Annotated in this window: 57 protein-coding genes and 4 pseudogenes (2 of these 61 running past the window's edge); 33 read left to right on the top strand and 28 right to left on the bottom strand. The window is 67.9% G+C overall.

Features of this window, described 5'->3' with window-relative positions; all coding sequences use genetic code 11:
* The 6 genes from QZM72_RS03395 to QZM72_RS03370 all read left to right on the top strand — a co-directional run.
* Positions 1 to 369 carry the 3' end of an ABC transporter permease gene (locus QZM72_RS03395; protein ID WP_089471589.1) on the top strand. It extends 378 nt beyond the left edge of the window, so the window shows 369 of its 747 coding nt (coding positions 379–747); its start codon lies beyond the left edge, outside the window; its stop codon occupies positions 367 to 369.
* Positions 370 to 397: 28 nt separating this feature from the next.
* Positions 398 to 1,189, top strand: a complete 792-nt coding sequence (locus QZM72_RS03390) for an ABC transporter ATP-binding protein (RefSeq protein ID WP_089471588.1) — start codon at positions 398 to 400, stop codon at positions 1,187 to 1,189.
* Between the two features lie 7 nt (positions 1,190 to 1,196).
* Positions 1,197 to 2,690, top strand: a complete 1,494-nt coding sequence (gene hutH, locus QZM72_RS03385) for a histidine ammonia-lyase (RefSeq protein ID WP_301737162.1) — start codon at positions 1,197 to 1,199, stop codon at positions 2,688 to 2,690.
* Between the two features lie 50 nt (positions 2,691 to 2,740).
* Positions 2,741 to 3,496, top strand: a complete 756-nt coding sequence (gene hutC, locus QZM72_RS03380; RefSeq protein ID WP_301737161.1) for a histidine utilization repressor — start codon at positions 2,741 to 2,743, stop codon at positions 3,494 to 3,496.
* A 325-nt stretch (positions 3,497 to 3,821) separates the two neighbouring features.
* Positions 3,822 to 5,189, top strand: coding sequence for a reverse transcriptase family protein (locus QZM72_RS03375; protein ID WP_301737160.1), 1,368 nt, complete (start codon positions 3,822 to 3,824; stop codon positions 5,187 to 5,189).
* 324 nt (positions 5,190 to 5,513) lie between these two features.
* On the top strand, positions 5,514 to 5,843 hold the full coding sequence (locus QZM72_RS03370; RefSeq protein WP_069619754.1) for an H-NS family nucleoid-associated regulatory protein: 330 nt from the start codon (positions 5,514 to 5,516) through the stop codon (positions 5,841 to 5,843).
* A gap of 201 nt (positions 5,844 to 6,044) precedes the next feature.
* On the opposite strand, the gene QZM72_RS03365 is transcribed toward QZM72_RS03370, so the two are convergent.
* Entirely contained in the window at positions 6,045 to 7,025 is a 981-nt protein-coding gene (locus QZM72_RS03365) for a helix-turn-helix domain-containing GNAT family N-acetyltransferase (protein ID WP_301737159.1), read from the bottom strand.
* A 3-nt stretch (positions 7,026 to 7,028) separates the two neighbouring features.
* Between QZM72_RS03365 and QZM72_RS03360 the strand changes: the two genes are divergently transcribed.
* Positions 7,029 to 7,685, top strand: coding sequence for a hypothetical protein (locus QZM72_RS03360; RefSeq protein WP_301737158.1), 657 nt, complete (start codon positions 7,029 to 7,031; stop codon positions 7,683 to 7,685).
* Positions 7,686 to 7,756: 71 nt separating this feature from the next.
* Here the strand turns inward: QZM72_RS03360 and QZM72_RS03355 are convergent, their stop codons facing one another.
* Positions 7,757 to 10,192, bottom strand: a complete 2,436-nt coding sequence (locus QZM72_RS03355; RefSeq protein WP_301737157.1) for a PEP-utilizing enzyme — start codon at positions 10,190 to 10,192, stop codon at positions 7,757 to 7,759.
* Positions 10,193 to 10,807: 615 nt separating this feature from the next.
* Between QZM72_RS03355 and QZM72_RS03350 the strand changes: the two genes are divergently transcribed.
* On the top strand, positions 10,808 to 11,995 hold the full coding sequence (locus tag QZM72_RS03350; protein WP_301737156.1) for a YncE family protein: 1,188 nt from the start codon (positions 10,808 to 10,810) through the stop codon (positions 11,993 to 11,995).
* A gap of 255 nt (positions 11,996 to 12,250) precedes the next feature.
* Here the strand turns inward: QZM72_RS03350 and QZM72_RS03345 are convergent, their stop codons facing one another.
* Positions 12,251 to 12,385, bottom strand: coding sequence for a hypothetical protein (locus tag QZM72_RS03345; protein ID WP_006405345.1), 135 nt, complete (start codon positions 12,383 to 12,385; stop codon positions 12,251 to 12,253).
* A 405-nt stretch (positions 12,386 to 12,790) separates the two neighbouring features.
* Here QZM72_RS03345 and QZM72_RS03340 point away from each other — a divergent pair, with 405 nt between their 5' ends.
* Both QZM72_RS03340 and QZM72_RS03335 read left to right on the top strand, forming a co-directional pair.
* On the top strand, positions 12,791 to 13,285 hold the full coding sequence (locus tag QZM72_RS03340; RefSeq protein ID WP_301737242.1) for a hypothetical protein: 495 nt from the start codon (positions 12,791 to 12,793) through the stop codon (positions 13,283 to 13,285).
* 70 nt (positions 13,286 to 13,355) lie between these two features.
* Entirely contained in the window at positions 13,356 to 14,168 is an 813-nt protein-coding gene (locus QZM72_RS03335; RefSeq protein ID WP_301737155.1) for an alpha/beta fold hydrolase, read from the top strand.
* 54 nt (positions 14,169 to 14,222) lie between these two features.
* Here the strand turns inward: QZM72_RS03335 and QZM72_RS03330 are convergent, their stop codons facing one another.
* The 4 genes from QZM72_RS03330 to QZM72_RS03315 form a co-directional block, all read right to left on the bottom strand.
* Entirely contained in the window at positions 14,223 to 16,211 is a 1,989-nt protein-coding gene (locus tag QZM72_RS03330) for a DUF4034 domain-containing protein (protein WP_301737154.1), read from the bottom strand.
* 14 nt (positions 16,212 to 16,225) lie between these two features.
* Entirely contained in the window at positions 16,226 to 17,008 is a 783-nt protein-coding gene (locus QZM72_RS03325) for a DUF1266 domain-containing protein (protein WP_089471739.1), read from the bottom strand.
* Positions 17,002 to 18,300 carry a hypothetical protein gene (locus QZM72_RS03320; protein WP_301737153.1) on the bottom strand — a complete coding sequence of 433 codons (1,299 nt, stop codon included), beginning with the start codon at positions 18,298 to 18,300 and terminating at the stop codon, positions 17,002 to 17,004. Before QZM72_RS03320 ends, QZM72_RS03325 begins: the two co-directional genes overlap by 7 nt.
* Before the next feature lie 273 nt (positions 18,301 to 18,573).
* Entirely contained in the window at positions 18,574 to 18,876 is a 303-nt protein-coding gene (locus tag QZM72_RS03315; protein ID WP_301737152.1) for a hypothetical protein, read from the bottom strand.
* A 32-nt stretch (positions 18,877 to 18,908) separates the two neighbouring features.
* Here QZM72_RS03315 and ampC point away from each other — a divergent pair, with 32 nt between their 5' ends.
* The 3 genes and pseudogenes from ampC to QZM72_RS03300 all read left to right on the top strand — a co-directional run.
* A complete protein-coding gene (ampC, locus tag QZM72_RS03310; RefSeq protein WP_301737151.1) occupies positions 18,909 to 20,078 on the top strand; it encodes a class C beta-lactamase in 1,170 nt (389 codons plus the stop codon).
* Positions 20,079 to 20,169: 91 nt separating this feature from the next.
* Positions 20,170 to 20,832 (top strand): ankyrin repeat domain-containing protein, encoded by a 663-nt coding sequence (locus QZM72_RS03305; protein WP_301737150.1) that lies wholly within the window; start codon positions 20,170 to 20,172, stop codon positions 20,830 to 20,832.
* A 139-nt stretch (positions 20,833 to 20,971) separates the two neighbouring features.
* A pseudogene (locus QZM72_RS03300) lies at positions 20,972 to 21,082 on the top strand (NmrA family NAD(P)-binding protein); the annotation flags it as partial.
* Between the two features lie 9 nt (positions 21,083 to 21,091).
* Here the strand turns inward: QZM72_RS03300 and QZM72_RS03295 are convergent.
* Positions 21,092 to 21,328, bottom strand: a pseudogene (locus QZM72_RS03295) (DUF4148 domain-containing protein); the annotation flags it as partial.
* Between the two features lie 331 nt (positions 21,329 to 21,659).
* On the opposite strand from QZM72_RS03295, the gene QZM72_RS03290 reads away from it, so the two are divergent.
* On the top strand, positions 21,660 to 22,679 hold the full coding sequence (locus QZM72_RS03290) for an aldo/keto reductase (RefSeq protein ID WP_301737149.1): 1,020 nt from the start codon (positions 21,660 to 21,662) through the stop codon (positions 22,677 to 22,679).
* A 69-nt stretch (positions 22,680 to 22,748) separates the two neighbouring features.
* On the opposite strand, the gene QZM72_RS03285 is transcribed toward QZM72_RS03290, so the two are convergent.
* The 5 genes from QZM72_RS03285 to QZM72_RS03265 form a co-directional block, all read right to left on the bottom strand.
* Positions 22,749 to 23,660: a LysR family transcriptional regulator gene (locus QZM72_RS03285; protein WP_301737148.1), complete on the bottom strand. Its 912-nt coding sequence runs from the start codon at positions 23,658 to 23,660 to the stop codon at positions 22,749 to 22,751.
* A 160-nt stretch (positions 23,661 to 23,820) separates the two neighbouring features.
* A complete protein-coding gene (locus QZM72_RS03280; protein ID WP_089471573.1) occupies positions 23,821 to 24,603 on the bottom strand; it encodes an ABC transporter substrate-binding protein in 783 nt (260 codons plus the stop codon).
* 40 nt (positions 24,604 to 24,643) lie between these two features.
* The gene (locus tag QZM72_RS03275; RefSeq protein ID WP_301737147.1) at positions 24,644 to 26,080 is read right to left on the bottom strand and encodes an NAD(P)/FAD-dependent oxidoreductase; all 1,437 of its coding nucleotides are present in this window, start codon (positions 26,078 to 26,080) and stop codon (positions 24,644 to 24,646) included.
* Complete coding sequence (locus tag QZM72_RS03270; protein WP_301737146.1) at positions 26,077 to 26,376, bottom strand: (2Fe-2S)-binding protein; 300 nt, start codon at positions 26,374 to 26,376, stop codon at positions 26,077 to 26,079. Before QZM72_RS03270 ends, QZM72_RS03275 begins: the two co-directional genes overlap by 4 nt.
* A complete protein-coding gene (locus QZM72_RS03265) occupies positions 26,369 to 27,493 on the bottom strand; it encodes an FAD-binding oxidoreductase (protein ID WP_089471570.1) in 1,125 nt (374 codons plus the stop codon). The genes QZM72_RS03270 and QZM72_RS03265 overlap by 8 nt, the downstream gene beginning before the upstream one ends.
* A 149-nt stretch (positions 27,494 to 27,642) precedes the next feature.
* Here QZM72_RS03265 and QZM72_RS03260 point away from each other — a divergent pair, with 149 nt between their 5' ends.
* Together QZM72_RS03260 and QZM72_RS35565 are read left to right on the top strand one after the other, a co-directional pair.
* Complete coding sequence (locus QZM72_RS03260; protein ID WP_301737145.1) at positions 27,643 to 28,593, top strand: LysR substrate-binding domain-containing protein; 951 nt, start codon at positions 27,643 to 27,645, stop codon at positions 28,591 to 28,593.
* 20 nt (positions 28,594 to 28,613) lie between these two features.
* Positions 28,614 to 28,712, top strand: a pseudogene (locus QZM72_RS35565) (LysR family transcriptional regulator); the annotation flags it as partial.
* Between the two features lie 48 nt (positions 28,713 to 28,760).
* Here QZM72_RS35565 and QZM72_RS03255 read toward each other — a convergent pair.
* Genes QZM72_RS03255 through QZM72_RS03245 form a run of 3 tightly spaced genes read right to left on the bottom strand, consistent with a single transcriptional unit; the run spans position 28,761 to position 30,614 of the window.
* Positions 28,761 to 29,126 (bottom strand): hypothetical protein, encoded by a 366-nt coding sequence (locus QZM72_RS03255; protein ID WP_089471568.1) that lies wholly within the window; start codon positions 29,124 to 29,126, stop codon positions 28,761 to 28,763.
* A complete protein-coding gene (locus QZM72_RS03250; RefSeq protein WP_301737144.1) occupies positions 29,123 to 29,671 on the bottom strand; it encodes an alpha/beta hydrolase in 549 nt (182 codons plus the stop codon). The genes QZM72_RS03255 and QZM72_RS03250 overlap by 4 nt, the downstream gene beginning before the upstream one ends.
* Positions 29,672 to 29,720: 49 nt before the next feature.
* Positions 29,721 to 30,614 (bottom strand): LysR substrate-binding domain-containing protein, encoded by an 894-nt coding sequence (locus QZM72_RS03245; RefSeq protein WP_301737241.1) that lies wholly within the window; start codon positions 30,612 to 30,614, stop codon positions 29,721 to 29,723.
* A gap of 149 nt (positions 30,615 to 30,763) precedes the next feature.
* On the opposite strand from QZM72_RS03245, the gene QZM72_RS03240 reads away from it, so the two are divergent.
* From QZM72_RS03240 to QZM72_RS03220, 5 genes are all read left to right on the top strand, one after another.
* Positions 30,764 to 31,294, top strand: a complete 531-nt coding sequence (locus tag QZM72_RS03240) for a sugar ABC transporter (RefSeq protein ID WP_301737143.1) — start codon at positions 30,764 to 30,766, stop codon at positions 31,292 to 31,294.
* On the top strand, positions 31,287 to 31,613 hold the full coding sequence (locus QZM72_RS03235; RefSeq protein ID WP_301737142.1) for a hypothetical protein: 327 nt from the start codon (positions 31,287 to 31,289) through the stop codon (positions 31,611 to 31,613). The genes QZM72_RS03240 and QZM72_RS03235 overlap by 8 nt, the downstream gene beginning before the upstream one ends.
* 18 nt (positions 31,614 to 31,631) lie before the next feature.
* A complete protein-coding gene (locus QZM72_RS03230; RefSeq protein WP_301737141.1) occupies positions 31,632 to 32,477 on the top strand; it encodes an MBL fold metallo-hydrolase in 846 nt (281 codons plus the stop codon).
* A 4-nt stretch (positions 32,478 to 32,481) separates the two neighbouring features.
* Positions 32,482 to 32,760 (top strand): glyoxalase, encoded by a 279-nt coding sequence (locus tag QZM72_RS03225; protein ID WP_301737140.1) that lies wholly within the window; start codon positions 32,482 to 32,484, stop codon positions 32,758 to 32,760.
* A gap of 131 nt (positions 32,761 to 32,891) precedes the next feature.
* Positions 32,892 to 34,457 carry a methyl-accepting chemotaxis protein gene (locus QZM72_RS03220; RefSeq protein ID WP_301737139.1) on the top strand — a complete coding sequence of 522 codons (1,566 nt, stop codon included), beginning with the start codon at positions 32,892 to 32,894 and terminating at the stop codon, positions 34,455 to 34,457.
* 9 nt (positions 34,458 to 34,466) lie between these two features.
* Here QZM72_RS03220 and QZM72_RS03215 read toward each other — a convergent pair whose 3' ends face one another.
* On the bottom strand, positions 34,467 to 34,874 hold the full coding sequence (locus QZM72_RS03215) for a DUF3224 domain-containing protein (protein WP_301737138.1): 408 nt from the start codon (positions 34,872 to 34,874) through the stop codon (positions 34,467 to 34,469).
* Between the two features lie 262 nt (positions 34,875 to 35,136).
* Here QZM72_RS03215 and QZM72_RS03210 point away from each other — a divergent pair, with 262 nt between their 5' ends.
* Both QZM72_RS03210 and QZM72_RS03205 read left to right on the top strand, forming a co-directional pair.
* Positions 35,137 to 36,054 carry an acetoacetate decarboxylase family protein gene (locus tag QZM72_RS03210; RefSeq protein WP_301737137.1) on the top strand — a complete coding sequence of 306 codons (918 nt, stop codon included), beginning with the start codon at positions 35,137 to 35,139 and terminating at the stop codon, positions 36,052 to 36,054.
* A gap of 43 nt (positions 36,055 to 36,097) precedes the next feature.
* Positions 36,098 to 37,348 carry a trans-acting enoyl reductase family protein gene (locus tag QZM72_RS03205; RefSeq protein WP_301737136.1) on the top strand — a complete coding sequence of 417 codons (1,251 nt, stop codon included), beginning with the start codon at positions 36,098 to 36,100 and terminating at the stop codon, positions 37,346 to 37,348.
* Positions 37,349 to 37,423: 75 nt separating this feature from the next.
* Here QZM72_RS03205 and QZM72_RS03200 read toward each other — a convergent pair whose 3' ends face one another.
* Positions 37,424 to 38,302, bottom strand: coding sequence for a LysR substrate-binding domain-containing protein (locus tag QZM72_RS03200; protein ID WP_301737135.1), 879 nt, complete (start codon positions 38,300 to 38,302; stop codon positions 37,424 to 37,426).
* 132 nt (positions 38,303 to 38,434) lie between these two features.
* On the opposite strand from QZM72_RS03200, the gene QZM72_RS03195 reads away from it, so the two are divergent.
* Positions 38,435 to 39,067: an FMN-dependent NADH-azoreductase gene (locus QZM72_RS03195; RefSeq protein ID WP_301737134.1), complete on the top strand. Its 633-nt coding sequence runs from the start codon at positions 38,435 to 38,437 to the stop codon at positions 39,065 to 39,067.
* 52 nt (positions 39,068 to 39,119) lie between these two features.
* On the opposite strand, the gene QZM72_RS03190 is transcribed toward QZM72_RS03195, so the two are convergent.
* On the bottom strand, positions 39,120 to 39,737 hold the full coding sequence (locus QZM72_RS03190; RefSeq protein ID WP_089471557.1) for a LysE family translocator: 618 nt from the start codon (positions 39,735 to 39,737) through the stop codon (positions 39,120 to 39,122).
* A 67-nt stretch (positions 39,738 to 39,804) separates the two neighbouring features.
* Between QZM72_RS03190 and QZM72_RS03185 the strand changes: the two genes are divergently transcribed.
* The 3 genes from QZM72_RS03185 to QZM72_RS03175 all read left to right on the top strand — a co-directional run bounded on the left by QZM72_RS03185 (position 39,805) and on the right by QZM72_RS03175 (position 41,524).
* Positions 39,805 to 40,728 carry a LysR family transcriptional regulator gene (locus tag QZM72_RS03185; RefSeq protein ID WP_301737133.1) on the top strand — a complete coding sequence of 308 codons (924 nt, stop codon included), beginning with the start codon at positions 39,805 to 39,807 and terminating at the stop codon, positions 40,726 to 40,728.
* 107 nt (positions 40,729 to 40,835) lie between these two features.
* A complete protein-coding gene (locus tag QZM72_RS03180) occupies positions 40,836 to 41,150 on the top strand; it encodes a hypothetical protein (protein WP_301737132.1) in 315 nt (104 codons plus the stop codon).
* Positions 41,151 to 41,191: 41 nt separating this feature from the next.
* Entirely contained in the window at positions 41,192 to 41,524 is a 333-nt protein-coding gene (locus QZM72_RS03175; RefSeq protein WP_089471555.1) for a cupin domain-containing protein, read from the top strand.
* A gap of 182 nt (positions 41,525 to 41,706) precedes the next feature.
* On the opposite strand, the gene QZM72_RS03170 is transcribed toward QZM72_RS03175, so the two are convergent.
* Entirely contained in the window at positions 41,707 to 42,006 is a 300-nt protein-coding gene (locus QZM72_RS03170) for an H-NS family nucleoid-associated regulatory protein (RefSeq protein WP_050013598.1), read from the bottom strand.
* A gap of 226 nt (positions 42,007 to 42,232) precedes the next feature.
* Here QZM72_RS03170 and QZM72_RS03165 point away from each other — a divergent pair, with 226 nt between their 5' ends.
* Positions 42,233 to 42,721 carry a RidA family protein gene (locus tag QZM72_RS03165; protein WP_301737240.1) on the top strand — a complete coding sequence of 163 codons (489 nt, stop codon included), beginning with the start codon at positions 42,233 to 42,235 and terminating at the stop codon, positions 42,719 to 42,721.
* A 66-nt stretch (positions 42,722 to 42,787) separates the two neighbouring features.
* Here QZM72_RS03165 and QZM72_RS03160 read toward each other — a convergent pair.
* Positions 42,788 to 43,024: pseudogene (locus QZM72_RS03160) on the bottom strand (AraC family transcriptional regulator ligand-binding domain-containing protein); the annotation flags it as partial.
* Positions 43,025 to 43,056: 32 nt separating this feature from the next.
* Positions 43,057 to 44,148: an NAD-dependent epimerase/dehydratase family protein gene (locus QZM72_RS03155; protein ID WP_301737131.1), complete on the bottom strand. Its 1,092-nt coding sequence runs from the start codon at positions 44,146 to 44,148 to the stop codon at positions 43,057 to 43,059.
* Between the two features lie 569 nt (positions 44,149 to 44,717).
* Here QZM72_RS03155 and QZM72_RS03150 point away from each other — a divergent pair.
* Positions 44,718 to 44,969, top strand: coding sequence for a hypothetical protein (locus QZM72_RS03150; RefSeq protein WP_089471553.1), 252 nt, complete (start codon positions 44,718 to 44,720; stop codon positions 44,967 to 44,969).
* 290 nt (positions 44,970 to 45,259) lie between these two features.
* The gene (locus QZM72_RS03145) at positions 45,260 to 46,345 is read left to right on the top strand and encodes a helix-turn-helix transcriptional regulator (RefSeq protein WP_256979828.1); all 1,086 of its coding nucleotides are present in this window, start codon (positions 45,260 to 45,262) and stop codon (positions 46,343 to 46,345) included.
* 34 nt (positions 46,346 to 46,379) lie between these two features.
* Here the strand turns inward: QZM72_RS03145 and QZM72_RS03140 are convergent, their stop codons facing one another.
* Entirely contained in the window at positions 46,380 to 46,574 is a 195-nt protein-coding gene (locus tag QZM72_RS03140) for a hypothetical protein (RefSeq protein ID WP_089471551.1), read from the bottom strand.
* Between the two features lie 463 nt (positions 46,575 to 47,037).
* Between QZM72_RS03140 and QZM72_RS03135 the strand changes: the two genes are divergently transcribed.
* Genes QZM72_RS03135 through QZM72_RS03125 form a run of 3 tightly spaced genes read left to right on the top strand, consistent with a single transcriptional unit; the run spans position 47,038 to position 49,953 of the window.
* Entirely contained in the window at positions 47,038 to 48,024 is a 987-nt protein-coding gene (locus tag QZM72_RS03135) for a TRAP transporter substrate-binding protein (RefSeq protein WP_089471550.1), read from the top strand.
* Positions 48,021 to 48,596, top strand: a complete 576-nt coding sequence (locus tag QZM72_RS03130) for a TRAP transporter small permease (RefSeq protein ID WP_301737130.1) — start codon at positions 48,021 to 48,023, stop codon at positions 48,594 to 48,596. Before QZM72_RS03135 ends, QZM72_RS03130 begins: the two co-directional genes overlap by 4 nt.
* Before the next feature lie 4 nt (positions 48,597 to 48,600).
* Positions 48,601 to 49,953 (top strand): TRAP transporter large permease, encoded by a 1,353-nt coding sequence (locus QZM72_RS03125; protein ID WP_089471548.1) that lies wholly within the window; start codon positions 48,601 to 48,603, stop codon positions 49,951 to 49,953.
* Positions 49,954 to 50,047: 94 nt separating this feature from the next.
* Here QZM72_RS03125 and QZM72_RS03120 read toward each other — a convergent pair whose 3' ends face one another.
* The 5 genes in view from QZM72_RS03120 to QZM72_RS03100 are tightly spaced (at most 38 nt apart) and all read right to left on the bottom strand, a layout consistent with a single transcriptional unit that may run on beyond the window.
* Positions 50,048 to 50,290: a hypothetical protein gene (locus QZM72_RS03120; protein ID WP_301737129.1), complete on the bottom strand. Its 243-nt coding sequence runs from the start codon at positions 50,288 to 50,290 to the stop codon at positions 50,048 to 50,050.
* Between the two features lie 32 nt (positions 50,291 to 50,322).
* Positions 50,323 to 51,750, bottom strand: a complete 1,428-nt coding sequence (locus tag QZM72_RS03115) for an FAD-binding oxidoreductase (protein ID WP_301737128.1) — start codon at positions 51,748 to 51,750, stop codon at positions 50,323 to 50,325.
* 2 nt (positions 51,751 to 51,752) lie between these two features.
* Positions 51,753 to 52,295: a permease gene (locus tag QZM72_RS03110; RefSeq protein WP_089471545.1), complete on the bottom strand. Its 543-nt coding sequence runs from the start codon at positions 52,293 to 52,295 to the stop codon at positions 51,753 to 51,755.
* A gap of 38 nt (positions 52,296 to 52,333) precedes the next feature.
* Positions 52,334 to 53,413, bottom strand: coding sequence for an ABC transporter permease (locus QZM72_RS03105; protein WP_089471544.1), 1,080 nt, complete (start codon positions 53,411 to 53,413; stop codon positions 52,334 to 52,336).
* Positions 53,406 to 54,254, bottom strand: partial view of an ATP-binding cassette domain-containing protein gene (locus QZM72_RS03100; RefSeq protein WP_301737127.1) — the 3' portion only. It continues 165 nt past the right edge of the window; 849 of the gene's 1,014 nt are visible here — the last part of the coding sequence; the start codon falls outside the window, past its right edge; it ends in the stop codon at positions 53,406 to 53,408. Before QZM72_RS03100 ends, QZM72_RS03105 begins: the two co-directional genes overlap by 8 nt.

Genomic DNA, 54,254 nt, shown 5'->3' with positions numbered 1-54,254 from the left:
CAGATCGAGGCCGGCTATTCGATCGGCCTGTCGGGCTTCGCGCTGCTGCGGCGCGTGATCGGCCCGATCGCGCTGCGCCAGTGCCTGCCCGCGTATTCGACCGAGGCCGTGCTGCTCGTCAAGTCGACCGCGCTGGCGAGCCTCGTCACGGTGTGGGAAGTGACGGGCGTCGCGCAGCAGATCATTCAGCAAACCTACCGGACGACCGAGGTGTTCGTCTGTGCGGCTCTGATCTATCTGGGCCTGAACTTCATCGTCGTGCGCCTGCTCGGCGCGCTCGAATGGCGGCTCTCCGGGCACCTGCGTGCGCCGAAGCCGTCCGGTGCGCCCGCCGCGGCGGCGCGCAATCCTCAGCGCGCCGCCTCCTGAGCGTCCCCGTCCTTTCAAAGAGAATCCGATGAACACCACTGCTCCCGTTGCGCTGTCGGTCAGAAACATCCACAAGTCGTTCGGCGATCATCACGTGTTGAAGGGCATTTCGCTCGACGCGCACGAGGGGGACGTCATCTCGATCCTCGGCGCGAGCGGATCGGGCAAGAGCACGTTCCTGCGCTGCCTGAACCTGCTCGAGACGCCCGACGACGGCTCCGTCGCGCTCGCGGGCGAAGAACTGGCGATGAAGCGCGCGCGCGACGGCAAGCTGCATCCGAGCGACCGGCGCCAGGTCGACCGGATCCGCTCGCAGCTCGGGATGGTGTTTCAGAACTTCAACCTGTGGTCGCACATGACGGTGCTCGACAACCTCGTCGAGGGGCCGCTGCGCGTGCAGAAGCGCAGTCGCGCGGAAGCGGTGGAGGAGGCCGAGGCGCTGCTCGCACGCGTCGGTCTCGCGGACAAGCGCGGCTACTATCCCGCGCACCTGTCGGGCGGCCAGCAGCAACGCGTCGCGATTGCCCGCGCGCTGGCGATGCATCCGAAGGTGATGCTGTTCGACGAACCGACGTCGGCGCTCGACCCGGAGCTGGTCGGCGAGGTGCTGCGCGTGATGCGCTCGCTGGCGGAGGAGGGGCGCACGATGCTGGTCGTCACGCATGAAATGGGTTTTGCACGCCACGTGTCGAATCGCGTGATGTTCCTGCATCAGGGCGAGGTCGATACGGACGGTACGCCCGACGAAGTGTTCGGCGGGCAGACCTCCGAGCGCTTCCGGCAATTCGTGTCGAGCCACCACGACCGCACCGCGAACTGAGGCTGCCATGACCGTATTCCGTGCGGCGCAGCCGCTCGACTGGCGGCAGGTTGCGGCGGTGGCGGCCGGCGAGCCGCTGGCGTTGGCCGACGATGCGCGCGCGCGCGTCGTGGCCGCTCGCGAACTCGTCGACGAGATCGTTGCGCGCGGGATTCGCGCTTATGGCGTCAATACCGGCGTCGGCGCGCTGTGCGACGTGATCGTATCGCCGGCCCAGCAGAGCACGCTGTCGCACAACATCCTGATGAGTCATGCGGTGGGCGTCGGCCTGCCGCTCGGCGCGGCCGAAACGCGCGCGATCATCGCGGCCGCGATCAACAACTATGCGCACGGGCATTCGGGCGTCCGGGCCGACGTCGTCGAACAGCTCGTCGCGCTGCTCGAGCACGATTGCCTGCCCGAAGTGCCGGCCCACGGCTCGGTCGGGTACCTGACGCACATGGCGCACGTCGCGCTCGTCTGCGTCGGGCACGGCCATGCGCGCCTGCGCGGCGAACGCATGCGCGGCGACGAGGCGCTGCGGCGCATCGGCCGCGAACCGCTCGTTCTCGGCGCGAAGGAGGGGTTGAGCCTGGTCAACGGGACGCCGTGCGTCACGGGGCTGGCGGCATTCGCGCTGGCGCGCGCCGAGCGGTTGCTCGACTGGGCCGACTGGATCGCGGCGATGAGCTTCGAGAATCTCGGCGGGCAACTCGCCGCATTCGATCCGGCTTCGCTCGCGTTGCGGATTTCGCCCGGTATCGGTCAGGTCGGCGGCCGTTTGCGTGCACTGCTGGCGGACAGCGGCATGCTGGCCGCGGCGAGCGGCCGGCATACGCAGGATCCGCTCAGCCTGCGCACGATTCCGCACGTGCACGGTGCGGCGCGCGACGTGTTCGACGTCACGGCGGAGGTCGTCGATCGCGAACTCGCGTCCGTCACCGACAATCCGATCGTCGCCGGCACGCGGGAGGCGCCGGCCGTGCATTCGCAGGCGCATGCGGTTGGCGCCGGCATCGCGCTCGCGATGGACAGCCTCGCGGCGGCGATGGCCCAGGTCGCGGCGATCGCCGAACGGCGTCTCGACCGGCTCGTGAATCCGCTCGTCAGCGGGTTGCCGGCGTTTCTTGCCGCACCGGGAGGCAGTTGTTCGGGTTTCATGATCGCGCAGTACACGGCGGTCGCGCTGGTCGCGCAGAATCAGCGGCTTGCCGCGCCGGCGAGCCTCGACGGCGGCATCACGTCGGGGCTGCAGGAAGATCACCTGTGTCACGCGACGCCGGCCGCGCTGAAGGCGCTCGACATCATCGAGAATACGACGCGCGTGCTCGCGATCGAGCTGCTGGCGGCCGCGCAGGCGTACGACCTGCAGCCGGCCGAAACGGCGCGGGCCGCGTCGACCGACGCGCTGTGGCGGCATGTGCGCGAACGCGTGCCGGCGTATCACGACGACCGGCCGCTCGCGGACGATATCGCGATCGCGGCCGGCATCGTCGCCGGTGCGGCGCCGTCGTTGCAGTGACGACGGTCAAGGACGGGCCGATTGCCCCACATTCATCCGGTCGAGGGCGCATGAGCGAAACGGAACGCAAACTTTCCGCACGGCAGGCGTCGGCATCGGCCGACACCGTACCGGCGCGGGCGCTGCCTGCCTATCAGCAGATCAAGCGCTACGTCGTCGAGCGGATCGCGAAGGGCGACTGGAAGCCCGGCGCCGCGATCCCGACCGAGGCGGAACTGGTCAAGGAATTCGGCGTGGCCCGGATGACGGTGTCGCGCGCGCTGCGCGAACTGACGGCCGAGCGCGTGCTGACCCGCATCCAGGGTGCCGGCACGTTCGTCGAGCGCCGGCATTACGAGTCGACGGTGCTGGAAATCCGCAACATCGCGGACGAGATCGCCGAGCGCGGCCATCGGCACAGTGCGCGCGTGCTGATGATCGAGCGCAGCGTCGACCCGGACGCGATCGACGCGCTCGGACTGCGCGCCGGGCCCGTGTTTCATTCGCGGATCGTGCATTACGAGGAGGACGAACCGATCCAGTTCGAGGATCGCTACGTCAATCCGGCGTTGTTTCCCGCGTATCTGGAGCAGGACTTCACGCTCGAGACGCCGAATCATTACATGGTGCGACTGGCGCCGATCCAGCGTGCGGAGTTCCAGATCTACGCGGAGAAGCCCAATGCGCAGGTGCGCCGGCATCTCGTGATGGAAATCGGTGAGCCGTGTTTGCTGTTGCGACGCCGGACGTGGGTCGGCGAGCAGGTCGCCACGTCGGTCAGGCTGTGGCATCCGGCGTCGCGGTTTCATCTGGCGGGAAACATGTAGGGAAGCAGGCGCCTAGGCGGAGCGGGCGGTTTGCCGCATCGGCCGGGAGCGTCGGGGAACCGGGCGGGCGCAGCGCGCCGCCGCCGCGCATCGCGCATCGTCCGGCTCGATTTGACACCTGGCGTCGTCGCCGCTTAAAGTCGCGACGCGGGGCGGTGGGTCAAGCACACCCCCGGAACAGGCAGCCGATGTTCCAGGACCACGGGGCTACCCCGTGGATCAGATCGATACGCCGATGCGTCGCAAGCGCGCATGTTGCGCGTTGCGCAACGACGGCGCTTGCAGCACCAGCCACGTTGACTCATCGTCCCGCCCCGCTCCGTCCATGTACTCATCCCTGCGCGACACCATCCGAACGATTGCCGAGGCGATGCTCGCCGGTTCGCCCGAGCGTGCCGGCGTCGTCGCGCGGATGGCGGCCGTGCTCGGCGACGCGCCGCCGTGGACGCACGAATGCGCGGATCTTGCGCTCGTCCGCTTCGCCGCGAACTGGGCCGATACCGACACCGACGCGCTCGCGGCGGTCCTCGCCGACGCGCCCGCGTTCGTGCGTGCATGGTATGGCGACCGTCGGCCGGTGACGATCCGCGTCGTGCGCCGGCCGCTGGTCCAGCGACCGCCGCCCGCGCCGCTCGCCGGCTGCGACGTGCCGCAATGGCCGACGCCCGGCGATCTCGCCGGCTGGCTCGGCATCAGCACACCGGAACTCGACTGGCTGTCCGATCACTGGCGCGTCGATGCGCGCGGCAGCGCCACGCCGCTGCATCACTACACGTACGTCCCGGTCGACAAGCGCAGCGGCGGGTGCCGCCTCGTCGAAATCCCGAAGGGACGGCTGCGCGAAGCGCAGCGCCGCATCCTGCACGGCCTGCTCGATCGCATCGCGCCGCACGGCGCGGTACACGGTTTTCGGAAGGGACACGGGATCGTGTCGTTCGCGGCGCCGCATGCGGATCGCGACGTCGTCGTGCGCTTCGACCTCGCGGATTTCTTCGTGTCCGTGCGCGCCGCGCGCGTCCATGCGCTATTCGCGACGCTCGGGTATCCGGCCGAAGTCGCGCGCACGCTCACCGGGCTGTGCACCAATCGCGTGCCGTCGGCGCGGCTGCTCGCGCCGGACCTGCGCGACCGGCTCGACTGGCTCGACTGGCTCGACTGGCTCGGCCGCCAGCGCTATCGCGAACGGCATCTGCCGCAAGGTGCGCCGACGTCGCCGGCGCTCGCGAACCTGTGCGCGTTCCGGTTCGACATGCGGCTCGCCGCGCTCGCGCGTTCGCTCGATGCGACTTACACGCGCTATGCGGACGATCTCGCATTTTCCGGCGGCGGGGCGCTCGCGCGCGACATCGAGCGGCTGCAAATCCGGGTCGCCGCGATCGCGCTCGACGAAGGCTTCGCGCTGCAATGGCGCAAGACGCGGGTGATGCGGCGCGGCACGCGGCAGCAACTGGCCGGCGTGGTCGTCAACCGTCATCCGAACCTCGCGCGCGACACGTTCGATCGCCTGAAGGCGATCCTGACCAACTGCATCCGGCACGGTCCGGCGTCGCAGAATCGCGACGCGCATCCGGATTTCCGCGCGCACCTGGCCGGCCGCGTCGCGCACGCGACGGCGCTGAATGCGGCGCGTGGCGCGAAGCTGCGCGCGCTGTTCGACCGGATTGCATGGGAGGCCGGCAGCGAAGACCGCTGAACCGCCGGGCCCGCATCGACTCCGATCGGCGACTTCTGCAACACGGCGCCGCGCACTGCTATCATTCGCGCCATGCCGCGCCCTGTCAGGTGCGGCGAATCACTTGCCGCCGCCGTTCGTCCCGTGCAGGCGTACGCGGCGTGCCGCCCGTTGCCGGCCTGGTCCTGCCTGTCAGTGACGCACGACGTCGTTTGGTGCGCACCGCGCAAATCATGCCGGCTCAGGTGGACGATTCACCGATTTGACAGCCCCTATTGGCGGAACTTCGTGGTAGGTTCGGCCATCGGAGCTTTTTGCAAAAACATGCCCAAAGAGGATGAATACATGACCCAGGCCCTGCAGGAACTCGAAGCACAACTTCGGGACCTGAACATCAAGCTGTCAGAGGCGAAGCAGAAGGAGAAGCAAGCCGCGCTCGCGGCCTTCAAGGAACAGGTCGAGCTGTTGGGAATTTCGCAGCAGGAAGTGCTGAGCGCGCTCGGCTACATCGTCCAGCGCAAGCGCAAAGCGCCCGCCAAGTACTACGATCCGTCGACCGGCCGCTCGTGGTCGGGGCGCGGCCCGCGGCCGAAATGGCTCGAAGGCAAGGATCTCGACACGCTCGCCGTCGACCGCGAGGCCAAGACCTGGTGGCCCGGGGACGATCAGGGCTGACACCCGCCGTGCCGCAAGGCCGTCCGGCGCCGTCCGGTTCGCTTGGGCGGGCCGGACGGCGATTCCCCGCCGGCCCGCTGTCGTTCATTCGGTGTCAGGCCTGATCGCGACATTGCCGGCCGCGCCGCCGCACCGGATCGACGTTTTCCTTTCCCGCTTCCTTGCCGTTTTCCGCGCATTACCCACCGTTTTCCGCCGATCTCACCCGCCAGCCGGCCCCGTCCGGCTGAAGCGCTGCTCGACCACCTCGGTCCCCCACTGCGTGCCCGCGGACTCGCTCGTCAGCGCGAAGCCGAACGACTCGTACAGATGGCGTGCGGCATCGAGCCCCTTGAACGTCCACAGGTAGGTTTCGCGAAACCGGTGTTCGTCGACGAAACGCATCGCCAGCGTCATCAACTGACGCCCGACGCCCGAGCCGCGCAACGCGTCGTTGACGATGAACCAGCGCAGGTGCGCGACGCCCGTCGCCGGGTCGCCGTCGATCGCGAGCGACGCGAGTGTCCGGCCGTCTTCCTCGCACAGCCACAGCGCCTTGCCGTCGGCCGGCAGCGCGCCCGCGAAAGCGGCCAGCTCGGTCGCCACCCGCTGTTCGAAGAACGCGCCGAAACCCCAGTGCTCCGCATAGAAGCGTGCATGCAGGCTCGCGATGTCGCCGATGCAGCCCGGCTGATAGCCGTCGCGAATCGACGGCGCATCGGCGGCCGCGACGGGCGGCCTGGCCGCGTTGTCCTGCGCGAGCGCATCGGCATACAGCGCTAGCGAACGCAGTAGCGCCTGCTGGTCGGCCGGAATCATGCGGCGCAGCGCATTCGACACCTGGTCGGTCGCGAACGTGTCGATTCTATTCCGGAGCTTTTTGCCTTCGGGGCTCAGGTACAGCTCGATCGCGCGCGCATCCTCGCTCGACACGCGCCGTTCGACGATACCCGCCGCCTCGAGCCGTGCGAGTTGCCGGCTCGTGTTCGATTTGTCGAGCCGCAGGATGGCGCCGAGATCCTTCGCGTTGATGCCGGGCGCCATCCCGATCTCGAGGATCGCATGCACCGCCGACGGCGCCCAGTCGCTGTCGGCCAGCGTCGCACGCATGAAGCCGAGCTCGCGCACCAGTTTGCGCGAGAAGTCGCGCAGCTCGAGGATCGTCGCGTCGCGCGGCTTGGCGGGTGCGTCGATGAGGTCCATGGCTTGCTCCCGAACGGTTGCGTATCGCAATCAATAATAGTTGCGAGTCGCAACTCGAGCAAGGCGGATTTTCACGAGGAGCGGTTGCGGGAGGGGGCTTTCGTGCTGCCGGTGGCCGAATGGGCGAAGCGCGGGGAGCCGGCTCGGACAGCGGTGTCGCGACGGGTATTGAAGCGGATGGCCGCGCGCGGCGAAGTGGTCGCATACTGGGCGGTGTTGCCCGACCTGCCAGCAGGGCGCCGATCGACCGTCGATCGACGGCTACGAGCCCCGGAGATCATGATGAACAAGCTGCTGCCGATGACGATCGCATTGTTTGCCGGGAGCGGCATCGGGGCGGCGCCGCTCCATGCGGCCGGCACCCTGGATGCGCCGCCGTGCAGCGCCGCGCATGCGGCGGACCCCGGCGGCGGGAACGCCGCCACGCCGGGCACGTCGGTCCGCAGCTTCTCGAGCGCCGGTTGTTCGGGCGCCGTGCTGCAGGGCGACCGGGCCACCGCGACGGTCAACGGCGACCGGGTCGAATTGCGCGACGGCGTCGTCTATGTGAACGGCCGGTCCTATGGCGCGGTCACGCCCGCGCAGACGGTCGAATACGAGGCCGCGCGCGACCGGCGCACGTTGAGGGTCGACGGAAAAATCCGCACGCCGCTGCGCTGATGCGTGCCGATTCGGCAGGCGGCAACCGCTGTGCGCGACGCGGTTGCCGGATCGCCGAGCCGGCGCGCGTCCTATTCGACGAGCGTCAGCCGGCCGTCGCTGAGCCGCACTTCGTGCCCGACCCACGCCGCATCGACGCGCGGGAGCACGGCCGACGGCTTGCGCAGTTCGCGCAGCAGCGTCGCGCCGTGCGACAGCCGGCCGCCCATGCGCGCGATCACCGCGCGGGCGGCCTGGTACTGCGCGTGCCGGCCCGGGTCGAGCGTGTCTTCGAGCAGGATGTCGCGACCGAGCACGCCCTGCATGTCACCCGGATAGATCATGAAGCCGGCGGCCTCGTCGGTGCCTTCGCTGCCGTCCTGCCAGAAGCTGTCGTTGCGATCGCGGCGCTCGGGGTGAGGCGCGAACCACGTGTCGCGGTCGGCGGCCGGCATCGCGTGATGCAGGCGGAAGAACACGCGCATCAGGTTGTCGCGATACCACTCGCGCACTTGCAGATACCAGCCGCGCATGCCGGGCGCGCCGAGCGCGTGCAGTACGCGGACCGGCAGCGGCCAGTCGGGAAACGCCTGCAGCGGCAGGTCGGCGGCCGCGGGCCGCGCGGTGCCCGGATCGGTTTCCCACGGCAGGCGGTGCGGGCTGTCGTCGAGCTGACCGTACGCGGTCGGCGGACGCCCCCACAGGGTGCCGCCGCTGCTCGCCAGCGATGACGCGATGCACAGGTTGCCCTGCACGACGAACACGTAGAAGCGCGTGAACCAGTCGGCCAGTTGCTGGCCGTCGGCGCGCCGTTCGACGAGCGTCGCCAGCTCCCGGTCGAAGCGTTCCAGGCCGCGCGCGAGCGTCGTCAGGTGCCCGCGCGCGACGCGCAGCATGCGCCAGAACACCGGCAACGCGCGCAGCAGGCGCAGCGGTCGCCAGCGCAGCGGCGGTGTCGCACCGCCGATCTCGCCGCTGTAGTGGGCGGCCGATACGCCCCAGTCCGCGAGACGCGCGAGGAACAGGTCGTTGTTGATGTACGACGCGCCGCCATAGAGCGCGGTGAACGGTTCGTTGTCGCGCAGCACGCGCGCATCCCAGCGCGCCATGATGGCCGGGATGCTGCCGGCTGCCCGCCGTTGCGCATATTCGACGAGCCGGCTCGGCTGCGGCGGCAGGATCTCGGCGATGTTCGCGGCGGTCAGGTGGCGATGCCAGCCGTAGGTGCTGATCGGACGGTACTGCAGCAGCCACAGCTGCGCGCCGTCCCACGCCCATTCGACGTCGCCCGGCACGTAATGGAACGCGCGCAGCACGCGTTGCAGGAAGTCCCACAGCTGCCGCGCGCTCAGGCCGTGCGCGGTCGGGAACGTGCCGCGCTGCCACGGCTCGCCGAGCCGCGACAGAATCGCGCGCTGCGGGCTGGCCTGCCCGTCGGCGAGCGTTTCGAGGTGGCCTTCGACCCATTCGACTTCGACCGCGAGATGGCGCACGAACGCGATACCCGACAGCACGGGCGTGATGAAGCGCTGCACGACGGCTTCCTCGAGGCCGCCATCGAGCAGTTCGGCCACGCGCGCGGCGGCTTGCGATGCCGGTACGCGCAGGAACGTCGTATGCAGGCCGGCGTTCGCCGCGTCGGCCTGGTCCTCGCCATGGCTCGACGAGCGGATCGCCCACTCGGCGTCCGGCCGGCTCGCGAGAAAGCCGGGCAGGCGCGGATCGTCGGCGGCAGTCAGCGACAGCGCGGGCGGCACCGGCAGCCCGGCCATCGCGGCCAGCGCGAGGCGCCCGCCTTTGGTATGCGCGACGAAGCCCGTGTCGTTTCCTTCGAGCCACCGCGCGAACGCCGCCGGCGCATCGATCCACGGATAGTGTCCCCAGCCGGGCTGCAGCGTCACGCTCAGGTCGGCGCGCGCGAGGATCGCCGACCACGCGGCGGCCTGACGGACGCCGAGCACGGCGTCCTGGTCGCCCCACACGAGTTCAATGCGATCGGCGACCCACTCGAGCAGCGGCAGCGCGGTATCGGCGCGCACGAGATTCCAGTGCGGCAGGAACGCGCGGCAACGGGCATAACCGGCGCCCATGCGGCGATACTGCGCGGGCGTCCAGGTCCGGTTCGAGAACCGGCGGGCGAACAGCGCGGGGTAGTGCGCGAGCAGCCAGTGGATGGTCTTGCGCAGCGGCTTCGGCGCCATCAGTTTCGGCAGGCGCCGCTCCCACAGGAACGCGCCGACCGGGGCAAGCAGCACGCTGCGGCCGAAGTGGCCGGGGCGCCGCTGCAACGCGTGCAGGACCACCAGCGCATTCACGCCGACCGCCATGATCGCGTGCCCGGGTTCGGTCGCGTCGAGCAGCGCCTGCGCATACGCGGCGAGATCCTCGCACGGCGGCGCGGAATGATCGCCGAAGCCCGGCAGTTCGAGCGGCACGGGGCGATAGCGCCGGAAGTGGGGCAGCGCGTCGTCCCACCAGTCGGCAGCGCTGCCGTTGCCGGCGAGGAGGTACAGGATCGGTTGGCTCATGAAGGCTTCGTCGGTCGACGATCGTCGCGATTGCCGCGGTTTTTGTGGGTATTGTCCGGTGCGAGTGGAATGGAAGCGTGGCCCCGCTCGGATGGATGGTCGGGCATTCTACGCGAGTCGATTTACTTCGATTTACCGCGTGTTCCGGTCTCGGTTTTTTCGATGCGCGAGCCGATTGATCATTTGCATCGCAGGCATACAGGGGCCGCAAGCGTAGAACGTAGAATCATGTCGCCGACATTCATCAGACGAGGATTCAACGGGAGAACATGAAAGGCGAAGGGCGGCCTGGGTAAAAATTGATTCGAACCACGAATCAGTGGAAAAATCCTTCATGGCGACGGGCGGTTCGCAAGCCGTCCCGAATGCGACAGCCGCGGCGTGACCGGTTCGGACTACGGGTTATTCCGCTACGAACGGCTCGCGCGACCGGTGTATCGGCTCGACGACATCGTCGAGCGGTCGCCGGGCTCGCGACGCATGGCTTGACGGAGCCGCACCGGGTGCGCGACGCCGGGCTCGCGCGCTTTCGGGCATCATGCGATGGCGCCGGCCCGTCGGGCAGCAGGGTCGGCAATCCATTGCGTCCGCAACCGATCCGGAGAACCGACCGCCATGCATTCGAATCCGTTCCACCTGCGCAGCGCGCGCCTGCTCGCCGCGCTGGCCCTCGCCACGACGACCGTCGCCGTGCATGCCGCAGACTGGATCGTGTCCGGCAACGACGGCAAGTACCAGCGCGTCGAGGGCCGCGACACCTATCTGCCTTCCCCGCCCGCCGACACGCTGACGCTGCTCGACGCCAGCACGTTCCCGCCGAAGGTCGCGTTGCAGGTGGACGTCGAGAACGGCATCCAGGGGCCGCCGCAGGCCGTCGCGATCACGCCCGATGCGAAGCTCGCGCTGGTCGGCGCGCCGACGCGCTACGACACGGCCGCGAAGCAGCTCGTATTCGACACGTTCCTGCAGGTCGTGAATCTCGACAGCGCGCCGCCCGCGATCACGCGCATCGAGCTCGGCACGCATCCGCAAGGGATCGCGATCGCTCGCTCGGGCCGGCTCGCGCTCGTCGCCAACGTCGACGGCAGCGTGTCGATCCTGCGCATCGACGGCACGCAGGTGACGCTCGACGGCAACCTGAAAATCGGCAAGAAGCGGCTGGCCGGGATCAGCTTCACGCACGACGGCAAGCATGCGCTCGTGTCGCTGCGCGACGAGCAGGGCATCGCGGTGCTGAACGTCGACGACGGCAAGGTGACCGACAGCGGCACGCGGCTGAGCACGGGCGTCGCGCCTTACACGATCGACGTGTCGAGCGACAACCGCTGGGCCGTGGTCAGCAACGTCGGGCTCGCCGGGCTGCCGGGCTATACCGGCGCGCTCGCGGGCGACGCCGATTCGGTCGCGCTGATCGACGTGTCGCGCGTGCCGTTCCGCACGGTCCAGTATTTGACGGTACCGTCGCTGCCGGAAGGCGTCGCGATTTCGCCGAACGGGAAGTGGATCGCGGTGCAGGCGATGGACGGCTCGAACCTGACGGCCGACAACCCGGGCCGCCACAAGCGCGGCAAGGTGCTGCTGTTCGAGATTCGCGACGGGCAGGCCGTGAAGGTGAACGAGGTGCCGGGCGGCGAAGCCGCGCAAGGCATCGCGTTTACCGCCGACAGCCGGCACGTGATCGTGCAGTTCAACGTCGAACGGCAGCTTGCGCTGTATGCGGTCGAAGGCGGCAGGCTGCGCGACACGGGCAAGCGGATCGCGCTGACGGGCGGCCCGTCTTCGTTGAGGACGTTGCCGCGCTGACGCGTGTGGCGGGTCTTGTCGGCGGCTTGCGGCTCAGCCGTGAGATAGCGGAAAACATCATCGCGCGACTCGACGAAGCGTGGTCGATCGCGCAAGCCGGCGGCGCGGATCGCGACGGAACTGTGCGGGCCGTTCGGTCGTGAGCGGCATGCGCTCCTTCAAGGGTCGAATGGGTGGGCGGACCGGCGACGCGCACATGAGGATGCGTGCGGAAAGGCGCGCGCGGTGCGACCACACCGGGCCGCACGACCGCCGTTACGGACGCAGCAGATCGAACCCGCCGAAAACCACGACACCGCTGAGCGCGATCATCGCGACGGAGTGCTGGCCGAAGTAGAGAATCGCGGCGGCGAGCCACGTCGTGATGCAGAAGGCGCCGATGCGGGCCATCGTGTGTTCCTCGAATGCGTGATGAAGTGAATGCGTGCCGCACGGCGTTCGCCGCTCGGTCGGTGAGCGGAGCACGCATGCAGGCGGACGGAAAAGGCGACTCGGGAAGTTGCGAGGGCGTCGTCGGCATACGTTGCATGCCGCGCCTCGACAGTCCGCGAGCCGGAGCCGGCGGCATCGCGCGATCGGGCCTCGACAAGGCGTCCGATGCGTGCTTCCAGCCGGCGAAGCGGCGATTTTACCAGCGCCGTCATGCCGCCAATCTGGCCCTTTCGCGCTCAATTGCGTTTATCGCCGGGCAATTCACCCGACCCCGATATTCAAGTTTCGTGTGACGAATGCCGTAAACGAGGGGAGGATTTTCGCCCCCTTGTCACTTCGTTTACCGATACACGGACCGACACGATGCAGATCGATTTCTCCACGACCGCGCGATCGCCGCTCGCGGACAGCGGTGTGGCCGCGAACCCGACCGCCGCGACGTCGTCCAGGGGCGGCGCGACGAATACCGCGAGCACGACGGGCACGACCGGCGTCACCAGTGCGACCGGCGCTACCAGCACCAACGGCACCACTGGCACCACCGGCACGAAGGATTCCACCGGCGCCACGGGTGCCACGTCCGGCGCAACGGACGCATCGCCGGAAGACCCGGCGGTCGCCCAGTTGAAGGCGCTGATCGAGCGGCTGCAGAAGCAGCTCGCGACCTTGGAGCGGCAGATGGCCACCGCGGCCCAGCGTGCAAAGGACGACCCGGCCGCGGCCGTCGAGCAGCAGTCACTGAGCGCGGAAGCCGGCACGATTTCAGCCGCGCTCGCGACGGCGATCTCGCAACTTGCCGCGGCGCTCGAAAAATCCGGCGCCTCGCAGTCGGGCGGGCTGGTGTCGACGCAGGCCTGAGCGGCCGTGGCCGCATCGGCCGCACGCATTACAATCGCCAGTTCGTCTCCCTCTCAAGGACGGCTGAACGATGAATGCGGAACTCGACGACGACGAACTCGTTCGCTTCGACGTACACGGCGGCACGCCGCTGCCGGCAGCCGACGTCGAAGGATGGCTCGAGCATGACGGCGCGCGCATCTGGCACGCGTCGTTCGGCCAGGGGCCGGCGGTCGTGCTGCTGCACGGCGGCCTCGGCCACGGCGGCAACTGGGGCAACCAGGTGCCGGCGCTGCGCGCGGCCGGCTACCGCGCGATCGTGATCGACAGCCGCGGGCACGGCCGCAGCACGCGCGACGACCGCCCCTATTCGTACGAACGCATGGCATCGGACGTGCTGGCCGTCCTCGACGTGCTGCACGTCGACCGTGCACGCTTCGTCGGCTGGAGCGACGGCGCCTGCATCGCGCTCGTGCTGGCCGGCCGCGCGCCGGAACGCGCGGCCGGCGTGTTCTTCTTCGCCTGCAACATGGATCCCGGCGGCACGAAGGAGATCGTGCCGAGCCCGCTGATCGACCGCTGTTTCGCGCGGCATCGGAAGGACTATGCGCGACTGTCCGCGACACCGGACCAGTTCGACGCGTTCGTCGCGGCCGTCAGCGAAATGATGCGCACGCAACCGAATTACACCGCGCAGGATCTCGCGGCGATCGCCGTGCCGGTTGCGGTCGTGCAGGGCGAGCACGACGAATTCATCCGGCCGGAACATGCCGCGTACCTCGCGCGGACGATCCCGGGCGCGACGCTGACGATGCTGCCCGGCGTGAGCCATTTCGCGCCGTTGCAGCGACCCGCGCGGTTCAACGCGGCGATGCTGGCGTTTCTCGACCGGCTGCCGGGGTGATACGCGGGCAGGACGCACGGCCCGCCGGCGAGCGGGCGCGTGCGTCGGCCATGCTCAGACCATCGCGTTGTCGGCGCCGGGAATCTCGTGCGCCTTGATCTGCTTGCGCTGCAGCTTGTAGCGCAGCTTCCCGAGCATGCCGTCCTCGTGGCTGACACGCGTGATGGTGCGCACGTATTCGTCGTCCGGCGCGATGGCCTGCGCCCCCATGATCCAGCGCACGCTTTCGCGATAGTCGTACAGCGACTTGTCGTTGATGTCGGCAAGGAAGAACGACAGTGCGGCCATCGCGGCCGGATGGCCCCCTTCGGCATGCCGGCGCAGCTCGTCGACGTAGCGATGGCGCGACGGATAATCTTCGATGTCGCCGATGAACATCAGCATGCACTCGAGGCCGTCGGTATGCCCCATCTCGTGCGCCTTGCGCGCGGCTTCGACGGCCTCGACCTGCATGCGCGCGCGTTCGGCCCGGTCCGTGCTCGTCTGCCCGATCTGATGGTACGTGTAGCCGAGCCGGTACGCGGCCATGTTGCCGCCGGCTTCCATCGACTCGCGGAAGTAGTGGGCGGCGCGGTACGGGTCGGCCTCGACATGCGTGCCGTCCTTGTAGAAGCATCCGAGCAGGTAGCCGCACGAATCGCCGCCCGCCTCGTAGCCGAGCTCGCAGATGGCGAAGGCATCGGCGGGGCGCCGGTTGTCGTACTCCAGCGCGCTGGCGATCTGGTTCCATGCGAGCGAGCCAGGCTCGTTCAGGCGCGCGGCCTCGAGCCATGCGTCGCCGCGCGCGGGATCCTGCACGAAACCGAACGTGCCGGTGCGATGGGCATAGCCGCGCAGGATCATCGCCGACGTGCACGCGCGAGCGTCCGATGCGCGTTCGACCGCGCGGGTCAGCCAGTCGCCATGTGGATCGAGCCGGAGCGCCAGTCGCAAACCCATCCCCATCGCGCGGTTGTCGTCGATCGGCGTGCTGCGTTCGGCTTCCTGCAGCCGCGCGTAGGCCTGTTCGTACTCGCCGCGCTCGAAATGGCTGTGCGCGAGCCAGCGCAGTGTCTCCGAGCGGTGATAGGGATGCAGCGCGGCCTGCGCGCGCGCGAGCGTCGCGGTCATCGCGTGGCGCGCATGGTCGTCGTCGTCATCCGCATCGAGCGTGTTGCCGGCGTAGTCGTCGCGCCAGATCTCGTGCAGCAGCCGGTCCTTCTCGACCGCATCGAGGTGCGCGCACGCATCGGACGCGACGAACGCGCGGACGTGATCGTGCGAGCCGCCCCAGCGCGGCTGCATGTACCAGATGAACGTGCGCATCGGGAAGAACAGCTTCGGATGGATGTGCAGCGTCGCTTCCATCCAGTACCACTTTTCCTTGCGCAGCTTCTTGCCCTGCACGGGGCCGGGCAGCGCGTCCGGAAATTCCGCCGGGCAGGCGACCGGCACGTCGGGATTCAGCCCCGAACGCGCGAACATGCGCTGCAGTTCGGCGCGCGTGGCTTCGTCTTCGGCGCCGGCGTTCAGGTGCAGTTCGGTGACGGGCCAGCGGCGCTCGCGCACGAGCTGCGCGAGCCACTCGGGTTCGCCGAACGACGACACGCTCGTGAAGATCACCATCGGCGCGCTCCACATCGTCGGCGCGAGCACCAGCGCGCGCAGCGCGGCGACGAGCGTCAGCGTCGCGCACGCATGCGCGCCGATCCATCCGGCTTCGGTCACCGTTTCGGCCCAGCCGCTGCCGCGGTATTCGTAGGCCCAGTGGTGCCAGTAGTGGGCTTCGCACAGCCACGCGTGCGCGGAGCGCGGGTTCGCGGCCTGCCATGCGCGCAGGCGCGCGAGGCCTTCGGCGCCGGCGTCGATGCACGGCTGCACGTCGGCCGGCAGCGCGTCGACGTACCGCGCCTCGGCGGTGCGATCGGCGAAGCTCGCGGCGAGCGCGGCATCGAGTTGCGCGTCGAGCGCGGCATGGTCACCGGCGCGCAACAGCGCGTCGACGTCGCAAATGAACCAGCGGGATGTCGCGGGCGGAATCAGATCGGCGCAAGCGGAGGACATGTCGGTATCGGCGGTCATGACGAAACGGGTTGGGGATCGAAGATGCGGTAGCGCTTCCACGGCAGCGAAAGCCAGTTTCCGGACGGATTGCGCAGGTACTCGCGTACTTCCTGCGTGGCGCGCGACGACGCGGGGCCGTCCTGGCCGCTGCCGCGCAGCCACTGCTGGCGCGCCCGCGCATACGCGAGCCCGAAGTCTTCCCAGCTGTCGAAGCTGTCCTGCGCGCGCTGCGCATTGAGCAGCAGCACGATCCACGCGTGCTGTTCGGACGCCCAGCCGAGCAGCGCGATGCAGCGCACGAGAAACGCGGTGCGCGCGCAATCGAACGCGAGTGCGTCGCGCACGCGCCCGACGGCGGCGAGCTGTTCGTAGAAGCCGTCGTGCGAGCGGCCGACGCCGCGAATCCAGCCCGCGAGGATCGACGGCACGCGTTGCACGATCTGCCACTCGGGCAGGTCGGCCGGCAGGTCGAGTTCGCGCCGCACCTGGCGCGCGAGCTGTTCGCGCTGCGCATCGGGCAGCGCATGGACGAGGTCGTCGCAATCGCAGCGCAGCCCGTTGCGGATCAGCAGGATGTCGGCCAGCGCGAGCGCCCAGCGGCGGCGGTTCGGCGGCGCCTGCTCGGCCTGCGCATGCGCGAGCCTGACGGCCGTGGTTTGCCGCACCGGCACCGTGCTGTCGGCGCCCGCGGCCTGATCGGCGTCGACTTCGCGCACCATCCGTGCGGCGACCCGCAACGAGCGCCACACGTACCACACGAGCCACAGCACGGCCGCGCCAAGCAGCAGTGTCAGCATGACGCGCTCCCGTCCGTCGGCGCGGGCAACGCGAATGCCGCGCACAGCGCAGGATCGATCGCGATGCCTTCGATCTCGAATGCGGCTGCCGCGGTCGCCGCGTCGGGTAGGTGCGCGGCCGGCAGCGCATCGGCCGGCAACGCATGGCGCGCGGCCGCCGCGACGGCCGGATCGATCTGGCGCAACTGGCCGAGCGCATAGGGCGCGTTGCGCAGCAGCAGCCATTGCAGCACGGCCGGCGGTTGCTCGAAATGCTCGATCAGGTGGAAGTTCTCGCTCATCACGCTCAGCAGATGGTCGGACGAGCGCACGTCGGTGACGAAGGTCCACGCGCCGGTGGCCGCCCCCGGCGCATCCGGTTCGAAGACGAGGCCCATGCCCTCGCAATCGGGATGACGCTCGCCGCGCGGCGCGAGCGCGCGCAGGAACTGGCGGACGTCGTCCGCATAGCGGCGCACCGGATGGCGATTCTGCTTGCCCTTGATCTGGTCGATGCGCAGGCCGTCGCCGCTCGCCTGCAGGCTGATCGTCACGTGCGGCTGGTTGCCCGCGCCGCGCAGCGTGAAGAGGCGCAGCCGGCCGTCCCGTGCGGCTTGCGCGTACTGCTCGCCGTAGCCGCCGCGCAGCCGGCGGCGATCCGCGAACTGGCCGAGACAGTGCTGCATGTAGTACGACTCGTACGCGAGTTCCTCGCGCAGCGCCGCATGATCGCCGACGAATTCGAACACGATCCCGTTCGGCGTGCGCAGCACCTCGCGCAGCGCGAGGCCGCTGCTCGGCACCCAGCCCTTGTCGCGGCGCGCCTGCATCCGCTGGTGCTCGCGTTCCCACATGTCGAGCGCCATCGCGCAGGTGATGCGTTGCAGTTTCTGCGCGAGCCGCGTGCCGGCGCGCGAGCGCAGGAATTCGACCAGCACGCGTTCGCGGTCGATCAGCAGCATGTGCTCAGGATCGATGAAGTAGAGCGACGCCTTCTCCGCGGCGGGCGTCGGGCCGGATGCCGGAGATGCCTCGGACGGCGCGGACGCCGATTGCCCGCGGAACCGGCGCACGAGCCACTCGGGCGCCGGCCGGTCGACGCCGGCGAGGGCGCGGTAATCGGAGAGCGATGCGAGCGGCCGAGCCTGCTCGAATGCGCCGACGACCCAGCGGAAGAAATGGTTGCCGAGCCACGCGCGGATCTCGGCCGGATCGCCGCGCTCGGCGCTGCGGCGTGCGATGGCCGTCTTGATGTCGGGCGCATTGACGACATCGCGCGGCCGATAGGCCGACGCGGCCACGGTTTCGGTCACGGGCTCGCTCTCCGGTCGGGCCGGGTGGGCGCGGACGGTGCGCGCCCACCCTGGCGATTCTTCTGGCTCAACGACGAAACGGCGAACGTGCGCGCGCAGAAACGCGGCGGCGTCGCGTATTTCGGTTCAGGTCGGTCGGTGCGTGAAAATCACGCGACCACGCGGGAGCCAACGACGCGGAAGCGGGCGATCGGGAAATGGCGATTCATTGTTTCTCTCAGGTCGGATTTTATTTTTGGCTTCCGCGAGTCTACTTCGATCCGGGCGGATGAATCAATCGCGCCGCCAGCCGCGCGCGTGGATCTGACCAGACTTATCTCTTTTTCGTCGATTTTCGATACGGCGCCATTCGGCCAGCGGGTTCGATGCTGTAGAAACCGGCAGGTTTTCCTGAAAAATGGGCATGCGGCTCCGAGGGGGCGCGGCCCCCACCCCCATCCCGCATGTTGCGTATCTCATAAGTTTTTCTTTCGGCTCGCGCAACATATCGTCGATTGTTGGCGGCCGGGCGGTAGCGGATAGTCCTGCTTCGACAGGACGGCCGACGCGCGCGGCGCGGCCGGATCTGTTGTCCATGCAACCATCGGAAATCGAAAGGAACCGCACCCATGCGATTCAACGCGACACGCTTTGCCGCGACCCTGTTCGTCGCCGCATGCGCGACCGCCACGGCCGGTCGCGCGGCCGCCGTCACGCAGGACGCGCTCCACGACACCGTCACGCGCCAGGTCGCGCCGCTGATGAAGCAGTACGCGATTCCCGGCATGGCGATCGGCATCGTCGCCGACGGCAAGCCGTACGTGTTCGACTACGGCGTGATGTCGAAGCAGACCGGCAAGCCGGTGACGGGCGACACGCTGTTCGAGATCGGCTCGGTCAGCAAGACGCTGACCGCGACGCTCGCCGCGGACGCGCAGGAGCGCGGCGAACTGTCGCTCGCGGACCCCGTGGCCCAATATCTGCCCGAGCTGCAAGGCAGGCCGTTCGGCGTCGTGACGCTGCTCCAGCTCGGCACGCACACGCCCGGCGGGACGCCGCTGCAGGTGCCGGACAGCATCCGCGGCGACGCGGGCCTGATCCGCTATCTCGACGCGTGGCGGCCGGCGTATGCGCCGGGCACGCACCGCAAGTATTCGAACGTCGCGATCGGCATGCTCGGCTGGCTAACCGCGAAGGCGGCGCACGAGGACTTCGCGACGCTGATGGCGCAGCGGCTCTTTCCCGCGCTCGGGATGACGCACACGTACATCGACGTGCCCGACGCGCGCATGGCCGACTATGCGCAGGGCTACACGAAGGACGGCAAGCCGGTCCGGATGACGGAGGGCATGCTGTGGCAGCCGGCGTACGGCGTGCGGACCACGGCGGCCGACCTGTTGCGCTTCGTGCAGGCGAACATGGGGATGATCCCGACGGCGCCGCGCCTGCAGCGCGCGATCGAACGCACGCACACCGGCTATTTCCGCGCGGGGCCGCTGACGCAGGATCTGATCTGGGAACAGTATCCGTACCCGGTCGCGCTGCCGACGCTGCTCGCGGGCAACGCGCCGAAGATGCTGTTCGACGCGGTGCCGGCGAGCGCGATCCAGCCGCCGCTCGCGCCGAACCCCGCGACCTGGATCAACAAGACGGGGTCGACCGGCGGCTTCAGTACGTACGTCGCGTTCGTTCCCGCGAAGCGGATCGGAATCGTGATGCTCGCGAACGGCAACGTGCCGATCGAGGACCGCGTGAAGGCCGCATACCGGATTCTCGGCGCGCTCGGCGACGCGCGGTAACGTCGCCACGCTCGCCCGTCGGGAAATGCTTATGATGGGCGGGCAATCCGGTGCGCGGCGAGCGAGGCACCGGGCGACGGAGGACAGCCGATTGAGCATCGCATGGGACGGAATCACGGGCGCGAACGTGCTCGACGACGCGCAGCTGGCGAGCCGGCATGCGCTGGCCGACGCGGCGCGCGACGGCGCATGGACGACGCTGCTTGAACGCCTGGCGCAACAGCCGGCGCTCGTCAACGCGACGCGGCCGGGCGGCACGTCGCTTTACGCGCCGCTGCATCAGGCCGCGTATGGCGGCGCACCGCGGGAGGTCGTCGGTGAACTGCTGCGGCTCGGTGCATGGCGCACGCTGCGCGATGCGCGCCGCGAGCGCCCGGTCGATATCGCCGCGCGGCGCGGACATCGGCATCTGGTCGAGCTGTTGACGCCACAGCCGCGGCGTTTCGTGCCCGACGGCACGCTGTGCGCCATTCAACGCCATTTCCACGACATGATCGTCGGCCGCATCGCGCACCTGCGGCTCGACGCGCTACGTTTGCCCGAACTCGAACCGCTGCTCGAATACGACGCGCAGGCCGACCGCATGTGGTTCGTGGTGCCCGGCATGTATGGCGGCTTCGACTACGCGCTGCGCACGGACGGCGCCGCCGCCGTGCTCGTATCCGCGAGCTGGAGCCGCGTGGTCGGCGGCTCGGGCCAGCGGCATGAAATCACGGCCGACGGCTGCACGCTGGTCGAAGAAGGCTTCGTCTGACACGGTCGATCATCCCGCCGCGCGCGAAACTGTTTTAGTGATTCTTGCCTTCCGGCGCCGGCGCCGGCCGTCGATACTGCGACGCACGACATCTCGCCGGACGCGTGCCGCATGGCCCGTCTCGCGCCCGGAGCAACGGATGAAAGGCCTCAGGATGTTCGTGACGGGCGCGGCCGGCTACATCGGCGGATCGGTGGTCGCGCGGCTCGTCGCGGCCGGGCACGTCGTCACGGGACTGGTGCGCGACGGCGACCGGTGCGGCGTTCGGCGCGCCCTGCGCGACGGCGTTTTCGCGCACGCGCTTTTCCGCGGCAAGGATCGCGGCCGGATACTGGTTGTGATCCAGCGCCGGGGTGTAGCCGACCGCCGCGAGGCGGGCCATCTCGGCCTTCACTTCGGCGCGGGTCGGTTGATGGCCGGCTTGTTGCGCGAACGACAGCGCCGGTGCGGAAAGGATCAGGGCGGCGAGGGTGGAGGAAACGCGCGTTTTCATCATGGGTACCTGTGGGGTGGAGTCAGCCGCAATCCACGTCGACCACGTCGATGTCGTTGCGAGTGCACCCAATATAGGTATCGCGGCGGCCGGGAAAAATGGCCGCCCGGCCAAGTCATTTTTGAGCCTGAGTCATGAATCGAACGTGAATTCGCTCGGTAGCCTTGCCTGCCGGGCAGTTCGCCCGAACAGCGCGCCGGCGCCACGGATCGAAACACGCCGCCAATCGCCGCATCAGACCTCGCGGGACTCAACTATGTCGAATTCCGTCTTGGACAGACTTAACCCGCGTCCCTAGACTGAACTCGCTTTCCATCCTCCCTGGAGAAAAATCGTGAGTCTCAAAGACAAGCTGCCCGGCAACAAGATCCTCGGTTTCGGTACCGCCCCGCTCGGCAACATGTTTCGCAATATCCCCGACGCGGAAGCCGCGGCCACCGTCGAAGCCGCGTGGCAACACGGCATGCGTTATTTCGATTCGGCCCCGTTCTACGGCGCCGGTCTTGCGGAAATCCGCCTCGGCGACGCGCTGGCGAACCATCCGCGCGACGAATACGTGCTGAGCACGAAGGTCGGCCGCGTGATCCTCGACGAAATCGAGGAGGTGTCGGCGCGCGATCTCGGCGAGAAGGGCGGCCTGTTCGAGCACGGCCGGCCGAACCGCATCGTCAACGACTATTCGGCCGACGCGACGCTGCGCTCGATCGAGGACAGCCTGAAGCGCCTGCGCACCGACCGCCTCGATATCGTGTGGGTGCACGACATCGCGCAGGACTTCTACGGCGACGAATGGCTCGCGCAATTCGAAGTGGCGCGCAAGGGCGCGTTCCGCGTGCTGGGCAAGCTGCGCGAAGAAGGCGTGATCAACGCATGGGGCCTCGGCGTGAACCGCGTCGAACCGATCGAACTGGTGCTCGACCTCGCCGAACCGCAACCGGACGGCATGCTGCTGGCCGGCCGCTACACGCTGCTCGACCACGAGCGCGCGCTGCAACGCGTGATGCCGGCGGCGGCCGCGCGGAACGTCGGGATCGTCGTTGGCGGCCCGTACAGCTCGGGCGTGCTCGCGGGCGGCACGCACTTCGAATACCAGAAGGCTTCGCCGGACATCCTCGCGAAGGTCGACCGGATCAAGGCGATCGCCGCGCGTTACGACGTGCCGATCAAGGCCGCCGCGTTGCAGTTCTCGATGTCGCATCCGGCCACCGTCGCGGTGATCCCGGGCGCGAGCCGTCCGGAGCGGATCGCGGAAGACCAGGCGGCGCTGAACGTGGCGATTCCGGCCGACTTCTGGCGCGAGATGCGCGAACAAGGCCTGATCGCGGCCAATGCACCGCTGCCGGCCGATCGTTGATCCGCAAAGCTCGACGCACGCGCGACCGGCGCACAAGGCGTTGCAACGCCGCCCCGCGCTTTCGTCGAGTTATTTGCCGACTGTCGCGATGGCGTCCTCGCCGGTCAGGATCTCGCGGAAGATGCCGACCAGCGGCCGCAGGTTGACCTTGTGCCACGCCGCCCACAGCGGCGTGCGATAGCTGAACCACGGCAGCTCGCGCAGCACGACGCCTTCCGGCACCTGGTGACGCAGGCTCTGCTGGATCATCGTCACGCCGAGCCCGGCGGCGACGAGGCCGAGCGCGGCGAGCGGCTCGGTTGCTTCCACCGAAATGTCCGGCGAGAAGCCGGCCTTCGCGCAGGCCGCGACGAACGCACCGTGACGCGGCGCACTGTCCTGCTGCGTGACGCCGATCCATGCCTGCGCGGCGAGATCGCCGGCGACGAGCGTCTTTTTCTTCGCGAGCGGATGCCCGTCGGGCATCGCGAGCAGCATCGGATCGTCCAGCACCTTCGTCGATTCGAGCTCGGGATCGTCCGGCGCGGGCGGCTCGGTGACGAGCGCGATGTCGAGGCTGCGCTCGCGCAAGCCTTCGAGCTGCGCGGCCGATTGATAGTTATACAAAGCGATATGAACGGACGGGCGTTCGGCGCGCAGCGTTTTCAGCGCGCGCGGCAGCACGCCCGAGTGCGTGGCCGTTTCGAGGTAGCCGATGCACAGCCCGCCTTCGTCGCCGCGACCGAGCCGGCGCGCGAGCGATTCGAGCCGGTTCGCATGGCGCAGGAATGCGTGCGCTTCGCTGAGGAACGTGCGCCCGTCGCGCGTCAGGCGAATGCGCTGCTGGCTGCGTTCGAACAGCGTGAGGCCGAGCTTTTCCTCGAGCTGCGCGATCTGGCGGCTGAGCGGCGATTGCGAAATATGCAGACGCTCGGCGGCGCGGCCGACGTGTTCTTCTTCCGCGACCGCGATGAAGTACTGAAGCTGGCGGATGTCGAGCATGTCAGACCTTATCGGACTCAAGATAGATGGATTATGTCCAGAAAGGACTTATCCGCGCAATCTCGAGACGGCTGACGCGGCGCGGCACCCGCCGAGCGCTGCACGACGCGGCGCTCGCATGAGCGGCACGGGCGAAGCCGAACCGAACCCGTAATCGCCGTCAATTCCCGTACATGTCGAAGTCGAAGTATTTCGACTGGATCTTGTTGTACGTGCCGTCGCTGCGAATCTGCGCGATGGCGCGATTGAGTGCGTCGCGCAGGTCGACGTCGGCCTTGCGCACGCCGGCCGCGTCGCCGTTGCCCATGATCTTCGCGTCGTACACCACGCCGCCCGCGAACGAGAAGCCCTTGCCGCGCGGCGTCGCGAGGAACCCGAGCTGGCCTTGCACGGCATCCATCAGCACGCCGTCGACGCGCCCGGTGACGAGATCCGCATATGCCTGGTCGTAGCTCGGGTACGGCACGACCTCGACCTTCGCGGCCGCCCACTTCTCGCGCGCATAGGTTTCCTGGATCGTGCCCTGTTCGACCGCGATGCGCTTGCCGGCGAGCTTCGCCGCATCCGGCAGCAGCCCCGATCCGGTGCGCGCGATCAATCGCGTCTGGTTGCGATACAGGCGATCGGTGAAGTCGATCTGCTGGCGCCGTTGTTCGGTCGCGGCCATCGACGACAGGATCACGTCGAACTTGCGCGCCTGCAGCCCCGGAATCAGTCCGTCGAAACTGCTCGACACCCACACGCATTTCGCATTCAGCTTCGCGCACAGCGCGTTGCCGAGATCGATGTCGAAACCCTTCACGCTACCGTCGGTCGCGGTCGACTCGAACGGCGGGTAGGTCGGATCGACGCCGATGCGGATGGTCGTCCATTCCTTCGCCGACGCCGGCGACGCGAAGGCCATCGCGGCGGCGGAAAGGAGAATCGTGATGCGCGTCTTCATGGTCAGGCTCCGTTCGGGTGGGGAAGCGTAGGCGTGCGCGTCAGCTCGGAAACTCGCCGCGCTGAAAATCGTTCGACAGTTCGAGCGCGTCGGCCATCTCGCCGACGGTCACCGGCTTGATCGGCGCGCGGATCCGGTAGTGACCGACGTCGCCGACGCTGCGCTGCTGCACGTCGGCGATCAGTTCGCCGACCGTCGTGCCGCACCAGCGTCCCTGGCACGGGCCCATCCCGCAGCGCGTCAACGCCTTCATCTGGTTCGGCCCCTGGCAGCCGAGCGCCGCGAGCTGGCGGATCTCGCCGGCCGTGACTTCCTCGCAGCGGCAGACGATCGTGTCGTCATCGGGGCGGCGCAGCGCGGCGGGCGGCGTGTACAGCGCGTCGAGCAGCGGGCGCACCGCGAGATGGCGGCGCAACGCGTGCAGTACCGGGCGTTCGCGTGCGGCCTGCCGTTGCACGTCGAGCGCACCGAGTCGCGCGGCGACGTCGAGCGCCGACACTTCGCCGGCCAGCGCCGCCGCCCGCGCGCCGCCGATGCCGGCGCCGTCGCCCGCGATCCACACGTGCGGCACGCTGCTGCGGCCGCGCGCGTCGCACCGCGGCCGCCAGCATGCCGACGATTCGTCCCATTCGTGCGCACAGCCGAGCGAACGCGCGAGCTGCGTCGACGGAACGACACCCTGATGCAGCAGCACGAGCGACGTGTCGAGCGCTTGCACGACGCCTTGCGCGTCGCGAAAGCGGATGCGTTCGGCGCGGTCGTCGCCGTCGATGCGGATATCGGTCGCGCCGCGATAGACCGGAATGCCGGCGTCGCGCACCGCGCGCAACATGCGCCAGCCCTTGAGCAGATAGTCGGCGCCGCGCAGCGCCGGCAGCGCATGCGGGAGCGCGCGGTGCCACGCGTCGCGCGGTGTCGTGTCGACCAGCGCGCGCACGCGCCGGCCGGCATTCAGCAATTGCGCGGCGAACAACCACAGCAGCGGGCCGCTACCCGCGAGCACGGCGTCGGCCGATGGTGCGAGCCCCGACGCTTTCAGCAGCGTCTGCGCGGCGCCGACGCCCATCACGGCGGGTAAGGTCCAGCCCGGCACCGGCCACGGCCGCTCCTGCGCGCCGGTCGCGATCAGCACCGCGCGTGCGCCGATTTCGAGCGTGCCGCGCGACGGGCCGCTTTGCGTGAGCATCGCGACGGGTTCCGGCTCGAACGCGATTTGCCACACGACACTGCGCGACAGGTAATGCGCGCCGCTGGCGAGCAGGCCGTCGACGAGCGGGCGCCCTGCCGTGTAGTCGGCGCCGAGCCATTGCGCGAGCGGCGCCGGCGCGTCGGCCACGTTGCGATAGATCTGGCCGCCGGGCGCGCGGCCTTCGTCCGCGACGACGACCGACAAGCCGGCCGCACACGCGGCAGTCGCCGCCGCCATCCCGGCCGGCCCGGCGCCGACGATCAGCAGGTCGCACTGGCGGCGCGTCATGCGAGCCTCGCCTTGCCGTGCATCGTGCGCACCTGCATGCCGTCGGCGACGGGCGTCATGCAGCCTTGCACGTTCGGCACGCCGTCGATGTCGACGAGGCAGTCGAAGCACACGCCCATCATGCAGAACGGGCCGCGCGGCGCGCCGCTCACCGCGCTCGTGCGGCACGCGGCCGAACCGGCGGCGAGCATCGCGGCCGCGACGCTGTATTGCGCGGGCACGTCGTGCGGCGTGCCGTCGATATGGATGCGCACGCGTTCGAGCATCGCGGCGGCGGGAACGAGGGATTCAAACATGCCGGGCTTCCGTGGGCGCGGCGAAGCGCGCGGTGGTAAAGGCGGACAGGTCGGCCGGCGCGGCGCCGCCGGCGATCCACGGCGCGACGAGATCGGCGTGGGTCGCCGCGAGCGTCACGCCGCTGTGGCAGATCGCGATGAACGCGCCGGGGTACGTGGCCGACGCCTCGTAGACAGGCAGGCCGTCGGGCGTCATGATGCGCAGCGCACCCCATGCGCGCACGATGCGTGCGTGCGCCAGCACGGGGAATGCGGTACGGGCGCGGCGCGCGATGTCGACCATCGCCTGGCGCGTCTGCCCGTCGTCGAAGCCGACGTCTTCGGCCGAGTCGCCGAGCAACACCGACCCTTCCGATGTCTGGCGCACGACGAGCGTCGGATAGTCGAGAAACGGCGCGAGGCGCTCGGTGACCATGATCTGGCCGCGCAGCGGCGAGATCGGTGCGCGCAGGTCGACCATCGGCGCGAGCCGCGCGTTGTCGAGGCCGGCCGCGAGCACCACGCGCCCGGTTTCGAGCCGCGTGTGACGCGTGTCGATCTCGAAGCGCCCGGCGCGCGGGCGGATCTCCGTGACTTCGCTGCGCGGCAGATAGACGCCGCCGCACTGCTGGAACGCGTGCAACATCGCGCGCAATGTGTAGAGCGGATTCGCGTGACCGTCGTTCGGCGACCACAGCGCGCCGGCCAGCGATGCCGACGCCGCGGGAATGCGTCGGCGCAGCGCCGCCGGATCGAGCACCTCGTACGACAGCGCGGCGTCCTGGCGGTGCAGCGATTCGAGCAGGCCAGTTGCGCTATCGAGTTCCGCTCGCTGCTCGAACAACTCGATGCCGCCCGGGCGGTCGAACGCGCAGTCCACGCCCGTTTCGCGCTGCAACTGCGCGGCAAACGCGCGCCAGCGCGCCGACGATTCGCACGACCAGCGCGCATACGGCAGGCAGCGGCCGCCTTTGCCCTGCACCCATACGAGCCCGAAATTGCCGCGCGCCGCGCGAAACGCGATGTCGTCGCCGTCGCACACCGCGACACGCTGGCCGAGACGCGCGATGCCCCACGCGATGGCCATGCCCACGAGACCGCCGCCGGCCACGACGACGTCGAAGCGGCGCACGGTCATGCGCGGCTCCGGTGTCGCGGGTGAGGCGGTTGCGTGTTATATCCCATGGCGGCACGGCTCCTTGCTTTAAGTACGTTGCGGAACCGATGTTCGGACAGGCAAAATGGGCTGTCCAATACAGCTTGATCAACGACTCATAATCCAGTGTTATGACCACGCCCTCGCTCAGAATTCGCCAGATCGAAGCGTTTCGCGCGGTGATGCAGCGCCATACCGTCACGCGCGCGGCGCGCGATCTGCATATCTCGCAGCCGGCCGTGAGCCGGCTGATCGCCGATCTCGAGGCGCGGATCGGCTTCGTGCTGTTCGAGCGGCAGCAGGGGCGCTTCACGCCGACCGCGCAAGCGCGCGTGTTGTACGAAGAGGTCGAACGCGCGTTCGTCGGCCTCGACCGCGTCGCGCAGGCCGCCGAACAGATCCGCGCGATGCGGCGCGGCACGCTGCGCGTGGCGGGTTCGCCGGCCGTCGCGCTCGACCTGTTGCCGGAAATCGTCACGCGTTTTTCGCTCGCGCATCCGGGCGTCGACGTCACGCTGCTCGCGCACAGTGCGTCCACCGTCGTCGACAAGGTCGCGTCGGGGCAATGCGACGTCGGGCTGATCGCCGAACCCGTCCCGCATCCGGCCGTGCGCGGCGAGCGGCTCGCGGAAAGCGCGATGTGCTGCATCGTGCCGCGCGGGCATCGGCTTGCGCGCAAGCGCGTCGTGCAGCCGGCCGACCTGCGCGACGAATCGTTCATCTCGTTTCCGCCGAGTTTCGAGGCGCGCAGCGCGATCGACCGCGTATTCGTCGAAGCCGGCGTGTCGCGCGTGCTGTCGATCGAGGCGCAGTTGTCGCGGACGATCGTCGCGTTCGTCGCGAACGGCGCCGGCGTCGCGCTGATCGATCCGGTGACGGCCGCGTACGCGGGCGAGCGTGTGGTCGTCAAGCCGTTCGAGCCGGCCGTGCCCGATCACTTCTACCTGGTGACGTCCGCGTCGCAGCCGCTGTCGATGATCGGCGACGCGTTTTGCGCGGATTTGCGCGATGCGTTCGCGAGGATGCGCGCGCCCGGTTCGACACGGGCAGCTTCGCCACTGCCCGTGCCGAAGCGCGGATGAAGTGCCGCCGGTCCTATTGCGCCGCGTCGCTCGTCGTCGCGCATCGGCGCAACCTTTCGCCGCGTGGGCGGGCTGTCATGGACCGGATCGGGGGCGTATTGAAGCCGTACCTCGATTAGCGGAGGAGTGGACCGGTTCGACGTACCGGCGGAGGCGATCGCTTTGCGTCACGCAAACTTGCCGAAATCCACGGCTTCCTTGCTGAATCTGCCGGTCGCGAGCAGCGCCCGCTCGATGTCCGCGACGATGGCCCGGTTGTTCACCGGCGCGGTGACACACCAGCCCCAGATATCGTCGTCGATTTCATAGTGGCCGCGATCGTACGTCCAATAGCTGAAATAGCGGTCCTGCGACAAGGCGACGTGCGGGTCGTCGAGGCCGTCCGGATGCGGGAGCCGGACGGCATGCAGCGCATCCCGGAGAATCCCGGCGAGATCCGGAAAATCGGCCGCGCGGTGGTCGTCGAGTATTTCGACCAGCAGATCGCTACCGTGATAAACAGGCCGAACCCGGAATCGAATCAGGTGCGTCATCGCGCGTTTTTCCGTTGCGAAAGCGCAGGGCGACCCATCCCGCCGCCGGTCGATTCCCGAACGAATGCCGAAATGGCTTCCACCACCCCGCTGGCCAAAGGAAGATCCGGGTGCGAGTACGCGGCAAGGTTTTCGTCCCGCGCGTCCGTGTGAACGGTTTTGAGCACGTGATTGGCATTCGCGACGATCGTCAGCCGGGCGCGTACGCGGCGCGCACCGGTCCGCGCCCGGATGGCGGCCACCCACGCGCGAACGTCCGCCGCGTAATCGTCGATCGTGACGTCGTCCGCATCCGCGATCGCCGACGCGCTACCGTACATGCCGCGCTTGTCGATGCGAACCGACGCGATACCTTGACCGAGCAATCCTTCGGCCAGCAAACGATAGATCGATGCCTGAATGCCGTAGGGATTGTTGCCGTTCCGGTCGGTCGGGCCCGATCCCGGCACGATCAGCACCACCGGGACATCGCCCGTCGCAGGTGACAACAGCGTGCCGCGCAGCGGGCCGGCAGGCCCGGGGGCTTCGATATCGGTTTGCATCATCCGTAAAGGGCTTTCCTGATTCGTACCGCGATGAACGACGGGGGCGGCCTCAACCGGCTCCACCTTGCGCCTCGCTCACCACCCACTCCGCAAACGCCCGCACCGGCGCCGCGCTCAATTCGATCGGCTCGGGCAGCACGAGGCAGAAATTCTTCGTCACCGCTTTGCCGTCGGGCCAGGGCGCGACCAGACGCCCCTGCTCGAGCTCGGCCCCGATGTAAAGGCGCGGCACCAGCGCGACGCCGAGGCCGGCCAGCGCGGCCTCGATCAGCATCGAATGCAGATCGTATCGCGGGCCGACCGCCGAATTGGTCAGCACGATGCCGGCCTCTTCCGCGTAGACCTGCCACGCATCCGGATTCTGCCGCCGATGAAGGCGCGGCAGCACATCCAGCGACGGATTGGCGCCAGCGCCTTCGACGAGCGCCGGACTGCAGACGGGCACCAGCACCTCTTCCAGCAGCGGATGCAGATGCATGCCGGCCCAGGCCGGATGCGCGAAATGAATGGCCGCGTCGAAGCCGCTGCCGGCCAGCAGGAACGGCTCCATCCGTTCGGCGATGTGCACGGTGACGTTCGGATGGCGCGCCTGAAAGCGCTTCAGCCGCGGGATCAGCCAGCGGGTCGCGAAAGTCGGAATCGCGGCGATGTCGATGCTCGCGCCTTCGACGGGCTGCCCCATCAGATACAGGCTGTCCCGTTCCAGCCGATCCAGAATCTCGCGCACCTGTACCGCGTATCGCGTGCCGTTGGGCGCCAGCCGCACCCGGTTGCCGACGCGCTCGAACAGCGTCACGCCAAGGAACGCCTCGAGCCGGCCGATCTGCCGGCTGACCGCGCCCTCGGTGCGCGCCAGTTCGTCGGCGGCGCGGGCGAAGCTGCCGTGCCGGGCCGCGGCCTCGAAGGCCAGGAGCGCGGAATTGCTCGGGATCTTGCGTCGCATCGGGGTCTCGCCGGTCGGAGCGCGTTCGACCGTCAGCTTGATCAAATGTCACTGAAGGCTGACTTTAAGTCGATATCTACGCGGGAAACCGCAGATTAGCATTACGTCACTGCACTGAATATCCGTCAATCGACGCAGAGGACGAACCGATGATCTACACCGTGGAATGCAGCTTCGCCGACCCGGCCAGCGAAGCCGAATGGAACGATTTCTACAGCCTCGACAAGCTGCCGGCCCTCATTTCGGTGGCCGGTTTTCACACGTCGCAGCGTTTCAGGGCGATCAGCGGCGGTTGCCCCGTGTATCTGGCCGTTCACACGATCGACGGCCTCGATGTGCTGACCGGCGATGACTATCGGCAGAAGGGCGGCGGCAATTTCGCGCGGTGGCAGCAACACATCACCGACTGGCACCGCAACCTCTATGGCGATATCGGTCGTGCGCCGGCGGTCAATGCCGACGAACTGCTCGCGCTGAGTGCCCGCGGGCCCGACTCGCTGATCGAACTCGGCCTCGAGCCGCTGGCCATGCAGGCCGTCGCACTGGAGCAGTGTCCGGCGCGCCGCTGGCTCGCGGTCCTGCCGCGCAGCGATGCGCCGCTTGCCGAGAGCGTGCCGGCCGGGCTTCACCTTTACGCACCGATGACCGAACAACTGACGAAGGCCGCCCGCGATGCCTAACGTGACGTTCCATATCGATGCGGAGCGCATGCCGCCCGACGCGCGCCTCGCCGAACTGTCCGGCGACTGCATCGAACTCTGTACGGATGTCCTTCAGGCGGAACCGACGAACGTCCACGTCATTTACGTGGCGGTTCGGCACGGCTGCGGGCACCCCGTTTTCGCGGAAATCCGGTATCGCGCGGCGTCGTCTCGCCCGCCCGCGCTCATGAACGCGTTCATGGAGGCGCTGGATCACGCGATCGTTCGCCGCACGGGGCTGACGGCGCGCATCCGTTGCTTCGGTCATGCCGCGCCGGACCTTCACGCCCGAAACTAGCCACTGCGGAGAAGCACGATGTCCAACGTTACGTTTCCCGGCCGGCGTGTCGGGGATTTCACGATCACCGCGATCAGCGACGGCTACCTCACGGCGAGCCTCGATTTCCTGTCGAATATCGATGCGACCGACGCGGCCGGGATGCAGCGTGCGGCCGGGCAGCAGGAGCCGTCCGCCGTGCATATCAACTGCTACGTGGTGCGCGGCGCGGGCCGCACGATTCTCATCGATGCCGGAGCCGGCGGTATCAAGGAATGGGGCGGCCGCCTGATGGACAATTTGCGGCTCGCCGGCATCGAGCCTGCCGCGATCGACGCCGTCCTGCTCACCCACGCGCATCCTGACCACGTCGGCGGGCTGGTGAATGCGGCCGGATACGTGGCGTTCCCGAATGCGGAGCTGGTCGCGCATCGACGCGAGGTCGAATTCTGGCGCGACGACGGCAACCTGAGCCGCGCCAGCGAACGCGCCCGCGGCAATTTCCGGATCGCGCGCCGGGCGTTCGACGCTTACGGCGACGCGCTGCGGACCTTCGATGAAGGCGAGGTGCTGCCCGGAATCGCAGCCATACCGCTACCGGGGCATACCGACGGACATACCGGCTATGTCCTCGAATCCGGCGATCAGGGCCTGCTCGTGTGGGGCGACATCGTGCATTTTCCGCATATCCAGATCAAGCGGCCGGATGTGTCGATTGCATTCGATCAGGATGCGCCGCAGGCGGCGACCACGCGTTCGCGGCTGCTGGACCGGGTCAGCGCGGAAGGGCTGCTGATCGCCGGCATGCATCTGGGCGAACCGGGCTTCGCGCGCATCAGGCGAACGAACGGCGAATACGGCCTGTTTTACGAGACCGACGCGTGACCCGATGCCGGCGTTCCTGTACGTGGACGTCGAGGACACCGATTCCACCTATCGACGCACGCTCGCGGCGCAAGCGATCCCGCTGGAACCGCCTGCCGACATGCCGTACGGCGACCGGCGGGCGACGGTGAAGGGCACGTGGGGAAACGTTTGGCAGATCGCCACGCACCAGCGCGGCCTTTTCGCCCGAAGCGATTCGCTCCAGGCCCGGCGACGGCCGGCAGTCGCGCTGCTTTCGCGTCCCGCTGTCGCAATTGTCAAGATTCACGTCGCGTGCGGATAAAAGCCGCCCGTTCCCCGCGCCGTTAACCCGTACGCAGCCCCCGCGCCGCGTATTGCGTGACGGCGCGCGTCGTTCGTGTTCCGGAATTCACATCCGCCGCTGGCCATGCCCGGCCGGCTCAAGGGAACGTCATGCGAAAACAACTCACTATCCGTGGTGGCCTCGTCGCGACCATCGCCGGCTATACCGTGCTGCTCGTGCTGGTGGTCGGCGCCTGCATCGCGGCGCTTTACGTCGGCAACGGCTCGCTCGAGGCGATGTACCGCGACGATACCGCGTCGCTGCTGCATCTGAAGACCAGTTCCGAGCGGATGCTGGTGCTGCGCGAACGCATGAGCGACGTCGCGCAGATCATCAGCGCGGGCCAGCCCGCGAAAGAGGAAGTCGCGCAACTTCACACGCTGCTCAAGCAGAGCAACGACGAACTGGACGCGTACACGCGTCTGCATGCGCGCGACGCCGGCGAGCAGGCGCTGTTCGACACGCTGCAGAACCACCGTCGCGCGCTGCTCGACCGCGTGTTCCTGAAGGCGCTGTCGCAGCTCGACGGCGACGACGCGTTCAACTTCCTCGACACGCAACGCACCGCGCCGCCCGCATTGTTCGCCGCGTACCAGGCGGCGATCGACGCGCTCGAATCGTTCCAGGTCACGCGCCAGAAGGCGCGCTACGAGGCGGCCGGCGTCAATTTCCACCGGATCGTGTGGGGGATGGGGGCGGTCGCGGGGCTGGCGCTCGTCGTCGGGTTCCTGGCGCAGCGCGTGCTCGCGAAGGCGATCATCGAGCCGATCAATCTCGCGGTCGACCAGTTCGAGAAAATCTCGAAAGGCGACCTGACCGGCGCGGTCGTCGTTCCCGGCGAGAACGAGATGGCGTATCTGCTGAATGCGCTGAAGCGGATGCAGGACGGCCTCGTCGAAACCGTGAGCCAGGTGCGCGCGAGCACCGAGACGATCGTCGGCGACGTGCGCACGATCGCGAGCGGCAACGTCGACCTGTCGGCACGCACCGAGCAGCAGGCCGTGTCGTTGCAGCAGGCGGCCGCGAGCGTCGAGCAACTGACGGCGGCCGTGCGCCAGAACGCGGACAACGCGCGCGATGCGCGCACGTACGTCGAGGGCGCGGCCGGCATCGCGTCGCGCGGCGGCGAAGCGATGCAGCGCGTCGTCGAGACGATGTCGGAAATTTCGACCAGCTCCACGCGCATCTCCGGCATCGTCGGCGTGATCGAGAGCATCGCGTTTCAGACCAACATCCTCGCGTTGAACGCCGCCGTCGAAGCCGCGCGCGCGGGCGAGCAGGGGCGCGGGTTCGCGGTCGTCGCGACCGAGGTGCGCGGGCTCGCGCAGCGCTGTGCCGCGGCGGCGAAGGAAATTCGCGAGCTGATCGGCCATTCCGCGCGACGCGTGGAAGACGGCAGCGGGCTCGTCGCGCGGGCCGGCTCGGCAATGACCGAGCTCGTCGCGGCGGTCGAGCGCGTCAACGCGATCATGGGCGAAACCAGCCAGGCATTCGACGAACAGTCGTCGGGCATCGAGCAGGTGAATGCCGCGGTGATCCAGATGGAGCAGACGATGCAGCGCAATGCCGCGCTGGTCGAGGAGGCGGCGGCCGCGGCGCTGTCGCTCGACGAACAGGGCGCGCGGCTGAGCGCGGCGGTCGCGCAGTTCAGGCTGCACGAAGCGGCGCACGCGTGACGTGCGCGCTTATTGCGGTGCGTCCGGCAACGTGTAGTCGAAGCGGTATGCGTGCTGGCCGTGGTCGAGATCGATGCGCATCGTGCCGGAGAGGCCGACCAATTCGTCCGTGCCGGAATCGGGCACGACCGTGATCGACTGCGTCGGCTGCCCGCGCGTCATGGTGGAGCTGTGCTGCAGCACGAAGCTGCCTTTGCGTCCGCCGAGCACGCCTTTGACGGTTTCCATCGCGACGTAGCCGGCCGAACCCTGGACGCTGCTGCGAAACGCGAGCATTTCTCCCTGGCTGACGGCTTCGAGGTCGCCGTGAAAATGCTTGTCCAGCGACATGCGGCCGAGCCCGCTGCTTTCCGCAACGTGACTCAGCGGTTGCGGATTCAGCTTCACCTCGAATGGACCGCTGGCCTGCAGTTTCATGGTTGTTCTCCTCGTCGAATGGGCAACCGGCACTATAAGCCAACGCTGTCGGCGGCAAGCCGATCGCATATACGCGACATGATCGTCCTGTTCGATTCGCGGCGTTGCCCGCCCGCCGTGCCGCCGCACTCCGACAGGTTCCTCTACTCGTCGCCTTGACCTTGAAGTTGACTTGAAGCTTAGAGTGCTCGCCGACGACAGCGAATCGGCAGGCTTCGTATCTCGCCTGCCGCTGCTCGACCATCGACGGGAGACAACGAACATGGACAGGCGTTTTACACAGGTCGAATTCGGGCCGCATACGGTCGACGTGCCAGAGGGCGGGTACTACGACCGATTCCGGATGAATCCGGACCTGGACGCGGTGGCGCGCGATCCCGCCGCGGGGAACATCGATTTTTTCCGGCGGATTCCGAAGCGTCAGGTGATGTCGCGAGGGGGGCCGACCTGGGCGCCGAACTTCTACTATCGTTCCAGCAGCATTCAACTGCTGTTTCTTGCGCCGCTCGAACGCCTGCGCACCATGCTGCCGGTTCCGCTCGAACCGCTGCGGGCATTGCCCGGATACGGGCTCGTCGCATTGACGTTCTTTTCGTACGCGGTGTGCGACAACGATCCGTATGACGAAGTATCGGTCGCGGTGGTGATCCGCCGGCCCGGCGCGAAAGGCTCGCACGCGCTCGAGCTGATCGACTCGATGCGGCGTCGAAGTTTCTTCGCGCACGTGCTGGCGCTGCCGGTCACGACGGAAATCGCGCGGGTGCGCGGCGTGCACGGCTACCAACTGCCCAAGTGGCTTGCTGATATCGACGTGAACATCGGCGCCACGGCGCGCGCGGGTATCGCCGGCCCGGGCGGGCGGCCGGATCTGAGCCTGAGCGTGCCGCTGCCCGCGCTGACCAGCGTGCCGTCGCAATCGCACATGGGCACGACGACGATGGTCAACCGCATCGACGGCGCGTGGCATCAGGCGTCGGTGCAGACCAACATGCTGTCGTTCGCGCAGCGCCTGTTGCCGCGCAACGTCGAGCTCGTGCGGCACGGTGGGCCGCTCAGCCAGTTGCTCGACGGGCTCGGCGCATCCACAATCATGCGTCTCGACGTGGTCAAGGATGCGCAACTGGTGCTGAATCTGCCCACGCCCTTGACGGCCTTCGATGAACCCGGAAAGCCACGCTAACGATACGGATGCGTGCGACGTGCGCGCACCGAAGGAGTCGTCCATGCCCCAACCGACCTACGATCTCGTCGTATTCGGCGCCACCAGTTTCGTCGGGCAGATCCTGGCCCGCTATCTGTCCGATTATCTGGCGGACGCCGGTGCGGACGAGTCGCTGCGCTGGGCGATCGCAGGCCGATCCGACGCGAAGCTCAGGCAGGTCAGGGATGCGCTCGGCGCGGCCGGGCAGCAGGTGCCGATCATCGTCGCCGACGCGGCCGACGAAACGCAGCTTCGGGCGCTGTGCGCGCAAACGCGGGTGGTCGTATCCACCGTCGGCCCTTACGCGCTATACGGCGAGCCGCTGGTCCGCGTCTGCGCGCAGACCGGCACCGACTACTGCGATCTCACCGGCGAGACGCAATGGATCAAACGGATGATCGACAAGTACGAGCCCGCGGCCCGGCAATCGGACGCGCGCCTCGTGCATTGCTGCGGCTTCGATTCGGTGCCGTCGGACATGGGCGTTTTCTTCCTGCAGCAACAGGCGCGGCAGCAGTGGGGCGTGCCGGCCGCTCGCGTGAAGATGCGCGTGAAAACGCTGAAGGGCGGTGCGTCGGGCGGCACCGTGGCCAGCGTGATCAACGTGGTGCGCGAAGCGGCGGCCGATCCCGCATTGCGCAGGGAACTGCTCGATCCTTATTCGTTGTGCCCGCAACGGCATGGCTTCACGGTGCGGCAGCATGCGGTTCGATCGGCCGAATTCGATCGCGACTGTGAAGCGTGGATCGCGCCGTTCGTGATGGCGGCGATCAACGAGCGCGTCGTGCACCGCTCCAATGCGCTGGCGGGCAACGCGTACGGCAGCCGCTTTACCTATGACGAAGCCGTGATGACCGGCGCGGGCCTGAAGGGGCGCTTGGCCGCGCTGACGATGGTGGCGGGCCTCGGTGCGTTCATGATGGGTGTCCTCATCGCGCCGGTGCGCGGCCTGATGGAGCGCTTCCTGCTGCCGAAGCCCGGCGAAGGCCCGAGCGTCGAGGCCCAGCAGGCTGGCCGCTACGATTTGCGCTTCTTCGGCCGCGCCGACGACGGCCGAACCTTGCGTGTGAAAGTCACCGGCGATCGCGATCCGGGCTATGGCTCCACCGGCAAGATGCTCGGCCAGGCCGCGATCGGTCTCGCGATCGATTGCAGTCGCGACGGCGTGAAGACCGGGCGCGGCGGCGGGTTCTGGACGCCCGCGACGATGTTCGACGAACGCTACATCGAACGCCTGATTCGCCATGCCGGGTTGCGCTTCGAGGTGGTTTGAACGTCGTCCCCGCCGGCGATTCGAGTCCGGCGAAGTGCCATGCTTGCGCCGGCAATACGCACGCGGGCGCTACCGCTACATCCGACTGCGTTTGCCCGCGCCCGTGCGGGCAGCCGTCTCGTCCAGAATCGTCGCGGCGAATTCGACGGCGGCCGGCATTCGCGCGTCGTGCATCATCACGAACTCCATCTCCGGCAGTTCGGGCAAACCTTCGGGCGACCCCAATTCGCGAAGCGTGTCGTCGATCACGCTGCGCGGCACCGGCGCGATCGCGATGCCGGCTCGTGCGAAGGCGCGGATGCCGGTCACGCTGGGGCTTTCGCACGCGATCCGGTAGCGCATGCCGGCCCGCGCGAGCGCCGCGATGGCGGCGCCCCGGTATGGGCACGGATCGGGGAAACACGCGAGCGGCACGTCGCCTTCCGGAAGCGGCTCGTGGCGCGCGAACGCCCAGGCGAGCGGCTCTTGCCACAACGTCGCGCCGTGGCCCGTGTGTGAGCATCGGCTGCCGATCACGACATCGAATTCGCCGTTGGCGTGCCGGCGAAACAGGCTGTCGCCGATGTCGACGACCAGATCCAGCCGCAGCCCGCGCCGCGCGGCGCCATGGCGGCGCATCAGGTCCGGCAGCCAGCCGCCTGCAAAGTCCTCCGACACGCCGATCCGCAGCTTGACGTCGGTGGCGTCACCCGTTCCCAGCCTGGCGCGCGCTTCCTCGCTCAGATTGAGCATCGCGCGTGCGTAGCCGAGCAGCGTCTCGCCATGCCCGGTGAGCGTGACGCTACGCGTGTTGCGCACGAGCAGTGCGTGGCGGACCTGTTCCTCGAGACGCAGGATCTGCGCGCTGACCGCGGACTGGCTGAGGTTCAGCCGACGCCCGGCGCCGGTGAAGCTGCGCACGTCGGCAACCGCAACGAAGGTATGAAGCAGCGCCGTGTCGAGGGGAGTATTCATCCATCACCAATTCAGGTTAATTCGATCAATTAATATCGTTTCCGGATTATAGGCCGATCCGATAGGCTTGGAAGCGAAGTGGGCGAGCGCGCATCCCGCGCGCCGTCGTCACTCTTGGCAAGGACTGGCGCGATGACACGCGTGCTCTATATCGAAGGCTCACCCAACAAGGGCTATTCGGCGTCGATCGAGGTGTGCAATGCATTTCTCGACGCGTACCGGCAGGCTCATCCCGATCACGAGATCCGGAAGATCGATATCTGGGATCTGCCGATGCCCGAATTCGACGCCGCGGCGCTGGCCGCGAAATATGCCGGACTGAACGGCACGGCATTGACGCCGGCGCAGGCGGCGGCGTGGCAGCAGATCGAGCGGCTCGCGGCGCCGTTCCACGAAGCCGACAAATTCCTGTTCGGCGTGCCGCTGTGGAATTTCAGCATTCCGTACAAGCTCAAGCACCTGATCGACGTGATTTCGCAGAAGGACGTGTTGTTCACGTTCGACGGAACGGGTTTCACCGGCAAGCTGGCCGGGAAAAAGGCGGCGGTGGTCTACGCACGCGGGCTCGCCTATCAGTCGCCGGGGTCGTTTACGCCGGCCGCCGAATTCGATCTGCAGCGCCCTTACATGGAAACGTGGCTCAAGTTCGTGGGCGTGACGGACATCACGGGGATCGTCGTCGAGCGCACGTTGTTCGGCCCGGACGGGAAGGCCGACCGGAGCCGGGCGCTCGACGAAGCACGGGCGATCGCACCGACGTTCTGACGTTGCCGGCGCCGGCGTCCGGCGCCGCCGCGCATCCGGCGCGGGTCGCGTGTCAGCGCCCGCCGCGTGCGATGGCGAGCGCGACGCCGAAGCCCACCAGCAGGCATCCGAACGTGCGATCGATCCGGTGCCGCAGCGACAGCAGGCGATCGCGGACCGCCGTGGCCGAGAAACAGATCGCCACGAGGCTGAACCAGCCGGCATGGGCGGCCGCGATGAAGGCGCCGTAGCCGATCTGCACGGTCAACGGCGTGTCGGGCCGCACTGCCTGCATGAACAGGCTGACGATGAACACCGTGGTTTTGGGGTTCAGCGCATTGGTCAGGAAGCCCGTGCGCAGCGCCGCGAGATCGGACAGCGGCGTCACGCTGGCGTCGTTTTGCGCGTTGCCGGCTTTCGTCGTGAGCATCTTTGCGCCGAGGTAGATCAGGTAGATCGCGCCGATCAGCTTGACGGCATTGAATAGCCACGGCGACTGACGGATCAGGAGCCCGACGCCCAGCAGCGTGTAGCTCACGTGGACCGTTACGCCGAGCCCGATCCCGCATGCGGTGAGCACGCCGGAACGACGCGACAGCATCAGGCTGTTGCGCGTGACCATCGCGAAGTCCGGCCCCGGGCTGACGACGGCGAGCAGCGTAATGGTGACTACAACTATCAGTTCGGTCATGGCGTTTTTCCTGGAGCGGATATGTTGATGGCACAATCGTATCGATCGTGCTTCATCAGGAAAAACGATGATTTCTGACCAGAATGGTGAGTATGAATCACAATCGACTCGGACGAACCTGCCGTCGCTGATGGCGCTGCGCTGTTTCGACGCGGCGGCGCGTCACGAGAATTTCAGTCGCGCGGCCGACGAGCTGTGCCTGACCCATGGCGCGGTCAGCCGCGCGGTGCGCTTGCTCGAGGACGATCTGGGCGTGGCGCTGTTCGAGCGGCGCAGCCGGCGCGTGTTCCTGACCGATGCGGGCCGCACGCTCGCTCAGGCTGTCCACGACGGTCTGGGCCTGATGCGTCACGCCGCCCACGCGTTGCGCAGCGAAGCCGCCCGTGCGCGGCGTTCGGTGCTGTCGTGCGAGCCGACGCTCCTGATGCGCTGGCTGATCCCGCGCTGGCCGGATTTCCAGGCGCGGCATGCGGGCGTCGACATCCATCTGGCCGCCGCGGGCGGGCCGTTCTCGTTCGACAGCGGGGTCGACATGGCGATTCGTCGCAACGATTTCGCGTGGCAGGCGGGATGTCACGCCGAGCATCTGTTCGCCGAACGGGTGGGGCCGGTTTGCCGGCCGGACAAGGTCGGTGCGTGGTTTGCGTCGCGTCGCGGCGGCCGCACGTTGAAGCCCGACGCCGCGCTGCTGCATACGCGGACCCGGCCGGACGCATGGAACACGTGGGCGGGAGCGGCGAATCAGCCGGCCGCACGCGGGCGCGGGCAGAAGCTCGATCATTTCTATTTCAGTCTGCAAGCGGCCGTCGCGGGGCTGGGCGTGGCGATCGGGCCGTGGCATCTGGTGCGCGACGACATCGAAAGCGGTGTGCTGGTTGCGCCGATGGGGTTCGTCGAGGATGGATCGGATTACTACCTGTTGACGCCGGCGCCGGTGGTGGACGGGAGTGCGCAGGCGGCGCTGCTGGAGTGGTTGAGGGGGATGGTTTGACGGGGCCGGTACTTCGTCGACGCTCGCTGTCGATATCGACGCCCAAGACAATATCGTCGCTTATTGGGCAGGCGCAACCTCGAAACGAAATAACGAATGAATGCATCATGCCGATGCTTGCTCGCGCCAGCCTGCGAACGCAAAATGCGTCGATCGAGACACGTTCGCAAGCCCGTCCTTCGCGTGAACGGGCCTTGGCCCGGTGCTGCATAGGGCGCAGGATGTCGATCGGCTTTTATCGAAATGATGTGCTTCGGCGCACGCGCGTCGCTAAAAGAAAGCCGATGCGCGCTTTATCGCCGCAACGAATCGGCGCCGGCGAAGGCGCCGTCATTCTTCATCTTTTTGATACGGTTTTTAACGATGCAAGCGCAAACCTGGGCGACGTCAGGCTGCTGCGACTATTTTCCCGTCGCGTTTAATTCCGCATCCTTTACCCGAAGATCCACGACGAGGCGAAGCCATGCAACTTCAAACCGGTAATTTATTCAGCGTCGAAGGGCGGCGCGGGGGCGACGAGCGAATCGACATGCTCGTCGCGGGCTCGCGCGTGAACGTCGAGCGAATCGTATCGATGGGGCATGCGAGCCCTGCCGGGTTCTGGTATGACGACCCGCGGGCCGAATGGGTCGTGCTGCTATCAGGCGCGGCCGTGCTCGAATTCGAAGAGGATGCGACGCGGCTCGATATGCGCGCCGGCGATTACGTGCTGATCGAGCCGCATTGCCGTCATCGTGTCGCGTGGACGCATGACGAATTGCAAAGCGTGTGGCTTGCGATCTATTACGAACGCTGAAGAAAGGGTTGGCGTGCGGCAGGATCGATGGACGGACCCGTGCGCGACACGCCGATCGGGCAAAACCTCGTCAACCGGAGCGGCCATGGAATACCGCCGGTATCGATGCCTTCAATGCGTCAATCAATGCCCCGAATGGCCGGACAGCGCGTTGAATCGCGCGCCGGCCCAAGCGGGAAATCTTATTCCTGGATCAGGAATCGATTGCGATTCTTCGCGTCCTTGATCCATGCGGGTGCGCGACCGCGGCCCGACCAGGTGGCCCCGGTCTTCGGATCGCGGTATTTGGCCTGCACGGGGGCGCCCGCCTGTTTGGCCGGCCGACCGCGGCGCGTACCGAAAATGTCCTTTTCGGTAATGCCGTATTCCGCGACTTTGGTGCGGATGTCGTCGACGATCGCCTGGAATTCAGCGGCGCGCGCTGCTTCGGCTTTCTCGGCCAAAGCATCCATTTGGGCTTTCAGTTCCTTGTAAGTTGCCATATATCACTCTTCAGGTTGTGTCCATACATGATAGCGGTTTCAACCGAAAATGACGAAGAAAATTGCTTCGACTACGAATTCCATTGTCGATATCGCAACGAATGACTGCTTCGAACACCTGAGAAGTGGCTTGGCAGGATCGTTTGTGTCCGATCTTCTCGTGCGAGACAAGCTTCGGAGACTCAATTATTCTTTATCTTTTTTCAGAGGGATCGGGAATTCACTGATGAACAGGGATGAAAAGCTGAAACAAGTCGCAGCCGAATTCGGATTCGATCCGGACGAAACGATCAGGATCGGCGGAAAGTACACGCCCGTGCTGGTCGACGGAACGACGGCGTACGTCGCCGGCCAGGTTCCGCGAATCGGGGAAGTCGTGCATTACGTCGGCATCGTGGGCGAATCCGTTTCGCTGGAAGACGGCCGCCGCGCGGCCGGCATTTCCTCGCTGCGTGCGCTGGCGCTGATCCGCAAGCAGTGCGGCACGCTCGATGCGATCGCAACGGTCCCGCGCATGACCGTGTACGTGCGAAGCGCGCCCGGCTTCACGATGCAAAGCGAAGTGGCCGACGGCGCGTCGGACGTGTTGGTCGCGGTGCTCGGCGACGCCGGCGTCCATACGCGTTCGTCGGTCGGCGTGCTGCAATTGCCGAAGGGCGCGTCGGTCGAAGCCGATTTCATTTTCGGGTTGAATCGCGGGGGCGCCACCGGTTGATTCGGAATGGCCGTGCCGACGGACCGGGCCGATCACCGGCTTGAACTGGCCGATGCGCCGGATCGCGATCTCGAAGTTGGGGCTGCACAACGCGGCGAACAGCGGTGGACCGAAGGTTTCGACGGAGAGCAGATCGAGGATCCGCAGCGCGAGAGCCGGTGCATTCGCGATGTCTTCCATCGCGCGCCACAGGCGGAAGTACTCGCGGCTCGTCAGCCCGTTCTCCGGCCGCGTGAGCAGATCGGCGGGCAACTGCGCGTGCCGCGGCAGTTCGTCGGCGCGCCGGCCGAGGTCGATCAGCACGACCTGCCAGCCCGGCGAAATCGCGAAGCGGTTCAACGCCGCAGTTGCCCGGTTTCGACGAGCTGCTGAAAGAAGTCGTTCATCGACTCGGCGAGCGGGCGATAGCGGATGCCCAGTTCGTTGCGGCTGCGACTGTTGTCGGCGCGCCAGGGCAGCCCGACGTTGCGCGCGATCATGCGGCGCGTCACGCTTTTGTTGGCGAGCGGGCCGACGAGCCACACCAGCCATTTCGGCAGGATGCGCCGCGGAATCGGGTAGTCGGCGCCATACCGTTCCAGCAGCGTGGCGGCCATCGCCGGCAGGCTCGTGTCGTGCGCCGACACGATGTAGCGGCCGCTGGCGCTCGGCAGGAACGCCGCACGCAGATGCGCGTCGGCGACGTCGCGGACATCCACCGCGCCCACGCCGAGATCGGGCACGCCGGTCTTCATCGTGCCGTTGCCCATCTGCCGCACGATCTCGAAGCTCTCCGACGTCGCGTACGGATTGATGCCCGGCCCGATCACGAGCGACGGATTGATGGTCACGAGCTCCCAGCGTTGCTGCTGGGGGGCAATCTTCCACGCTTCGCGCTCGGCGACCGTCTTCGAATACGAATAGGGCTGATGGGTCAGCGACGAACTGGTGTTCCAGATTGCTTCGGTAAACATACCGTCCGGTGTCGCGGCGAGATCGGCGTTGTCGCCGTAGATCGCCGCGCAACTGCTGGTCAGCACGACGCGCCGCACCGACGGCGTGCGGTTGGCCGTCTCGAGTACGTTGCGCGTGCCGAGCAGCGCCGGATCGACCAGCTCCTTCTGCGGATCGCGAACGGTGACGGTGAACGGCGACGCGGTATGGAACACGGTCCCGCAACCGGCCATCGCGTCGGCGTACGACCCGGGTTCGAGCAGGTCCGCGCGGAAATAGCGGATCGTGCCGGGCTTGCCGGCCGCGATGCGCTGGAGATGCTCGAGCTTGTCCGGGCTGTCCGGGTTGCGCACGGCCGCATGGACCGTCAGGCCGGCCTCGAGCAGCCGCTGCACGAGCCGGCCCGCGACGTACCCGGTCGCGCCGGTCACCATGACGGGGAGGTCGGTATCGATATGCATGGACGGGATGCCGTAGCAGAGGAGATGCGCCATGATGCCGCCTTTTGCGCGCCACTTCACTCGCAAAGCGCGCCAATCGACATGCAGGGGCGACAGGTGGCGCGATACCGGCACGGCCATGCCCGATTTCCAGTCGAAGGAATGACGACTGGAACGATGCGGGGCGTTGGAACTTCAGGAGGCGTGCGACGAAGCCGCACGTCGCTGCCGACGGCCGATTCATCAGACATGAAAGCGCGCGATTCGCCGGAATGCTCGCCATCGTGCTGCTGTGCAACGCGCCGTCGCGGCGGCCGGCCGTTTTCACCCCGTCCTTTCCGAACGTCATCGGCCCAACCATATCGGCCGGCATCCCCACTTTTGGGGATGCCGGCGCCCTACGATGCGCTTACGATGGTTACCGAGGCATCGCGACCGGATGTCGCCGGAACAATCGGACAGGCCTGTCGTTCCTCTGTCGATCGCCGTGTGCATCCGCACAATCGATTGACACGTTCGTCGCATACGCTGAGGCGCAACGTGTGCGGTGCGTCGTGGCGCCGCGGACGATGGCGCGTTGATGACGGAAGGCCTGATGTCGTATTTCGGGGATTTCAATCAATATGCTCGCACGAGACTATGTGGAGCGTGAGCTCTCTCACATCCAGAGAATGGTGGCGCTGCTCGACAGCGAGACGGCCGTCGTCGATGTGTCGATGTCGGGCGCGGGGCGCGTCAGGCATCCGAGATACTGGCGCGGGCGTATCGAGGAACTGCTGTCGACGCCCGACGTGCCGCGTCACGTCAGAAAGCTGAGCGAAGCGGTGCTCGCGAAGCTCGACGAGCTGGAAGCGCGGTTCACGACGATGAAGTAAGTGCCCCGTCGGAGCGGGCGGCAAAACGCGTTCCGGTCGCGTCGCCGGTTGCGTCGTTTTGACCGCGCGTCGTCCCGCCATCCCGCCATCCCGCGCCGTGCAGGCCGCCGCCTGCGTCACCACGGATTGCTTCGTCCTGTTGAAAAATAACCATTTCGTTTGACGAGAAGCAGTCACCCCCGTGGTATTTCGATCACATCCGCATCGTCAATTTGAACAATGAGGTCGATTGAGTAAGATGCCCGAACGGCGTTCGATAAAAACGCACGGCACGGGGTGGCCAGATGCAGATGAACGGGTTGGTTCCATCGGCATGGATCGATGACGTCTACGCCGCGGCGCTGGGCGACCAGCGATGGGAGGCGGTGCTGGACGGGCTGCGCGTGTCGGTCGGCGTTCGCATGGCGACGCTGCTGTCGTTCGACGATGCGGCGCGGCTGCCGGCGATCGAGCAGGCGGCCGGCGACGATCCGTCATGGGTCGCCGCGTGCCACCGCCGCTACAACACCGAGTTCTACCTGTACGACCCGGTCGTGCCGGTTGCCGCCGACTGGCAGGCAGGGCGCTGGTTCGAGGACGTCAAGCATCTGTCGGTGCGGCAGCGCACACATGGCGTGTTCTATCGGGAATTCCTGGAGCCGTTCGGGATCGGCAGCATTTCGGGCCTGTACATCCATCGCGGCGAGGGCGCGGGCGCTTTCCTCAGCGTACAGAGCGGCCCCGAGTCGCAAGGGCTTTCCGACGAGCAGCGTCGCGCGATCGAAATCATGGGCGCCCACATCAGCCGCGCGCTGCGCATCCACGCACGCATCGCCGAGCTCGAAGCGCGCGTGGCCGCGGCGGAATCGGCGCTCGACGCGGTGCCGGTGCCGATATTCCTGCTCGGCCCGCAACGCGAACTGCGTTATACGAACCGCGCGGCCGATCAACTGATTACCGCCGAACCGGCGCTGCGAATCCTGAGCGGCCGTTTTGCGCCGGAAGGCTGCATCGACGACGCGCAATGGCGGCATGCATTCGCACGCGGCGGGCTGTTGCTGCGTCGTGCGACCGGCGAGCCGCTGCCGCTTGCGTTAATCCCCGTGCCCGAACAATCGCGCCTCGCGCGCGAACGGCCTGGCGTCGCGGCGCTGATGACGGCCGCCGACCTGCGTTCGCCGTCGGCGCGCGCGCAGCGCTTGCGGGTGTTCTACGGGTTGTCGTCGGCGGAGGCCGATCTCGCCGTACTGCTGTGCTGCGACGGGCGCTCGCCGCAGGAATGCGCAACGCTGCGCGGCGTGTCGATCGGCACGGTCCGCGCGCAGATCAAATCGATCTACACGAAGACGGACGTGGCGCGCGCCGCGCAACTGACGTCGCTGGTCATGCAGACCTGAACGATCGATGCGCGCGGGGCGCCTGCGTTTTTACCTACCCGCCGCCGATTCCCTGCAGTATCTTGCCGGTCCCGCCGCAGACGGTGCACGCCTGCCCCTCCACCATGCCGGTGCCGCGGCAGACGCGACACGTATCCTCGCCGATGCCCGGCGCATCCGCGGGGCCTTCGTCGCCGCCGTTCGGCGGGGTAGCCGGGTCGGGCGGCGCTGATCGCTTCGTGATCGACATGACGGGCTCCTTTCGTGTTTCACGCCGGAACGGCGCGCATCGCGCGTGCCTGGCAAGCGGCGCGCCCAACGACCCCGGATGATCGAGCGCATGAGATATCGCGGCGGCGTGGCAATATTGTAGTCAGTCATCATATGACATAGGCCCAATGAAGCGAAAGAAGGCCGACGGGGTGGGCCAAAACTCCGGCGTCAATGTTTCAATCGGCATGCCGATCCGCTTCCGGAAAACGTTTCGCAAAAAAGTCCGAAAACGTAGAATCCGGTGCCCCGATTCCTCCGCGAGCCCCTGATGACAGCGGTTATAGGGGTATGCACCAAGTGAGTTAAACGATTAACCGACGTACATTCGCTCAACACGTCATACGACGTATGACTCCGCGGTTCGGGGAAGCGCCCGGCTGAAGCCCGCACGGGCCGCCGGATCGCCGCACAACAACGATCGACCATCCTGGAGACTCACCATGAAGCACCGATTCACCGGCTCCCGTATTGCCCTGGCCGTCGCCTTGATGGCCGGCTTCACGCTATCCGCGCAGGCGCGCGTGTTCCGTTCGGCGGACGTGCATGGTGACACCTTCCCGACCAACATGGCCGTGAAGTTCATGGGCGACGAACTGTCGAAGCAGACGGGCGGCAAGGATTCGATCAAGGTGTTCGGCAACAGCGCGCTCGGCTCCGAGAAGGACACGGTCGACCAGGTGCGGATCGGCGCGATCGACATGGCGCGCGTGAACGGCGCGTCGTTCAACGAGATCGTGCCGGAATCGCTGATCCCGTCGTTCCCGTTCCTGTTTCGCGACGTCGACCATTTCCGCAAGGCGATGTACGGCCCGGCCGGCCAGAAGATCCTCGATGCGTTCACCGCGAAGGGGATGATCGCGCTGACGTTCTACGAGAGCGGCGCGCGCTCGATCTACGCGAAGCGCCCGGTGCGTTCGCCGGCCGACATGAAGGGGCTGAAGGTGCGCGTGCAACCGTCGGACCTGATGGTCGACGAGATCCGCGCGATGGGCGGCACGCCCACGCCGATGCCGTTCGCCGAGGTGTACACGGGCCTGAAGACGGGCCTCGTCGATGCGGCGGAAAACAACCTGCCGTCGTACGAGGAAACCAAGCACTACGAAGTGGCGCCCGATTACTCGGAAACGCAGCACGCGATGACGCCGGAAGTGCTGGTGTTCTCGAAGAAGATCTGGGACACGCTGTCGCCGCAGGAGCAGGCGGCGATCAAAAAGGCGGCGGCCGATTCGGTGCCGTACTACCAGAAGCTGTGGACCGCGCGCGAGGCGTCCGCACAGCAGCTGGTGACGAAGGGCGGCGCGAAGATCGTGCCGGCCGCGCAGATCGACCGCGCGGCGTTCGTGAAGGCGATGCAGCCGCTGTGGACCAAGTATGAAAAGACGCCGCAGATGAAGCAGATCGTCGACGAGATCGAGGCCACCAAGTGACGCGTCGCACTTCCCTGAACGGCGCGTCGGCCGCGGGTTCGACCGCTGGCGGCGCCGCGGACGGCGCGGCGCGGGCGCGGCCGCACGCCGCGCCGCTGCTGCGCTGCGTGAACGACGTGCTGTTCCGCGTGCTCGCGGTGGTCGCATCGGCGTGCCTCGCGGTGCTCACGGTGCTGGTGTTCTACGCGGTCGTGATGCGCTACGTGTTCGAGAACGCGCCGGATTTCGTCGAGCCGATCGCGCTGCTGCTCGTGATCGTGATCGCGATGTTCGGCGCCGCGATGAAAGTGCGCGACGGCGGCCATATCGGCCTCGATTCGCTGGTGCGCCGGCTGTCGCCGAAGGCGCGCACGGTGGTCATCGCGATCCAGCACCTGAGCCTGATCGCGTTCGCGATCATGATCATGGTCGGCTGCGGCGGCATGGCCGCCGAGACGATGGGCGACCGCATCCCGATCATCGGGCTGCCCGAAGGCGTGCGCTACCTGATCGCGATGCCCGCGGCGATCGCGATCATCTTCTTCTCGCTCGAGCACCTGCTCGCGCTCCGTCGTTCTTCGTCGGGACAATAACGCCATGGAACTCGCGATTCTGTCCGTCAGTTTTCTGATATTCCTCGTGCTCGGCGTGCCCGTGTCGTTCGCGCTCGGCATTGCGTGCGTGCTGACCTACATGGTCGAAGGCCTGCCGATCGCCACCGCGATGCAGGCAATGATCTCGGGGATGAACGCGTTCTCGTTCCTCGCGGTGCCGTTCTTCATCTTCTCCGGCGAGCTGATGCTGCATGGCGGCATCGCGGACCGGATCCTGCGCTTCGCGCAGGCGACCGTCGGCCACTTCCGCGGCGGCCTCGGGATGGCGAACGTCGTCGCGTGCACGCTGTTCGGCGGCGTGTCGGGCTCGCCGACCGCCGATACGTCGGCGATGGGCGGCGTGGTGATTCCGCTGATGAAGCGCGAAGGCTACAGCGCCGCGTACGCGGTCAACGTGACCACGCATGCGTCGCTCGCCGGCGCGCTGATGCCGACGTCGACCAACATGATCATCTACGCGTTCGCCGCGCAGGGCATCACCGGGATGCTGCACGGCCAGCCGGTGAGCGGCGTGTCGATCGGCGACCTGCTGTTCTCGGGGCTTCTGCCGGTGCTGTGGGTGATGGGCTTCGTGCTCGCCGCCGCGTACTGGCAGGCCGTGCGTCACGGCTACCCGCGCCGCGAGGACGGCTCGTCCGCGCTGCCGCGCTTTCCCGGCTGGTATGCGGTGCTGCGCAGCTTCGTCGGCGCGGTGCCCGGGCTGATGGTGATCGCGATCATCCTCGTGTGCGTCGCGAAGGGCATCGCCACCGCGACCGAAGCGGCCGCGATCGCCGTCGTCTACTCGCTCGTGCTGACCGCGGTGGTGTACCGCACGCTGACGGCCGAGAAGCTGCGCCGCGCGCTGTCGCATGCGGCGCGCACGACGGGCGTCGTGCTGCTGCTGATCGCGGTGTCGAACATGCTGCGCTTCCAGATGTCGTACCTGGAGATTCCGGATGCGATCGAAGGGCTGCTGAAGCAGTCGACCGCCGCGCCGTGGCTGATGCTGCTGTACATCAACATCATCCAGGTGTTCCTCGGCACGTTCGTCGACATGGCCGCGCACATCCTGATCACGACGCCGCTGTTCCTGCCGATCGCGATGGCGTGCGGCGTCGGGCCGGTGCAGTTCGGGATCATGCTGCTGCTGAACTGCTCGCTCGGCCTCGTGCACCCGCCGATCGGCTCGGTGCAGTTCGTCGGCTGCGCGATCGGCAACGTGTCGATCGGCGAGACGACGAAGATGGCGTGGCCTTACTACCTCGCGATCTTCAGCGCGATCAACATCGTCACGTATCTGCCGTTCTTCTCGACGTGGCTGCCGAGCGTGATCAGCGGGCACGCGGTGTTCTGATCGCACGCTTCGCCCGTCGCGGCGCCGGACGACCGAGGGTGTCCGGCGCCGCGCTCGCCTGTGCGCGCGTGCCGGCCCGCCGCGCGCGGCCTGCTCAGTCCTGCCGTCCGTCCGGCTCGACGTGGCGATCGGCCGAGCGTTCGTCGCGCCAGTCCGCCAGCGCGCGCCACAGCGCCGGGCGCGCATGGTCGCGCGGCGGCAACGGGATCACGCAAGCGACGCCCCGCACGTTGACCACCACGCCCGAGTCGGGCAGCGTGGCCGGGATGCCGGAGCACGAAGTGTCGACGTCGGGTTCGGACGGGGTGCCCCGGTCGGGCGGGCGTGGCGACATCATGCGCATTCTCCGTGAGGTATCGAAGCCGTGCATCAGTAACGGACCCGCCCGACCAGGCCGAGCGGATCGATCGCGTGCTGGACGGCGCCGGCGAGCCGCCGGTGCGCGGCCGGCACGTGCTTGCGGTAGTACGCGATATTGACCGGCCCGATGCCGTGTTCCGCGCTGAAGCAGCCGCCTGCCTGCACGACGCGGTCGTACAGTGCGCCGCGCAATGCCACCTGTTGCAGCGCTCCGTAGCGTTGTGCCTCGGTAGGCGGAATCGACACGACGAGATGGCAGCCGCCGTCGCCGAAATGGCCGAACGCGTGACAGTGCAGCGCCGGATGCGCGGCGGCGAGCCACTGCTCGGCATCGGCGACGAATCCGGCCAGCGCGCCGCGCGGAAACGACACGTCGAACGACAGCGGCAGGCCGCCCTGCGCGACCGCGGCCGGCAGTGCGTCGCGAATCCGCCAGAAGCGTTCCGCCGGCGCGCATGCCGCGTCGAGCACGAGCCGTTCGTTCATCAGCGCGTCGAGCGTCGCGACCGCGCGTTCCTCGAGCAGCGCATCGAGCCCCGGCATGCCGGTCGCGATCTCGACGAGCGCATAGCATCCGGCTTCACCGGGTTCGAACGGCGCGCGCAATGCCGGAAACGCCGCCGCGACGCAACCGACCGCCGCCGCCGACATGAACTCGAACGCCGACACCATCTCGCCGAATGCGCGTTCGAACGCGAGCAGGCCGGCGAGTGCCGCGTCATACGACCCGAACGCGACGAACGCCGCGCACGACGACCGTTCGAGCGGCGCGAGCGCGAACGACACGGCCGTCACGAGCCCGTTCGCGCCATTCGCGCCGATGAAGCATTGCGCGACGTCGAAGCCCGCGTTGCGCTTGCGCAGCGGCGCGAGCGCGTCGATCACGGTACCCGCTTCGTCGGCCAGCACGACTTCGACGCCGAGCACGTGACGGCGCACGTCGCCGTACTTGATCAGGCGGCTGCCGCCCGCGTTCGCGCCGACGAGGCCGCCGGCCGCCGGATCGCTGCCGAGATCGATCGGCACGCAGAGGCCGGCTTCGCCCGCCACGCGATTGAGGTCGGACAGCCGCACGCCGGCGTCGACCGTGATGCTGCGATTGGCCGGATCGAACGCACGGATCGCGCGCATCCGCTCGAACGACACCACGCATTGCGTGCCGCTGCGATCGGGCACGGCCGCGCCGACGAGCCCGCTGCGCGCACCCTGGGCGACGAGCGCGATCCGGTGCGCGACGGCGACGCGGGCGAGCGCGCGCACGTCGGCGGTCGAGGCCGGCCGCGCGACGCCGAGCGGCACGCCGCCGTGTTGCACGACGTCGGTCGCATATGGCTCGCATGCCGCGCCTTCGAGCCAGCCGTCGCCGAGCGCCGCGGCGAGCGCGTGTCGTTGCGCGGCATGTGCCGCGTGTACTGCGCGGTCGGGCAGCGCGTTCATCGTCAGCGTGCCCGTGCGAGCTGCTTGCGCAGCCGGCCGCGCACGACGACCAGCGCGATCAGCGGCACGACGCCGCCCCACAGCGGGCTGTGACGCATCGCGATCGACACCGCGAGCGCGACGACGGTGACGGCGAGCAGCACGAGCGACAGCGAACGCGCCCGCGCGTGATCGACGAACGTGCCGTCGACGAAGCCGCCGTCCGACCACGCGGTATGCACGATGCCGACCACCAGCACGCAGACGAGCATCGCGGCCGGCCCGAGTTCCTCGCCCCACAAACGGCTACCTGTCGGCGAGACGAGCGCGAGCACCGCGCCGATCACGAGGAACAGGTCGACGCCGATCGCGATGCTGTTGCGCTCCGCGCGGCGGATCAGCCACGCGCCGTGCACGAGCGCGAGCACGCCGCCGATCAGGAACGCATGGGTCCAGCGCAGATCAGGCTGCTCGGGGCCGAGCCGGCCGTAGAACAGGAACACGATCGCCGGCAGGAAGTTGCTCGCGTGCAGCAGGTAGCCGGTTATGGGATTGCTCGATTTCATCGGGGGTTTCTCCTTCGTCGAAACAGCGTGGCGACGCGTCATGCGTCGTGCCAGCGGAACAGCCGCGCGGCGGCGAACAGGAACAGCGCGGTGCACGCGGCCATGCCGAGCAGTTGCGGCGCGAGCTGCGCGTACGGCGCGCCGTCGACCAGCGCGCCGCGCAGCGCAACGGCGAACTGGTTGGTCGGCAGGAACGCGAGCCCGGCCTTCAGCCACGCGGGCGCGTCGTGCATCGGGATCGTCAGGTCGCTGAAGAACAGCAGCGGGTAGTAGGTGACGTTGCACGCGAGTTCGGCCGCCGCGAGCGAACGGGTACGGCTCGCCAGCAGCACGCCGATGCTCAGCACCATCGCCGCGCCGAGCAGCACGATCGGCAATGCACGCAGCCCGTCCGGCGTCGCGATCGGCAGCGCGATGCCGAACACGACGCGCGCCACCGTCAGCAGCACGAGCGCCGACAGCGCCATCATCGCCATCCGCGCGACGATCAGCGCGGCGAGGAACACGCCGCGCGACACCGGGAAGCACACGTAGAGCTTGAACGTATTGCGCTCGCGAAGTGAGGCGATCGCGGTGGTCGTCGAATTGAGACCGATCGCCATGAACGCCATCACCAGGATGCCGGTCGCGAAGAACGCGCCGTAGTCGAACGGGCGGCGCGCGGGCGCGGCGTTCTCGAAGCGAGCCTGCGCGGCCGGCAGCCCGAGCCGCTGCGCGGCGCAGCGCGCGAGCGCGATCTCGACGACGCGCGACGCGGCCTTCACCGCGAGCGAGCCGTTGAAGTCGTAACGGATCGTCGCCGGCGTGCGTTCGTCCGCGCCGAGCACGACGGTCACGCGATCGGCCGGCGCGCCGCGCCCGCCGAAGGTCGCCTTCACCGTGTCGCTGTGCGACAGGCTGGCAACGATCTGCGCCTTGCACGCCTGGTTGTACGGCGTCGCGCCGCCGGGCATGTCGAACGCGATGTCGGCCGCGCCGAGCGAGCCCGATCCGCCGAACGCGAACAGCATCACGCTCAGCAGGAACACCGGGAACACGAGCGTCCAGAACAGCGACGAGCGGCTGCGCAGATAGCCGAGCAGCTCGTTGCGCACGAGGATCAGGAATACCTTAGCCATGGGTCGGGCCCTCGGTGCACAGGCGCAGCAGGTCGCCCGGCGTGCTCGGCGCGAGTGCGAGATGCTGGATGCCCTGTTCGCCGACGATCCGGTGCACGTTCGGATGCAGCGTCGCATCGCCGAACGCCTCGACCACGTGCGCGGCCGACACGCGCACGCCGGTCACGCCGGGCAGCGCCGCGAGCCGTTTGCGCAGCGCGCGCGCATCGGCTTCGTCGCGGCAATGCAGGACCGCGCGCGCATCGCCGACGAGCCTGGCGCGCAGCGTGTGCTGGTCGCCCTGGTAGCGCACGCCGCCGTCGCGCACCCACACGAGATCGTCGACCACGCTCAGTTCTTCCTCGGAATGGCAGATCATCGCGACGCTCGTGCCGCTCGCGCGATGGCGCAGCAGGTCGATCACGACGCCCGCGTAGCGACGGTCGAGGCCCGTGAACGGCTCGTCGAGCACGGCCAGCTCGGGCCGGTGCGCGAGCGCGACGTAGAGGTCCACGCGCTGGCGCTGCCCCTTCGACAGCGCGCGGCACGGCTTGTCGAGCAGCTCGGCGATGCCGAGCGCGTCGGTGATCGCCGCATCGGTGTGCGCGTACATCGCGCGGTGCAGCGCGACGATCTCCGATACACGCAGGTGATCGGGATACTCGACCTTCTGCAACTGCGCGCCGAGCCGCCGCAGCGAGCGCGAATCGCGCATGAAGCGTTCGGCCGGCACGTCGAGCACGCGCACGTCGCTGCCGCCGCGCCGGAAGCCGAGCAGCGTCTCGAGCAGCGTGGTCTTGCCCGAGCCGTTCGGCCCGACGATCGCGGTGATCGCGCCGAGCCGGAACCGCACGTGGCGCGC

This window comes from Burkholderia sp. AU45388 (assembly GCF_030481585.1).
Taxonomy (GTDB): Bacteria; Pseudomonadota; Gammaproteobacteria; order Burkholderiales; family Burkholderiaceae; genus Burkholderia; species Burkholderia sola.
The sequence above is the reverse complement of the archived record's forward strand: the minus strand, read 5'-3'. Positions and strand labels throughout refer to the sequence as shown.

Excerpts from the sequence above, each read along its gene's own strand:
- QZM72_RS03195 (WP_301737134.1), top strand. The coding sequence starts at position 38,435 with ATGACACGCGTGCTCTATATCGAAGGCTCACCCAACAAGGGCTATTCG.
- QZM72_RS03270 (WP_301737146.1), bottom strand. The coding sequence starts at position 26,376 with ATGTTTGAATCCCTCGTTCCCGCCGCCGCGATGCTCGAACGCGTGCGC.
- QZM72_RS03110 (WP_089471545.1), bottom strand. The coding sequence starts at position 52,295 with ATGAAATCGAGCAATCCCATAACCGGCTACCTGCTGCACGCGAGCAAC.
- QZM72_RS03370 (WP_069619754.1), top strand. The coding sequence starts at position 5,514 with ATGACCCAGGCCCTGCAGGAACTCGAAGCACAACTTCGGGACCTGAAC.
- QZM72_RS03185 (WP_301737133.1), top strand. The coding sequence starts at position 39,805 with ATGATTTCTGACCAGAATGGTGAGTATGAATCACAATCGACTCGGACG.
- QZM72_RS03335 (WP_301737155.1), top strand. The coding sequence starts at position 13,356 with ATGAATGCGGAACTCGACGACGACGAACTCGTTCGCTTCGACGTACAC.
- QZM72_RS03170 (WP_050013598.1), bottom strand. The coding sequence starts at position 42,006 with ATGGCAACTTACAAGGAACTGAAAGCCCAAATGGATGCTTTGGCCGAG.
- QZM72_RS03190 (WP_089471557.1), bottom strand. The coding sequence starts at position 39,737 with ATGACCGAACTGATAGTTGTAGTCACCATTACGCTGCTCGCCGTCGTC.
- ampC (WP_301737151.1), top strand. The coding sequence starts at position 18,909 with ATGCGATTCAACGCGACACGCTTTGCCGCGACCCTGTTCGTCGCCGCA.
- QZM72_RS03365 (WP_301737159.1), bottom strand. The coding sequence starts at position 7,025 with ATGGACCTCATCGACGCACCCGCCAAGCCGCGCGACGCGACGATCCTC.
- QZM72_RS03245 (WP_301737241.1), bottom strand. The coding sequence starts at position 30,614 with ATGCGACGCAAGATCCCGAGCAATTCCGCGCTCCTGGCCTTCGAGGCC.
- QZM72_RS03120 (WP_301737129.1), bottom strand. The coding sequence starts at position 50,290 with ATGATGTCGCCACGCCCGCCCGACCGGGGCACCCCGTCCGAACCCGAC.
- QZM72_RS03265 (WP_089471570.1), bottom strand. The coding sequence starts at position 27,493 with ATGACCGTGCGCCGCTTCGACGTCGTCGTGGCCGGCGGCGGTCTCGTG.
- QZM72_RS03135 (WP_089471550.1), top strand. The coding sequence starts at position 47,038 with ATGAAGCACCGATTCACCGGCTCCCGTATTGCCCTGGCCGTCGCCTTG.
- QZM72_RS03105 (WP_089471544.1), bottom strand. The coding sequence starts at position 53,413 with ATGGCTAAGGTATTCCTGATCCTCGTGCGCAACGAGCTGCTCGGCTAT.
- QZM72_RS03165 (WP_301737240.1), top strand. The coding sequence starts at position 42,233 with ATGAACAGGGATGAAAAGCTGAAACAAGTCGCAGCCGAATTCGGATTC.
- QZM72_RS03355 (WP_301737157.1), bottom strand. The coding sequence starts at position 10,192 with ATGAGCCAACCGATCCTGTACCTCCTCGCCGGCAACGGCAGCGCTGCC.
- QZM72_RS03175 (WP_089471555.1), top strand. The coding sequence starts at position 41,192 with ATGCAACTTCAAACCGGTAATTTATTCAGCGTCGAAGGGCGGCGCGGG.
- QZM72_RS03250 (WP_301737144.1), bottom strand. The coding sequence starts at position 29,671 with ATGATGCAAACCGATATCGAAGCCCCCGGGCCTGCCGGCCCGCTGCGC.
- QZM72_RS03280 (WP_089471573.1), bottom strand. The coding sequence starts at position 24,603 with ATGAAGACGCGCATCACGATTCTCCTTTCCGCCGCCGCGATGGCCTTC.
- QZM72_RS03145 (WP_256979828.1), top strand. The coding sequence starts at position 45,260 with ATGAACGGGTTGGTTCCATCGGCATGGATCGATGACGTCTACGCCGCG.
- QZM72_RS03340 (WP_301737242.1), top strand. The coding sequence starts at position 12,791 with ATGCAGATCGATTTCTCCACGACCGCGCGATCGCCGCTCGCGGACAGC.
- QZM72_RS03315 (WP_301737152.1), bottom strand. The coding sequence starts at position 18,876 with ATGGACAACAGATCCGGCCGCGCCGCGCGCGTCGGCCGTCCTGTCGAA.
- QZM72_RS03205 (WP_301737136.1), top strand. The coding sequence starts at position 36,098 with ATGCCCCAACCGACCTACGATCTCGTCGTATTCGGCGCCACCAGTTTC.
- QZM72_RS03125 (WP_089471548.1), top strand. The coding sequence starts at position 48,601 with ATGGAACTCGCGATTCTGTCCGTCAGTTTTCTGATATTCCTCGTGCTC.
- QZM72_RS03140 (WP_089471551.1), bottom strand. The coding sequence starts at position 46,574 with ATGTCGATCACGAAGCGATCAGCGCCGCCCGACCCGGCTACCCCGCCG.
- QZM72_RS03275 (WP_301737147.1), bottom strand. The coding sequence starts at position 26,080 with ATGACGCGCCGCCAGTGCGACCTGCTGATCGTCGGCGCCGGGCCGGCC.
- QZM72_RS03235 (WP_301737142.1), top strand. The coding sequence starts at position 31,287 with ATGCCTAACGTGACGTTCCATATCGATGCGGAGCGCATGCCGCCCGAC.
- QZM72_RS03155 (WP_301737131.1), bottom strand. The coding sequence starts at position 44,148 with ATGGCGCATCTCCTCTGCTACGGCATCCCGTCCATGCATATCGATACC.
- QZM72_RS03285 (WP_301737148.1), bottom strand. The coding sequence starts at position 23,660 with ATGCTCGACATCCGCCAGCTTCAGTACTTCATCGCGGTCGCGGAAGAA.
- QZM72_RS03210 (WP_301737137.1), top strand. The coding sequence starts at position 35,137 with ATGGACAGGCGTTTTACACAGGTCGAATTCGGGCCGCATACGGTCGAC.
- QZM72_RS03325 (WP_089471739.1), bottom strand. The coding sequence starts at position 17,008 with ATGCTGACACTGCTGCTTGGCGCGGCCGTGCTGTGGCTCGTGTGGTAC.
- QZM72_RS03115 (WP_301737128.1), bottom strand. The coding sequence starts at position 51,750 with ATGAACGCGCTGCCCGACCGCGCAGTACACGCGGCACATGCCGCGCAA.
- QZM72_RS03330 (WP_301737154.1), bottom strand. The coding sequence starts at position 16,211 with ATGTCCTCCGCTTGCGCCGATCTGATTCCGCCCGCGACATCCCGCTGG.
- QZM72_RS03215 (WP_301737138.1), bottom strand. The coding sequence starts at position 34,874 with ATGAAACTGCAGGCCAGCGGTCCATTCGAGGTGAAGCTGAATCCGCAA.
- QZM72_RS03375 (WP_301737160.1), top strand. The coding sequence starts at position 3,822 with ATGTACTCATCCCTGCGCGACACCATCCGAACGATTGCCGAGGCGATG.
- QZM72_RS03255 (WP_089471568.1), bottom strand. The coding sequence starts at position 29,126 with ATGACGCACCTGATTCGATTCCGGGTTCGGCCTGTTTATCACGGTAGC.
- QZM72_RS03390 (WP_089471588.1), top strand. The coding sequence starts at position 398 with ATGAACACCACTGCTCCCGTTGCGCTGTCGGTCAGAAACATCCACAAG.
- hutH (WP_301737162.1), top strand. The coding sequence starts at position 1,197 with ATGACCGTATTCCGTGCGGCGCAGCCGCTCGACTGGCGGCAGGTTGCG.
- QZM72_RS03200 (WP_301737135.1), bottom strand. The coding sequence starts at position 38,302 with ATGAATACTCCCCTCGACACGGCGCTGCTTCATACCTTCGTTGCGGTT.
- QZM72_RS03230 (WP_301737141.1), top strand. The coding sequence starts at position 31,632 with ATGTCCAACGTTACGTTTCCCGGCCGGCGTGTCGGGGATTTCACGATC.
- QZM72_RS03220 (WP_301737139.1), top strand. The coding sequence starts at position 32,892 with ATGCGAAAACAACTCACTATCCGTGGTGGCCTCGTCGCGACCATCGCC.
- QZM72_RS03180 (WP_301737132.1), top strand. The coding sequence starts at position 40,836 with ATGCCGATGCTTGCTCGCGCCAGCCTGCGAACGCAAAATGCGTCGATC.
- QZM72_RS03225 (WP_301737140.1), top strand. The coding sequence starts at position 32,482 with ATGCCGGCGTTCCTGTACGTGGACGTCGAGGACACCGATTCCACCTAT.
- QZM72_RS03150 (WP_089471553.1), top strand. The coding sequence starts at position 44,718 with ATGCTCGCACGAGACTATGTGGAGCGTGAGCTCTCTCACATCCAGAGA.
- hutC (WP_301737161.1), top strand. The coding sequence starts at position 2,741 with ATGAGCGAAACGGAACGCAAACTTTCCGCACGGCAGGCGTCGGCATCG.
- QZM72_RS03350 (WP_301737156.1), top strand. The coding sequence starts at position 10,808 with ATGCATTCGAATCCGTTCCACCTGCGCAGCGCGCGCCTGCTCGCCGCG.
- QZM72_RS03345 (WP_006405345.1), bottom strand. The coding sequence starts at position 12,385 with ATGGCCCGCATCGGCGCCTTCTGCATCACGACGTGGCTCGCCGCCGCG.
- QZM72_RS03260 (WP_301737145.1), top strand. The coding sequence starts at position 27,643 with ATGACCACGCCCTCGCTCAGAATTCGCCAGATCGAAGCGTTTCGCGCG.
- QZM72_RS03240 (WP_301737143.1), top strand. The coding sequence starts at position 30,764 with ATGATCTACACCGTGGAATGCAGCTTCGCCGACCCGGCCAGCGAAGCC.